The organism is Sporolactobacillus shoreicorticis (genome assembly GCF_024125445.1).
Classification (GTDB): Bacteria; Bacillota; Bacilli; order Bacillales; family Sporolactobacillaceae; genus Sporolactobacillus; species Sporolactobacillus shoreicorticis.
Genome location: NZ_JAMXWM010000006.1, coordinates 1 through 57671 on the forward strand (window position 1 = coordinate 1; position 57671 = coordinate 57671).

Consider the following 57671-nt stretch of genomic DNA (forward strand, 5'->3'; position numbering starts at 1 on the left):
AATGTCAAGGTTCGTAAACTTGTCCAAAGAGCAAGGGATGCATTTGGCAAATTCAGATCAAACATTGGTTAATCATTTTTTATAAAGTCTGGGGGGTTATGATATGATCATTCATCTTGATGCAGGTCATGGCGGTAAGGACAGTGGAGCTGTCGGGAATGGACTCAAAGAAAAAGATATTACCCTCGCTCTCGCAAAAACCGTTCGCACGATTCTTGAAAAAGACTACATTAATCTAGTCGTGAACATGACGAGAACAACGGATACGTTTGTAGCGTTATCTAGACGTGCGGAGCTGGTAAATAAAGAAAATGCTGATTACTTCTTTTCCATCCATGTCAACGCAGGTGGCGGGACGGGTTATGAGGATTATATTTATAATCAATCATCAACAGGTGGTGCTACGGACATCGCTCGTACAAAGATCCATAATGCAGTTTTGCCGGTGTTGAAAAAATACAATCTTGTTGATCGGGGTAAAAAGAAAGCAAATGATGCTGTACTCCGTGAAACAAAAATGCGAGCGATGCTGGCCGAAACCTTATTCATTGATACACAGTCCGACGCAAATTATTTAAAGAATCCTACATTTTTAAATGACATTGCTTATGCATATGCCAAAGGTTTGGCAAGTATTGTTGGTGCTACAAGAAAAAATGAAACAAGTGAAGAAATAAATACGACAACTTACTTAGTCCAAATTGGTGCGTTTAAAAATCGAAAAAATGCTGAATTACTAGTGAAGAAGGCGGAGAAGGCCGGATTCAAACCGTTCATAAAAATGAAATAAATAGCCAAGAAATCAGTTTCAAGAATCATTCAAAATTGGAATGATTACCAAGATAATAAAGATTTGATTGCTTATGCGAACTCAGCTCTTTGCAATTTGAGCTGAGTTTATTTATAATAAAGCAAAAGAGAACAAATGTTCTTATTTAGAGAGCTACTCATTGTTGCGGGATAATGTGCCTCTTAAACTTTTTGGTGAAAACGATACTAAGAGCATTAATGGAACCATTTTAACAAGAAAGTAAATTTTTTGATTGAAGGTATGCTTGTGAATGATGACGAGAAAGTCGATGTAATCTTTGAAACTAAAGACAATCACGATTATGACCACGGAACTGTGGCGCTTGTTTTTTTAGTCAAGGAAAATACCTTTTGTGAAGACAACTACGAATTTATTGATGGCTACACGAGATGATATTGAATCAATGCCGGATTGGTTTGGTTATCTGGATATGAAGTGATTTTGTAAAAGTTGTAAAAAAGTATTGGGGAAATTTAACATTGCCCATTGCCTACTGCTTTTCTAATGAGTGTCCCCCGTCCATTCATATAATGCATTGTTTCTGAGATCATCAAAAATAGATCAGGTCAATTTTCCAAACAATCAGCTTAACTATCAAGTCTAGCTGTAATAAAGTCTTGACGACTTCATTTTAAAATGAAAAGTGCCTTGGAATTTACTATTACGTTAATTCCATCTTTATAAGCTTCATTATTGTGCAGTAACCATTCCATTAGCTTTACTACATCTTGTTCTTTGAGATTTGTTGGTAACCAAACAAGCCATGTGGCGATATGGTTTACAAATAAAGCAAAGAAATGGTAACAAGATTTTGCCCTCTAAAAACGATCGGAAAAATATTGGTCATTAATTTTCTAGCTATCGCTTATTGTTGTTTAGTCAGCAAATAAGATGAGCGAGTATAATTTATAATGATGAAACAGAACATGATTAGCTTGAACCGCTCCCTGAAGTTGGTCGAATAAAATTCAACTTTAGGGGTTTTATTATGCCTAAATATTCACTGATTTTAAGAGCGAAGGTGGTCAGTGATGATCTCAGGTGGGAAGAAGGCATCAGTGTGTTATAAGTATCAGACTTCAAGTGCTCTTGCACGGGGTTACATCGCTATATCAACAGTTCTATTTTTTAGATCAAGAATTTTTGTTTATCAGATTCAAGTTATAAACGACCTTTGCAAAATTTTAATTGATTGTCGTCACAAAACAAGTTTCTGAGAGACACATTGAATTGTAGGTGATCAAAACAAATCTAAGTTCCTAGAGGAGAGTGGGTATCTTAGATTTGAAAAAAATGAAGTGGGTGATTTTTTATGGATGAAATGGTTTTGTTGACACAACAGTGGCTGAACAGTACTTATTCCGGAAGACATGGATACGAAACAATACCTGAGAATGGAAAAACCGGCTGGACAACCGTGTATGCATTAACCAGAGCATTGCAAATTGAGCTGGGGATTGCTGAACCATCAGATACCTTTGGCGATCAGACAAGCAACTTATTTTCCACCCTAACTCCTGGGATGGAAGGCAATCAGATCTATATTCTTCAAGGCGCATTATGGTGCAAAGGAATTGCCCCGGGTTCATGGACCGGTGAGTTTGACACGGATACAGCAACGTCAATTCAAAACTTCAAATCAGACGCCGGCATTGCAAGTGATGATGCTTCAGTGAATAGTACAGTAATGAAAGCATTATTGAATATGAGTGCTTTTGTTTTAGTATCTGGCGGCAACAGCCGGATTAGAACGCTACAGCAAAATCTTAACCATGACTATTTGGCTTATACTGGCCTTCAAGCATGCGACGGACTTTACGGACGGCAAACAAACACGGCATTGATTTATGCGCTTCAAGCAGAAGAGGGTCTGTCGACATCGGTGGCTAACGGCACGTTTGGTCCCTCAACAACAAGCAAATGCCCCACGCTACAACCTGGAGATTCACGACAGGCATTTGTAAAAATTCTACAGTATGCACTTTGTGTGAACAATTTCTATGATGGGGATTTTGACGGAATTTACTCAGAAAGTGTCACAACAGCTGTGTCAAACTTTCAAAAATTTATGGTTCTTCCTAAAACTGGGATTGCGAATATGACTACCATTAAGGGACTCTTATCAAGCGCTGGTGATACTAATCGCGATGCTTTGGCGTGTGATACTGCGACAATATTAACTGCAACGACAGCACAAGCGATTAAAAGAGCTGGATTTAATTATGTAGGGAGATATTTAACAGGAACAGTGGGGGGAGAAAAATCTAAAGCAATGACAAATGATGAATTAGAGGCAATTTTTGAAGCCGGACTTAAAGTATTTGCTATATACGAAAATAATGGAACAAATGCAGAATATTTTAATTTTGATCAAGGAATCACAGATGCGCAAGTTGCCGTCAATAAAGCTAAGCAATTAGGGATACCAAGGATCAATACTTTATATTTTGCTGTTGACTTTGATGCGATTGATGACGAAATCACAAATAATATCATTCCGTATTTTCAGGGAATTGCACAAGCATATGTTGATGATCCGGCCTATACAATTGGGGTGTATGGAACCAGAAATGTATGCCAACATGTATCTAATATTGCTATTTATAGCTTTGTTGCAGATATGTCAACGGGATGGAGTGGAAATCTAGGCTTTAAAATGCCTCAAAATTGGGGATTTGATCAGTTTAGAACAATTACGGTAGGCAACTCATCCCTTGGTTATGTTGAAGTAGATATGGATGGATACTCAGATAGAGATCCGGGCTTTGACACCGTTATCAAGCCATCAGAGACAGAAATAGAAGCTGCTCAAAAAGATGCTGCCCAGGATTTTATCAATACAATACCCAATCTTAAAGACTATTTTGCATCAATTGCGTTACAGTTCGAAGTTGAGTATATGGTTGTAAAAACCCCTTTTTTGGAGGTGGATGTTAGTTTCTCGGGGACTATTACCACGAAGTCATCAGAAGCGGTCAGCATTAGAGTTAAAAATGGAGATACTCTTGAATCTGAGTTTAATGTAATGGACGGATTGGATCAAATTGGTGGAAAAGCAAATATTGATATGACTAATCCAAAAAGCATTCTAAATGAATTAGCTGCATCTGTAAATAATGGTTCCATTCAGATTGAAATTGAACAACCAAAAGATCCAAATGGTGTATTAACCGTAAGTCTAACGGCAGTTATTGATAAAATTCCTGTTATCTCTCAACCATATTATGACACTGGTTTGGAACTTAAAATAACATATAAATTCAGCAATAGTACTGCTTTTCCTAATATTACATTACCGGATACGCAGCAAATCTATGACTTAAAAGATAATGAAGGGCAAGCAAATGTTAATTCAGGAATTGTATATCAAGCGATTGGCGCTATACAAAATATATATGGATTTGTTGACGAACATGCAGAAACAATTGGAATGGATGCTGGAGCAGCAGCTGCAATAGCAGTTGTAATTACTATACTAATTAGTGCTGCTGGAGCAGCAGCTGTGGCTGCATAATGATGCAGCAAAGAACCGTTAATATTAGATAATGTAGTTTTAAATTTCGAGATTATCAAAACCCTCTAACATAAGTGAATTTACAAAATACTAACTTTCTATATTAATAAACACTCATAAAAAGAGAGTAAGCAATAAGAAGATGATCCTATAAATAAATTGGATCATCTTTTTGTTCTACTGATATTGAACCGACTAAAAACGTGTGTGGCTCTAGATGAAAAATGAATGACATTGAGCGAGAGATGGATTGCAGTCATTACTTATACATTATTTAAGGAGGTACTACCTGGGTTTAGTAACGGACTTACATCCCAAGTAAATATCGACTATTTGCGGATCCGTAGGACCTTTAGTCCAATGGACATTTTCAATGATGGACGTAAGGATCCATAGAGCACGCAGTGTCCGAACGGTATCCGTCAACAAATCTAGATTGAATCCAGTCCATTAGGCATTCGTTTCTGCAACGTTCATGTAATTCTACTCGTGTCATGGATATCCTCTCGAACAATTAACAACTGGATTCTCGGAAATTTCTACTAAGGTGTCCAAAAGATTTTCATGACACACGGGAATGTAGATTGACAGAGATGTCATTGTGTTACAATTAAGTTATCGTAAGAAGTTGTCCATTACTTTACGCATTATAAATGCGACAAGATGCACAGCTGTTTCATTTTAAAAATATTGATTCGAATCTAGATATACGTACCAACAAGTCATTTGTTATTGATTTTTTTTGAAAGATTTGTTGCCATTAACTGTTTAAATAATTGGCTTTCCTGGACTGAGTTAAAATATCTTCTAGGAATAATAATTGCTCTGTTTTTTGAAACGTACAATAAGAATAGCTCTTTATACTGTTGAAAAGAAATAATATCATTCCAATCATATTGAGTTTTGGATTTTTCTCTTAAAATAGTTACTCCATTGCCATGAACGACAAATTGAGCATCCTTTTTTAATACTTGATCACTCCTAAACTCTTTAGAAATACGAAAATTCAAAAGAACTTTTATCAAAGTCATCGTTAAGAGCGCAATGATTGAAGAAATAATAAGTGATGGGATCCATGACATGCTTGTTAAATTAATTAGAAAAACGGTTATCCATAAAGTTAAAAAACCAATTCGAACAATTTTTTTGGAGTGATAATAATTAAACATTTTAAACTCCTTATACGTTAATCGTCCGCCAAATTTTATAATTTCTTTTTCCATAAATTGAATAGCCCCCTTATAATATTTCTATACACATTTAATCTAATATGTAAATAGTTTTATCACTTTGATCCTCGTCAGCAAAAGCGAGTGATTTATACGTGTCGTTAATTTATTGATTATCCATTTGTACTTCTTTATTGATAATTGGTAATAGTAAAATGGATTTGCATTTTCCAAAACTTTTATTTTATTAATTATACATAATCCGAGTGGGTATTAAAATAATGAAAATTACTATTGTTATGAGGAATAGAAGTTGTTGTCCATTGAGTTGGGGGTGACGGGAATCAGAATAAAACAGCACACTAGAATTACTCCTCATTTTTGAAAATTAATTAAAAGTAATAAGGTTGAGATGATAATCAACCTAAATTAGGTGAACTGAAAAAATGATGGTTCTTCCAAAACTACATATAATTAATTTCTTCTATTCATAATTATACATTTGTACAAGGTATAATTCCGCTATCTTTGCAGATTTTCAATTGTCTTCCGTTCATTTGCAAGTTGTGAAAAGTCATAATTATTCTGCCAGCGAGCCAATAGATCAGCGTATACTTTTCGATGTTTCAATCCGGACTTGTTAAGAAACACAGCATATGAAAGCCAGTCGATACGTTGTCTTGTCCGTTCCTTTGGGTGATTGATCATGCTCAATAAATATTTTTGTGCACGTTCATCGGTAACAGTAGCGCGATTAATCATTTTGTCTCCGAAAGGATTCGGTGCCAGCACGCCATCAAGGCCGACTTTCTGATACTTTTTATTTGAATTATAAATAGCGTTGGCTTCATAAAATGTCATAATCTCACCATTCGTTTTATTCCGGTCATATTTGTATGAACCAATAGGTTTCGGTTTAACCTTCCAATTGGATAATTCTGAAAGAGCATTCTTAGTTGCCAAACTTTGTTTTGCTTTCTTTTTAATCGATGCTAATTCTCTGGTGCCATCATCAACCTTTTTAGTGAGCACATTGACTTTTTTCGTGCTATTCGACCAGTTGACAGCAAGGACGGCATTTGCAGTAAGGCTGACCGTTAGGATAATCAGAATGATTAAATTAACTTTCTTCATTGTGATAAGGCTCCTTTCATTAAACCCGGAAATAGAGAATTCAAAATGGAACTATGGATGCACTCTAACTATGCTCATCCAGTTTGCTATACATCAGATGTTCCTAATCGGTTTACAATTTAATCATTTCGTATGCAAGTTTTTTTAGAAATTGCTCGAAAATGCAACACTTTTCTTGCCTAACCTATTCGACAAAAGTGTTCAAAATTCCTATTGCCTAATATTATTCCTCCATTAATTCCTATTTAGAACGACAAATGACACATGAAATGCATAGATGATCCTATAACGAGTTCATTTAATGTATGAACCGTTTTTAACCTTTTGAATTGAATGAATTATTATTTGTCACAATCATGAATTTCATGCAACACCTCAAAATGTGGATCGACAATGATGAAGCAGTATTTGTTTGACCACATAAATAAATGAGAGGTTAGGTGAATTTCATGGACTGTTATTGTTTGTATCGGGGTAATCCTGGTGATGATTTTGAGATTGAAGTCATCGGAGGCGGGCATATGCGACTGCGCTATGGACAAATTCTTTTTAAAAAAGGTTGGGAACCAGCCGGTGTACGATTTAGCGCGCGAGATCTGCACAATGATATTCCGAATGATGCTTATCCGGATTTCTATCTGTATGGAGATGGCACATTCGAATATATGGGACTGCCTCCGGATCATTTTCAGAAATTCGCAACAAAAGATGGCGTACCAGGTTATCAAGTAATTTGCCCACTGTATGATTTTAACAAGCACAAGAATGGACCGTCATACGCATACATGGATGGTTCAAAATACGGTTTGACAGAAGGAGTGGATATTTACAATCAAGATAACCAAAAATTTAACCACATTCCATCTGACTGTAAAGTCCTTATCCCCAATGGAAACTATGGAAAGACACCGTCGTTTGATGATCATGGAAAAATTTATGTTTCTGGCTGGCAAAAACCAAATGGATCTTATGTTTTGCAATCCGGATATATAGATCATGATCCGACACAATATCCGTCAGAACAGGGTATCAATCTTTTTTAGGAACACTATGATGGGAAAGTAAAAAATTCGATTGAAAACTTTTCAATGAATGAGCTTAGAAAAAAGTTGATTTTTCTAAGCTCTTTTCTTTTAAGAGAAAAAGGCTGTTTATCGCCATATTTTAACTTATGAAGAAATGAATAACATATAATTTTTGTTTACTCAATTCGATGAAACACGGAATTAATTAAGTCTTCATCATTGCTTAATGAAAATCGACGAGAGAAATGACGGCATAGTTCAATAAAATAGGGTTTTATCTTTACTATTGTTTTCATTATTTCATTGGCATTTCTCGATGCCGTCCAAGAGACCAGCAGGTTTAACTCTTTTTTACTTAATTTCGTCCGAATGCCTTCTATTTTAGCCCAGTCTCCATATGTGTTGGGCTGTGCCCCTTTTTCCATATACCAGCCAATTGTCATTAACTGGCGCAGCGCATCAAGATCATGAAGTGCATAATAATATTCCCCCCGCATCGATCTGCGATAGGCTTCGTGCACGTGGGCAAAACATTTGTTTCGCCAATCGAAATAGTCCTGAGTTGTATAGTCATACTTCATTTCTTTTGATTTTTTGGCAGTATTCTGTAGAAATCCACTCTCGGAATCCTTAATTATTTTGATCTTTTGCAGCCAAACGGAGGGACGAATCATTTCCGGAGTGTAGAAAAAAAGATCCATTTTAATAAAATTCGTGTAATGGACGACAAGCAGTCGAGAGAAATGTGCATTTTCAATAAACAAGATGTCACTCCATTTACTGGCCATCTCTATTTTATGATCAGTCAGTGATTTGAGTTGATCTGATTGGGTGATGATACGAAGATCAATATCAGAATACAAGTCTTCAGTTCCATTGCGACGGAGCCACCGAAAAAAGCACCTGAAATTCGCTGATCATTGTAAATAGCCTCTATAATACGTGTTTTTAGATTTTACGTTCTTCAGGAAGTCGTTGATCCTCCGAATGATTCATCAAGAGCAAAATCTCCTTTCTTGTGGCGTATGGTCACTCTTGCAACACATCACTCTTTTCTTACTCCTGTTTTCCACACAATCCCATTCGCGATGAGCAAGCAGGCGATGTAGATGTGAATACCGTATCCGGGAAGAGCCCAGCGAATGACAGCGTGACCTGCGGCGAACAACCCGGCGATGAGAAATAAGAATAAAATGGTTGCATTTCCACTCGTTGGCGCGGCGTCAAATGGTTCCGAGAACGGCAGTGTTCCATCCAAAAAGTAGTGATGGCTGATCACGATGAAAATCGAAGCGGTCAAGACCACGGCAATCAGATCGGGCAGGATGCGCTCATGAAAAAGAAACAGGAACAAAACGGATAAAATCAGGAATACCGGAAGAAAAAGCTGCGCGAATACCGCTTTGAGTGTTGCGGAAAAAATGGCCGACTGATTGGTGATTGGTGCTGCGCCGTATATCCACGCTCCTCGATGTGAGCTTGAGTATTTAAGCATGAAAAGAGAGGTTGGAATCAGAAGCAGGCTGAAATAGACATAGAAATAGCCCGATCCGTTACCCAATTGATCCCAAGACGCATCCCGCAAATTATTCATTAAAAAGATGAAGGGGAAGACAAGGGACATGCCAAGTGATGGATAGACCTTCAGCTTGAACATGCGATCCTGCTTTATCATTAAGGAAGCGAAACGGAAAAAGTGCCATTCTTCTTGCTTACGGCAGAGCAGTTTGCCAAGCAATCGGTTGAACCACGCGAGTCGCTTTTTGCCCTTTCCGGTTTGCACGGATAGTTTCATAACGGCGCGTTCAAAGGAGGCACTGAATCTATGATAAATCAAAATGAGTACAATAGGAACGACCAAACCGAGAACGCCAAGTGTTAGAAACGACGCATTATGATGCCCGCCGATCAGCCATTCGGTCATCGCGCCGAACCAAAGCGGCGGAACGAAAAACTGCCACCAAGACAGAGACAGACTGATGTGATTGACCGTAATATCGAACGCGCGAATAACGAGCTGGTAGCCGATGGCGATTGCGAATGACAGGAAAATCTGAACGTAGTTAATCACATCTTTAAGTCGCTCCCCGTCAAAAAATTTTAACACAATCAGATAGATGAACGTTGTGCAGGAAATAGCGATCAAATCGATGAGCACAAGATTTAATAGGAACAACAAGAGGAACAGCGGACCGCTGCGCATCAGACCGACAATCGCCGAAGGCAAACTGATCGCTCCGGTCAATAGGACGAGATAGATGCAGACGTGAACAGTTTTCGCCGCGTGCAATGTCCTTGAATCAATGGGTTTGGTCCATAAAATCGATTGGTCGCGCGCGTCAAGCAGTACAGCAGAGAAATCGGCGATCATTGCCGTCATGACCATAAAGAGAATAATACTGAAGACCAGACTCATTTTGAATAAATAATCGTTGCCAAGAAAATAAATCGGGACAAGAAACAGCCCGGTCAGTGCGTAGACCCAAAGCGATTTGAGAAACAGGTTGCCTCCTTTTTTCTTGTTCCGAGCTCTGTCGCCAAGCACAACGGGCGTTCGCCGCGCGTCCATCAGCAGCTTAACAGCCAGTATTTGCCGCATCACCGGATAATTTACATGCATTCGATCGAATACCCACTTGAGCCGATCAAACACTTTTAAGAAACGATGATCTTCCATAGATCACACCTCTTCCACTATTGAGACAAAGTTATCGGCAATCTGCGCATGCTGATGAAAGCCGGTCAGCTGATTGAATATTTCCTCCAGGCTGCCCTCTTTGTTCTGTGTCTTTAATTCTTCAAACGTACCATCAGCCGCAATTTGCCCATCATACAGGAGCACAATGCGATGACTGATCTTTTCAACAATATCCATGATGTGTGAGGAATAAAAGATGGTTTTGCCTTGATCGGCGAGTTTAGCGATAATCTCCTTGAAAACGAGGACACTATTTGCATCTAATCCGCTTAGAGGCTCATCAAAGAAGAGCAGGTCGGGATTATGAAGCAGACTTGAGATAATCAGCACTTTTTGCCGCATCCCTTTTGAAAATGAGGAGAGACGGGAGTCAACGACATCGGAGAGACCAAACTGCTCCATGAGCAATCTCCCTTTGCGTTCCGCTCTTTGGTCGTCCATGCCGTAGCAGCCACCGACAAAGACAAGATACTCGCGCGCGGTAAGCATGTCATATACTTCGGCTGTTTCGGGTACGTAGCCGATCCGGCTTTTGTACGAAATGCCGCTTGTTCGGATGTCCTTGCCGAACAGACGCGCCGTTCCTCCGTAGCCTTGCTGGAGGCCGAGTAAAATGCGGACGGTCGTACTTTTTCCTGCGCCGTTTGGACCGATATAACCAATGATTTGTCCGCTTCTGACCTCAAGATTGAGCCCCTTCAGAACCAATTGCCCACTGTAGTCCATTGTCAGCTCTTCCATTGATAAAATAACTTCCTGCTCCGTTTCGATTTTCCTCATCCCCCATATATTTCTATCTACTTTAGATTATCACTTCCCAGACAAGTTGTCCGTGAAAAAAATCCTCGCATCATTAACGCTCAATTTCTGACATGGGACAAGGATCAAACTGAATAACGATTAAATGAATGCCCTTTCACCAATCAAATATGTGTCATGGCAGGAGCCCAGAGCATATATCAATATCAGAGCCCAAATTTAGTGGCATGGACCGGATGGCGGTTCGACTGCTTTATTTAATAGAAAGATGTGGGTTTAGAAAGTACAAAATCTTAAAAGATTAGCGGGAGTAATGAAAGCAGTTCGGCAAAACGCCGCGCCTCGCGAATCACCGGAGGCCATCCATGGCTGCCGCAGCGAAATCTTCGCCTTAGGCGAGAGCTTAGCGAAGCCAGTTTTCTAATCTATGGAGGCGATTGTTTGATCAATAAGCATACTTCAGCCCCCAATTCCCGCAAACCACGAAAAGGATGTGGTGAACAGTGAGTGAGCTCGAGATTGCAGGATGCAGTAAATATTATAAGAAAAACGGTGAACCGATGTGCGCGTTGGCAGAGACCGATCTGCATGTTAAGAACGGACGCTTTGTCAGCATCATCGGTCCGAGCGGCTGTGGAAAATCAACCTTGTTCAATATCATTGCCGGATTGATCAGACCGTCCGGCGGTCACGTGCTGCTGGACGGCAAAGACATCACTCAGGAGAGCGGTCATGTCGGCTATATGCTCCAGAAGGATTTGCTACTTCCCTGGCGTTCGATTCTTGACAACGTGATTATCGGGCTGGAAATTCGTGGCGTCTCCAAAAAGCAGGCACGCGAGCGGGCGCTGCCCATGCTTAAAAATTACGGACTGGGAGGCTTTGAGTACGATCATCCGGATGCGCTGTCCGGCGGCATGCGGCAGCGGGCAGGCTTGATCCGAACACTTCTTTACGACAAAGATGTCATTCTTCTCGATGAACCGTTCGGAGCTCTTGACGCACAGACGCGCATGCAAATGCAGAATTGGTTGCTTGATATTTGGAAGGATTTTAAGAAAACGGTTCTTTTTGTCACACATGACATTGATGAGGCGATTTATTTGTCGGATGAGATTCATGTATTTACCCATCGTCCGGGAAGAATCAAAGCAACAATTGAAGTCGATTTGCCACGGCCGCGCAGTGAAAAGACACTCATGAACGACCGATTTCTTACATTAAAAAAAGAATTGCTTCTGATGCTGCGGGAAGAGCAGGTGTCGTCCAATTGAGTGAATGACATGTAAGATGAACGGAGGTGAAAACGTTGTCGGATCAATTAAAAGACAATGAGCCGTTTATTGAGGATCCGAGCGTCCGGACGACCAAATTGAGGCGGCGCGCATTTGTTGGTCAGGTTCTGGTTGGGGTGATCATTCTTTTTTTGTGGGAGTTTCTGACCCGGCTTGGCTGGCTGGACAGTTATTATTGGAGCAGCCCGAGCACGATCGTGCGCACCGGGTGGAAAGCGATCACCCAAGGAACGTTGCTCCAGGATTTAGCCTATACTTCGGGATCGACCATTCTTGGATTTGTGTCGGGTACGGCCGCCGGCTATATACTTGGTCTTTCCTTCTGGTGGTCGGAGCTTTATTCCAGAATTTTCGAACCGTACATGATCGCATTTAACGCAATTCCTAAGCTCGCGCTGGCTCCTGTACTTGTCATCATGTTCGGGATTGGATTTGATTCCAAGGTCGTCCTGGCATTTCTGATGACGATTATCGTTGCGGCGATCGCGGCTTGCAGCGGCGTACAAAGCGTCGACCGCGATCTTGAGAAAATGCTGGTATCACTTGGAGCGAAGCGGCGGCACGTTTTTATGAAAGTGGTTGTGCCAACCACAATTCCGTGGATCGTAAGCATTTTGAAAATCAATATTTCACTTGCACTCGCAGGCACGATTGTCGGTGAATTCATCAGCTCAAGGCAAGGAATCGGACGAATGATCTTATATGCTGGCCAAGTGCTTAATATCGATCTTGTATGGGTTGGTGTTGTTGCTCTTTCCCTGTTATCGATTGTGATGTATCTAGGAACGGTCTGGCTGGAACATGTACTGATGAAAGGAAGAGCACCTAAATCATGATTTGGAGGGATTTGCACGATGAAAAAAATAAAATGGGCGCTGGGCCTGCTTTTAATGGCTGCGCTTGTCTTATCCGGCTGTGCATCACAAGGAGAAAAGCAGAAAGAGAAGAGCATTGTTATTGCCGAACCGGTGCATCTGATCGCCTATCTGCCTCTATATGTCGCAATTGACAAAGGCTATTTTAAAGACGAAGGGCTTAATGTAAAAACAATCACCGCAACAGGCGGTGCCCATGTGACCTCGGTGGTCAGCGGTGATGCATGGGGCGTGATCGGCGGGCCTGAATCCAATCAGATTGCCAATTATAAGAGCAAAGATCCGATTACTTCTGTCGTTAATGTGGTCAACCGCGCCAATGTTTATTTAATGGCGAATAAAAAGTTGACATTGAAAGGTGACAGTGATCAGGATCTTGCAGCCTTTATGAAGGGCAAGACCATTGCTGCCGGTCGCTATGGCGGCAGTCCGAACCTGCTCACCCGTTACTTGCTGATGAAGGTTGGTTTAAATCCGAATAAAGATGTGAAGCTCGATGAACCCGCGGATGCGGCGGCGGTTGTTTCGCTTGTTTCACAAGGAAAAGCAGATATGGCTAACGGTGCCGAACCGCAGATTAATGAAGGCATCAAAAAAGGTGCCTGGAGTGAACCGTTTTACGGCTTCCCGAGTCTGGGCGATTATGCGTACTCCGTGGTCAGCGTCAAAGAGTCAACCATTAAAAAGGATCCGCAAACCGTTCAGAAATTTGTCAATGCCATGTTGAAAGGCCTGAAGCTTGTCAATGAAAACAAAGCGGAAGCATTCAAAGTGCTGCAAAAGGAATTCCCGACAACGCCGAAAGCGAGCCTGCAGGCGGCGATGGATCGCGCTTATAAGGATAACCTTTGGAGCAAGGACGGTTACATCACCAAAGCATCTGTTGCCAAACCACTGGATGTCGTCAAGAAAACTGGTATCTACACGCATGGTTATAAGTACAGCAAGCTTGTAGATATGAAATTTGTAAAGAAAGCACAGGATAAATAAAAAATAAACCTTCTGGTTGAGGCCTCCATGTGAAATCCGGATATTTCATATGGGGGTCTTTTAGATTGTGAACCAAATGTATGGGTAGCGCGCTCCTGCGGGACCGTACTTCAGCACTAGGCTGACTTTAATTTAAGAAAAACCGGGCAAAAACGCCAGGTCCATACTTCCGCAGGATGTGATGACTTTCGCGTTGCATACAAGGACGTATGTGCATTTAGCAAAAGTTCCTTACATACGAAAACTCCTTTACTCCAAATATGGTTTTGAATCATCAACCTTGTCTTAACCAGACATTTCTGTTTCATAAAGCATTCCGGTCCTTAATTAAGTAACGAGTAAAATAAGCGGAAATTTTCCGGCTATATGCATCTTGGCGCTTGTTTCGCAGGTAAATAAGGGTAATTTTTCCGCTTATCCAAAGAAAAGCCCTCCATTTTCACGTTTTTCGATTTGATAAGCGGAATTTTTCCGTTTATTTCTCAGGCTGGGCGCTTACCTGATCGCCCAACCGATAAGCGGATCAGTGCGGATTGGAAATCAGCATCTTATGACATTGATTGTCGTACCAACAAACCAAAACGATAAACGTTCTTTACCCTGAAAAAAAACTCCGGACAAATCCCCCAAAAAAATATGTCAGATTATCTAACCTTGATATTGCTTTTGAAATTAATACATGATAGATTGTATTCATAATATTTGAAAATATATTTCTTTCATATTCACTGATGAGAGGTGCCACAGCGATCAAAGGTCAATTGCCAACGTCATTGGGTGAGTTTAAGCAAGGAATCATGAAAGAATATAATCTAGTTAATCAAATGGTGTTTAAGGTTGGTGTAACAGAGCAGAAAGTGAGTGTGTTCGAGGATAAGATCATTATCGTAGCGAAACACAAGCGCATTCCTGTTCTGGAAATCATCGATGAAGCAAACAGTAATCTTACCGAAATTGTGGACAAGATTTTGATCGGAAAATCAAAAGAATTGCTGAGTTCTGCGATTGCGAAGCAATTTGGTCTTAATGTTCACTTAATTCTCAAAGATTATGACCCTAAGAAAGAGGTCAGCGGAACTTTAATCATAACGGATAAAAATTTTCATGAATATGGCTGGTAGAATGAGCTCATCGTAAATTGAGAGCAGGACAACCGTCAGGATAAAATCAGAAGCAGTTTTTTCTGATTTATTCCCACGGTTGTCTTTTTATTTTATCTAGGAGGTGCAGTTTATTGATTAAGTTAGAAGTAAAAAACAGCAGCAAGTATTTTGAGAAAAACAACAATGTGTTCTGTGCCCTCAAATCGACGGACATGGCAATAACAGAGGGCAAATTTGTGAGTATCATTGGCCCCAGTGGATGTGGAAAGTCAACTTTATTTAACATCATTGCAGGATTGCTGAAACCTTCAACCGGACAGGTTCTGCTTGACGGAAAGAACATCATTGGTGAGAGCGGGAGGGTAGGCTATATGCTCCAAAAGGATTTGCTGCTCCCATGGAGATCAATATTGGACAATGTGATTCTTGGCCTTGAGATTCGTGGGACATCAAAGAAGGAAGCGCGGAAGCGAGCGTTGCCGATGCTTAAAAAATACGGTTTGAACGGATTTGAAAATCATTTTCCATCCGAATTGTCCGGTGGAATGAAGCAGAGAGCGGCGCTGCTGCGCACACTGCTCTATGATCAGGATGTCATTCTTTTAGATGAGCCCTTTGGCGCACTGGATGCTCAAACACGGCTTTTAATGCAGTCATGGCTGCTCAAAATATGGGGCGATTTTAAAAAAACGATTCTCTTTGTTACACATGATATTGATGAAGCCATTTATTTGTCTGATGAAATTTATATTTTTTCACATCGCCCCGGCTGCATTAAAGATCATGTAACAGTGAATCTATCTCGTCCGAGAAACGAGGCGACATTCACTGATTCGCTGTTTCTTAATTTAAAACAGAAATTGCTTGCTTCATTAGCCGAAGAACAGGAACAAACGATGCGCTCTTAAAAAGGGCCAGTTGAGCAGCAAAAGAGTTGCAAAATAGTAAAGTTACTAAAAATGAGAAAGGGTGAGTCGGTTTGGAAGGAAATACTGAGAAGATCATACTGAGTCAATCCACATTTTCATCGCAGGTTGAGGATGAAAAATCTGAAAAAGAGAAAATTGTCGTCGAAGATGAAAGCCATGCGGTACGTGTGCGCAAAATTATTATTGCCGGACAAATCATCGCCGGAATCATGATTATCGTACTTTGGGAAGGGCTGTCACGGATCGGCTGGCTGGATTCTTATTATTGGAGCCGTCCAAGTATTATTGTACGGACAGGTTGGATGGCCGTGTCCACGGGAACATTGCTCGAGGATACATTTTATACTGCCGGTGCGACGATCATCGGTTTTATTCTGGGTACGCTTGCCGGATCAATGATTGGATTATCATTTTGGTGGTCAACGATCTATGCCCGTATCACCGAGCCGTATTTGGTCGCATTTAATGCAGTTCCAAAGCTCGCCCTTGCACCGGTATTGGTTATTATGTTCGGCATTGGGTTTGAATCCAAGGCAATACTCGCTTTTTTGATGACGGTTATTGTGGCAGCGCTGGCTGCCTGCAGCGGTGTGAACAGTGTGGACCGGGATTTAGAGAAGATGCTTTTTTCACTTGGCGCGAAAAAACGGCATGTATTTACTAAGGTTGTCATTCCCTCTGCTATCCCTTGGATGGTCAGCAGTTTAAAAATAAATATAGCACTGGCACTTGCAGGTACAATTGTTGGAGAGTTTATCAGTTCACGCCAAGGCATTGGACGAATGATTCTTTACGCCGGTCAGATCATGGATCTTAATCTTGTTTGGGTGGGCGTCGTTGTCCTGTCCGTGCTTTCCATAGTGATGTATCTGGGGACATTATGGCTGGAAAAGTGGCTGCTGAAAAACAGAAAGTATTAAGAAATAATGCTTAAAATACGCGCATTAAAATGGCAATATTCATAAAAATAGATATTTTTTGGAGGGGAATCTTTTGAAAAAGCTGTATTTGTTTGCTGTCTTTATTTTAGCTGCTGCACTGACATTATCCGGCTGTCAACCACACGCTGGCACTGGAGATGGAAAAAACGGTTCGAAAGCATCAAAAAAAATAATTATTGCCGAACCGGTGCATTTAATTGCTTATCTGCCGCTCTATGTTGCGATTGACAAAGGTTTCTTTAAGGATGAAGGACTGGATGTGGAAGTGACAACGGCCACAGGAGGTGCCCATGTAACCTCGCTTGTCAGTGGTGATGTATGGGGGAATATTGGCGGGCCCGAATCCAATCAGATGGCGAATAAGGGGAGTAAAGATCCTATTGTTTCAGTAGTCAATGTAGTAAACCGGGCCAACGTTTATCTAATGGCCAACAAGAAATACAAACTTAAAGATGACAGTGATGCCGGTCTTAAATCGTTCATGAAGGGAAAGACAATTGCGGCAGGAAGATATGGCGGGAGTCCGAACCTGCTTACAAGATGGCTGCTCATGAAGGTGGGTCTTGATTCAAAGAAAGATGTGAAATTAGAAGAACCAGCCGATGCTTCAGCAGTTGTGTCACTCGTTGCTCAGGGAAAAGCGGACCTGGCTAACGGTGCGGAACCACAAATTAATGAAGGGATCAAGAAAGGGGCATGGAGCGAACCCTTTTACGGATTCCCGAGTTTGGGAGACTATGCCTATTCGGTCATCAGCGTCAAAAAGTCGGCCATAAAAAACGAACCGAAGACGGTGCAAAAATTTGTTACAGCAATGCTCAAAGGATTAAAGGTTGTCAATGAGGATAAGGATGAGGCGTTTAAGATTTTGAAAAAGGAATTTCCGACAGCATCTAACGACAGTTTAAAAGCGTCTATGGATCGTGCCTACAAGGACAGTCTCTGGAGTAAAGACGGTATTATTTCAAAAGATGCGGTTGCAAAGCCAATGGAAGTCGTCAAAAAAACAGGAATTTACACCAAAGGTTATGACTACAACAAACTCGTCAACATGTCTTTTGTTGAGGAAGCGTCAAAATAATTTGTGACAGCCTGAAAGGAAGTCGTTTCATGAATTTAGAGGACAGTGTCAATCCTAAGGATACCGCTTTTTTAATTATTGATATGCAAAATGATTACTGCCACAAAGAAGGAAGCATGGCCAAGCAGGGATTAGATGTTGCATCCATAGCAGATATGCTGCCCAGCTTATCCGATACTATTGAAAAAGCACGTTCCCATCAAGTGCCAATCATCTTTATCAGGACCATACATGAGAAAAGTACAGATTCAAAGACATGGATGAATCGAATGAAGGGTGTCGGGCAGCATAATTTATGCAGAAAGGGGACATGGGGCAGCGAATTTTTCAAATTGAGTCCTATGGATGAGGATACGATTATTACGAAACACCGATACAGTGCGTTTATTAACACAAAGCTGGATTCAGTGCTGCATACGCTTGAAATTAAAAATTTGCTTGTTGCGGGTGTGAGCACGAATGTCTGCGTTGAATCAACAGCCCGGGACGGTTTTATGCTTGATTACAATATTGTATTTCTTTCTGATTGCACCGCTGCATTTTCTGAGGAAGCGCATCAATCGGCGCTTGCTAATATCAGCCAATTTTTTGGGACGGTTGCTCGATCGGGTCAGGTACTTGATTGCTGGGAGAGCATTAAGATTAATGATATTAGTATAGCATCTAAATAATAGATGAGTATGAAACAGCAGGCTGCCGAACAGCTGCCCGCTGTTTTCTTTTTCAGTTTACGTATATGATTATGGTATACCAGTGAAGAGGGGATCCCATATGAAGCCTTGGAATGCTGATGAAATTATGCCCATGCGCGAGCACGTGTACAGATATTTAAAAGATATGATTCTGGAAGGCAAATATCATGCAGGCGACCGCCTTGTCGAACGGGAACTTGCAGCAAAAATGGCAATAAGCAGAACGCCGGTTCGCGAAGCGCTTTTTCGATTGGAAGCTCAGGGACTTGTTAAAACGCTCCCAAGAAAAGGCGTTGTTGTTGAGCCCATTTCCAAAGAAAAGATTATTGAGATTTTTGATATATTGGAAATGCTTGAAGGATTAGCTGCCAGACGTGCCGCGGAACGGATTGACGAAGAAACTCGAAAAGAGTGCAGGCAATGGAGCAAGAAAATTGAAAAATTCATTCAAGCAGGTAATCAGGAGGATGCTAACGCGTTCCATCTTTCTGTATGCCATTTTTTTTACAGCACTGCAAAAAGTCCTAAACTCAACGCAATTTTGGTTGATTTAACGGAGTACATTCAAGCCTTCGCCCGTGTGACTTACGAAAAAGGCGGAAGATTGGCAGAAGCGATGAATGAGCATCGTTTGATTCTAAACACCATTAGCAAAGGGGATGCCCAGGCCGCAAGGAAGCTATCCATGCAGCATATTCAAAACTCAAGAGCAGCATACTTACAAAATATGTCCTTCAGAGGGCAGGAATAAATTCTGTGTATTTAAAGTAAAGAATATAGAAGTTGAGTGAATAGCGTAAGAAAGATTAAATAAAGGCACGTGAAATTAAAATTCCAATTGGACAGAGTAAACGGTTTTTCGTCGATCAGTGAAGACATCATGCCAAGCGTTGCGTTATATGGCCCCATTAAAAAGGCCGGAATGGCCCCACCAAGCATGGCGATAGTGACAACAATTGGCGATTGCTGTAGCACTTGGGTCTGGAGGGAATCAGCAATGAGTGCTAATCCAACGGCAGGATGCAGGCCGATGAATGCAAGTGCGAAAGGGATCAATGGCAAAAAGACCAGAAACAAACGAATACCCGTAAATTGAATTAAATCCTCGACCCAATACGTCACGAGAATATCACTATGAGATACATGTAAAGCAGTAATAAAAAAACCGGCGGTGAGAAAGATAAAGAACTGATTTTGCATTCTGGGAATATAGCGGGTAAAGTGATTCCTGACTCCGGATAAGAAGGGATGAGCCTGTCCGATGAGAAGGCACCATAAATAAGCGAATGGAATCACAATTAAGCTGACAAGAAAAAGGAAACTGACTGCAACGAAATGATCCAATACAACAATGAGAACATTTAAACTAATAATTGCACCGGCGATATGAAAAAATTTGCTGAAGCGATAGCTTTTTGGGGCCGACGGTTCTTGAAGTGCAGCCGCTGTTTCTTTTTGTGGTTTTCTGCCGTGACGTTTCCATGAAATGGAACGAAATAAGTGATTGCCTGTAGCCCAGTCTAACAATAATCCGCAGATACTTAAAAAAATCAGGTAAGGGAGAATTTTTACATAAGCAGTTCCGGTCAAGTACAGGACAGTGCCGACGATGGGCGTTATTGGGCTCCATAAAAGAGGCATCGCATAACCGTGGGTAATTGCACGGCTTAAATAGCGTTTCTGATTTTCAACCTGAAAATTAGTTAGAGAATCGGAAATGGAATAATAGGTCATAGGAAGTGCAGCCAGATTCATGAATGAACTAAAGAAATACGAAACGAAAGAAGTAAGTGCGTAAAGCTGTCCCGTACCTTTTACTTTGCTGTTGATAAATCCGCTGACTTCCTTAGCGTAGTTTCCATACCGAATCGGAAGAGAAAGTATGGGAATGATCGCGAATAACGTAACCATTTGAATCATTTCACCAAAAGATGTAATAAATCCTGCAATACCCGACTTACTAACAGTTAGCATCAGGATTCCAGCCGATAGAAAAAGAGTGCCGAAAAATAATGCCAGACCTCTCACATGACGAAAGCTGATGAAGACAGCAAGCATACATAAAAAGGAGACGAGGTGCTGCAAATAAATGATGTGCGGTAGCAAGGTTGAGAGAAAATAACTAGCTATTGTAATGAGATAAATGTTGCGAATCAATCGAATTCCCCGCTCTCTGTAGAATAATTTAATTATAAACTTTTGGTATACCAAATACCATATACTTTTGTTTTTTAATAGACAAAGCATTCATTGGTAAAGTTAAAAAAAGTATGATTATCGTTAAATGCGTGTTGTTCATTCATTTGATTACTGAGGAATGTCTGTAATCTTCTTAACTTGCACAACCTTGAAAAAAATACTACTGTGATAAGAAAAGAATGGGCATAGAATTGCGGCGCAGCAGTCTTTTTAATGTGATTTCGGAGCTTTTATTCGTCCAATGTACTTTTGCATGTTGATCATGATAAGCGAGCATAATCGAAGCAGCCGTTTTCTTTGAGCAGGAAGCAGTGACACGCGGGTCAAACCAACAATGTGAATGAATCGAAATTTGCCCGATCAGTCATCAAGGTCTGCTATGATTAATTAAGAATCTGCCTAGAAATATCGGAACGACAGAAGGGTTTGATTGGCGTGACGTGGAGGTTATTATTTGCTGTTGCTGCAGCCCTGCTTGCAGTGGCAAAGAAAAGAAATGCAATACTTTGGTTTATTGCGGGATTCATGTTTACGTGGTTCGCTCTGATCATCATTCTGATCCTGCCCGGCGGCAGCGGAAGACGTATTTTTGTCGGAGGAGAGCACGGAAGAGCGCGCGAAACTCGCTGGCGCAGAAGGGTATCGCGCTCGTGTCCGTATTGCGGCAGTCATGTTACGTTTGACGATATTCCTGGGAACTGGACATGTCCTAATTGCGGGCAGACCTTTACATATAGTTCGGACGGTCACGTTTTTGCATCAAATAAAGACGAACTGATGCCGCAAATGGAACTGATGGTCAAATTATTTGCTAAAATGGCGAAGAAAGACGGAGTTGTTTCTGAAAACGAAGTGCGTCAAGTCGATCAGATTGTCCGAGAAGCGTTTCGACCAACGAAGGAGCAGCTTCGGAAAATCATGACACTTTTTAACGGAGCCCGTTACTCAGATGAACCCTTTGAGACGATCGCTCATGACTTGTATGCATCGGTTCGCGGTCGGGGTGATGTACTCACCGATACGATCATCGCTCTGCTGGCCATTGCTGCCTCAGACGGCGCGTTGCGCACAGAGGAAGAAGCAATGATTCGATCAGCGGCATCGATCTTCGGTCTTGCCGATCAATACGAATCGATCAAAGCACAATTTTTTGGACGGCAATCTTACTCATCAGAGGAGGGCTCAAGCAAAATCGGACTCGAGGCCTGTTATCGGCTGCTCGGATGTACACCGAATGATTCAGATCAATTGATAAAGAAAAAGTATCGGGAACTGATTAAAGAAAATCATCCGGATCGATTGATGAGCCGTGGAGCTTCTGAAGCCACTATTAAAGAAGCGAACAGCAAGGTAACGAGGATTAAGCACGCGTACGAACAGATTATGGCGGCACGATCATAACAGGAAATGAGAAGATGGTTTAGCAGATCCGGATCAAGTATGTGAACAAATGGGCAGTAAAATTCAATATCGGAACAAATAAACGGGCGTGCATCCACCGGGAATGCGCCGGATGATAAGAAGGTGTATGTCACGATGCATGCTGCCTTAGACCGCAATTTGACTTTTGCCGGGACGATAGACATTCATTAATTGTGTGTGCTCCAAGCCGAATCTTTGGAGTGGGTCAAAAAATGAATCATTAAAAGCTGGAGGTGCTTTGCATGAACGAAAGTCAAACGTGGATGAAGCAAGATGAGCCGCTCGTTTCTATGGCATATTGTTCATCAAAAATTAACATCTATCCTTCTTATTTCTTACAAAAAATGCCTGGGGCATCACAGGACTTGTTTCTCCGTCAAGGCGTGGCAGAAAAAATCATTGCACTTGCCGATCGGCTTCCTGAGGGTATTTCTTTCGTACTCATTGACGGCTGGCGTTCGATCGAGACACAGAAATTTATCTATGACCGCACCGTCACCCAGTTTCGTGAGGCCGGTCATTCTGAGGAACAAATAAAAAAAGAAATGCCCGGGTTTGTCGCTTATCCGTCAACCGATCCGCATAATCCCGCCCCGCATAATACAGGTGCAGCCATCGACCTGACATTGGCGAATGATAAAGGCTGGCTGGAGATGGGAACGGGTTTTGATGATTTTACCAATGAGGCTTATCTCGATTTTTATGAGGGAAAGGATCATTTGTCTGATCGGCAGAAGGTTGCACGTGAGAATCGGCGTATGCTAAAGAAAATGATGGTGGACAACGGATTTGTCGCAAATCTGTCGGAATGGTGGCATTATTCCTATGGTGAGCGCTCATGGGCGCGCGAGCATCAAACGGATCAGCTTTACGGAGGAACGCAACCCGTTTTTGGTTGATCGTTTAACACAAATTTGATGTCCTTTTAAATTCTGAATAAATTACCTTTTCTCGGAATCCCAAACCATCTCTTTGAGCCAACGGCTGATTTGCAGGTGGGGGACATGGTTTGCGTTATAAGAGAAAAGCAGCTGAAATGCTGGGATATCAATTGAAAAACCGGAGGAAAGCTATAATTTTTGTTTTGGGGAGTAAAGTATGGAGTTCGGTATGGTTTGATTGGAAAAGAGGAATGAAGTATATGGAAGAATTTATCAAACAATATTGGAATTGTATTGCATCGCAGGATGAAGAAGAATTAAAAAAATATTTTCATAGGCATGCTTGCATTCGATGGCATAATACAAACGAGCAGTTTAATGTCCCGGAGTTTTTGCGAGCTAACTGTGATTATCCTGGGAATTGGAACGGTGAGGTTGAACGAATAGAGCAGATTGGGTACACACACATTACTGTTACACATGTTTGGTCAAATGAAATATCTTTTCATGTTACATCCTTTATAGTGATAAAGAATGGGAAAATAGAAGTTCTGGATGAATACTGGGGAGATGATGGAGTGGCTCCGCAGTGGAGGCAGGATAAGCATATTGGAAGACCAATAGTCTAATATTCAAGTTGTTTTAACCGATTATTTAATATGTAATCATATCTTTGTGAAGCCAAAGTTTTACAGTGGAGCGGTATTAGATACTCAGCTTATCAAAGAATTGAACAGTAATAGTGTTAATATGCATTGCCTGTCGCGATGCAAATTATTGTTATTGTAAGAACAGCAAAAGAACAAAACCTTGATTGATCATTTAACATATTTCGGAGGGAATCAATATGCTTCACCAACCATTACCCGTCACATTCTATCAGCAACCGACTCAGGATTTGGCAAAAGCGCTGCTCGGCTGCCTGCTTGTCAAAGAATCGCCGGAGGGGGCAGCTTCAGGATATATTGTTGAAACAGAGGCCTACATGGGCGCCGGTGATCGAGCGGCGCATAGCTTCGGGAACAGACGAACGAAGCGAACGGAAATTATGTTTGCATCTGCAGGACATGTTTATACTTTTATGATGCACACGCATACGCTGGTCAATGTTGTAAGCGGTCCGCTGAACATTCCGGAAGCGATCCTGATCCGTGCCATAGAACCTTGTGATGGGCTGCAGCTTATTGCATCAAGACGGCACCGCGTGAAACAGGCGGTAAATCGAACCAATGGGCCAGGCAAGCTGACCGAGGCGCTGAATATTACCGGAGACGATTACGGACGTCTGTTGACGGAAGCGCCGATCTATATTTCTGCGGGATTTGTTCCTGACAAAATTGAAAGCGGTCCGCGTGTCGGTATCGATAATACAGGTGATGCACGTTTTTACCCCTTGCGTTATTGGATTTCCGGCAATCCCTATGTCTCCAAAACACGTAAGATGAAAAACGTTAGATAATCTAACAACATGATAAGTAAAAATGCTGATAGAGCGGGAAAATTTAATTGAAAGGGCTTTTACAGAAAATTTTAATTTAAAATGCAAATTAGGTATTTACAACTTTGATAAAGTCTGATATTATCAGTGTCAACCACAAAAAGTCAGAAAAATAGGAAGTGAGATTAATGACACAAGTTGTGAACAACATACGAGTGAAGGGCTTGATTCGAATTATTTTGCGATTGCGCACATAAAGACTGAAACAAAGACCATTTAATTAAAATGGAATTGTTTGAGTCTAGCTTATCATCGTCAAAAATAGGCGCTCAAGCAATCGCGAAAAGCGCCTATCCGAGAAAAATCACGGATGGGTTTTTTTATTTGGTTTTTTCAATAAATGAGTTGGGCCAAACGGATCGTAAAATGTCCTATCTATTTCCAATTGGGGCCTTTTGTGGCGGAATATTTTGATTATTTAATCATAAGAGAGTTCGTTCGAAAAGGAGACAAAAAGAACCAAGGTCAGTCAGAACGCCGCGTCCTATGGCATGTCTGACACTAGCCCATCCTAGGCGTCGAAGGTCAAGGAAACGCAGCTTTGAGCACCGGAGCGTACTTTCACAGGATGTGATGGCTTCAACGTTGTGCATAGGACGAGCGCGTACTTAGTTGAAGTTCCCCTGTAATATGTGAGGAGCGGAGAAGCAAGTTGACACAGAGATTGGCCGGTGATTTTTCCCGGACTTTTCGAACACCGTTTAAGAGAAAAAATTATTAAGGAGCGAAAAAAGGATGAATGCAGAGAGGAAACAGAAAATGAAGGATTATTTTATGGATCGAATGTATAAGTGTTCGGCGGGAATTGCCAACGCAATCTTAGTAACATTAGGTATGGGGCTTCTCTTTGAAACATTGGGCAAATTCACCGGCTATCAACCTTTTATGGTGATCGGCGGCGCAGCTAAGGTACTTCTTGCTCCGGCAATCGGCGCAGGTATTGCTTATCAGTTAAGGGCAAACACACTGACGATGTTTAGTGCGATGGCCTGTGCAGCGGTAGGTGCCAACGCGATTGTGATTCAATCGGCCGCGCCTCAAGTATTAACAATTGCTCCCGGACAACCGGTCAGCGGTGTGATTGCGGCGATAATCGCAGTCTTTGTCGGTAAGAAGATCAGCGGCAGAACGAAATTCGATATGATGGCGATCCCATTCGCTTCCATTTTCGTTGGTGGAATTTGTGGGTATGGTCTTGCACTCGTTGTTACACCTGCGCTGAACCAAGTCAGCGCAATGATTACTCATTCCGTGCAGGGCTCTCCTCTGATCGCTTCAATGGTTATCTCGCTGGTTTGGAGCATTTTCCTCATGTCACCGGCCTCTTCGGCGGCTCTGGCGATTGCGCTTCAGCTTGATCCGGTATCAAGTGCTGCCGCTCTGATTGGCTGTACGGTTCAATTTGTCGGATTTACGGTTATGTCATTTAAAGAAAATGACTTTGGCGGTTTCTTTGCACAAGCTCTTGTTACACCTAAAGTTCAGTTCCCTAATCTCGTGAAAAATCCGAAGCTTGTTATTCCTCCGTTTGTTGCAGCGGTTGTCAGTGCACCAATTGCAACCATGCTCCTTCATTTTCAGGTTCCTTACGAGCTTGGCGGACTCGGTCTCAGTTCATTCATCGCTCCTTTGAACATACTGGCCCTCCAAGGTATTAAAGGCCTAATGGCATTTATCGTCGCCGGTGTCTTAATTCCAGGTGTCATTACCATCGTGCTTTACCGTGTGATCAAGATGTTCGGCTGGGTTAAGGCGGGCGACCTTCACATGGAAGTGCAATAATTAATAAAAACTATAGAGAGAATCATGTTGACTGCAGCGATCAAGGATATCGTTGCAGTCTTTTTAGTCAATGAGGGCTGTTGTTTGAACCACAGTAATCGACCAGGACAACCGCTGGTGCGGACTGGACACATTTAGGAATATATGTTGATAATATAGAGATGATAGCTGCCGCAGCATATGGATCTGAAAGGCAGAAAGTCCCCCGCTTCAGAAAAACATCGGCGGATTTAAAGAGCTGTATCGGGTAATGGTTAGAGGAGATGTAAGAAGTTGGCAAAAGCGAAAGTGAAAACAAATGCCATGCGTTTGTTGGATTCGGAACGGGTCACTTATGATGTACAAACCTATGACGTCAGCGATGGACTTATTGACGGAATGTCTGTTGCTAAAAAGGTAGGGCAAGATCCAAGGCAAGTATTCAAGACACTCGTAACGCAGGGTCATAGCGGCGAATACTACGTATTTATTGTTCCTGTTGCTGAAGAATTGAATTTAAAGAAAGCAGCGGCAAAGGTATCTGAGAAAAAGGTTGAAATGATACATGTTAAAGATATTCAGAAACACACAGGCTATATGCGAGGCGGCTGTTCGCCCATCGGGATGAAAAAGGAATATAAAACGGTGATTGATGCTTCAGCACAATTCATTAATCCCATTATTGTCAGCGGCGGGAAAAAAGGTGTGCAGATTCTACTTGCCGTTGACGATCTGGTAAAGGTGACGCACGCTGAATTGGCAGACATTATCAGATAATCAATGTTAATAAAGAAACGATGCAGGAATCAAAAATGGATAAGGTGCCGTAAGAATTGCGAAAAGAAGCGCGACTCTTGCGGCCTGTTTTTTTGTTAGATACATACTCAAATAAAAATAGTTCAGTACATAGATAATCAAAGCGGAGAGCAGTACAGCACTGGCAAACAATAAAGTACTTACCAGTGATGAATAGATCATGTCATAATCAATCAGCAGCACATGAAATTTTTTCCCGAGCATACCGATTGTAACGAGAAACAGTGATCCAAATAAATAAGCAATCAAATCGATCAGCCAAAGACCGAAGATCATACGCAATGCCTGATTTCCTCGAACTTTGATGCTGAAAAATTTGGTTGCTAGAAAATAAATGATCATAGCTGCGATTAAATTCGCTGCTGCGGCCAAAACGAATAAAGGCGGAAGAAAATAAAACATAAAGACTGGGGATGTCGCATGATTAAAAAATACCGGCGCGCAAATCATTATATTTTCCTTCTTCCGCTTCTTCGAATGCAGCAATGGGAACAAGATCCCGTTTTTAAAACAAAATCAATTAATGATCCGATTATTTGAATAAATACCCTTAATTTCTTCGGGGGATTTTCCGCGAACAAGCAAACAAAAATTTTCATAGCCGATTTCAAGATGGGCATTCATCAGCTGTTCCAAAGCACGTAAGCCTTGAGGATGCTTGTGAATTTTTTCAATTTCATTTTTATAAAGATCGATTATTGATCTTTGGACAAAGTGAGGGGCATACTGCAGCGCGTAGGCATCTTTTCCCAGCATCAGACCGCAAAGGTATTCATATTTAAATTGCAGCTGCCGTGTGAAATTCACAAGATGCAGCAGCCGATAGAATGTGTTCGGGTAGCTTTCCTTGAAATTCTCAATGGCAGTTTGTGCTTTTCTGAGATCCTGAATGCTGCTGATTGTTTTCATCGAATGAAACCCTCCTCGTCAATTGGATCTTCGCGGAAAAGACCCCCTTTAATTATATGCCTTCGTCCGGCATATCGAAACATTGTCTGTCCTCAATTCATCACTTTTTCTAAAGAAAGCGTTTGCTTTTAGGACGAACTTATTATAAATCAATGCCGTTATCACGAAACCGCATTAATAACTGTGCGTTTTTATTTTAAAGCAACGGGTCAGTAAGGCTAAATCTCATAAAGGCCACAAATTAAGAGTAACCTTTTTTTGGCACGCTGTAAAATAATTCTTTTTGTTTAATACAAACCTCAAGATTCATTCGAACCGGTATCCGAATATAATTAAAGAAGCCAAACAAAAAATTGCGTCGGAATGTGTGCGGATATTGAAGTTTCCGTCGGTGCATGTTATAGTTATAACTCAATAAGAGTCAATTTTTAAATTAAAAAATCAAATTTTAATATATCATAAATTGAATGCAATGTCAATAGAAAAATGGATTAATTTTTATAAAATGCACTATTTTATAGGAATGATCAAACAAATAAGAGGTGTTCCTTTTATGGCTCAAAGTGAACGAAAGCAAGAACAAGAGCGCGTTAATGAGGTTATTGATGTTATTGGAGAAAAAGTTGAGAAAATTACAGGGAAAAAAAATACCGTTAAAAAAGGTATCGTTGATTTGAGAAAGAATTTCTGGGATGACGTCACAGTTAACTTAGATGAGACAGATGATGTCTACGAAACTCAGGCAAGTATTAAGCAGCAAGCCGAATTGTTGTCGGAACGTGAACGCCGTCATGGACAAATGAATAAGGAACTCAAGACACTGTCCAGACTACAAGACACGCCTTATTTTGGCCGTATCGATTTCCGTGAAGAGGATGAACGGCGGGCGGAACACCTCTATATTGGAATCGGGTCGCTTATGGATGCGAAAAATGAAGATTTTTTGATCTATGACTGGCGGGCTCCGGTTGCAAGTATGTACTATGATTACGCACCGGGTCCATCAAAATACGCTTCATTAGACGGAGAAGTACGCGGAAACATGACTTTGAAGCGTCAGTTTATCATCCGCCGAGGCAAAATAAAGGGCATGTTCGATACGGGCTTAACGATTGGCGATGCATTGCTTCAAGCTGTTCTTGGCGGGCGGGCCTCCTCGCAAATGAAGAGTATCGTCGCTACCATACAAAAAGAACAGAATCAAATTATTCGAAACGAAACGGATCGCTACCTCATCGTGCAGGGCGCTGCGGGGAGCGGGAAAACATCTGCCGCATTGCAGCGGGTCGCATTCCTCATGTATCGTTACCGCAAAACACTGCGCTCGGACAACATGCTGCTCTTTTCACCGAATCCGCTTTTCTCAAGCTTTATTTCTAATGTATTGCCTGAATTAGGCGAAGAAAATGTGGTGCAGACGACGTTCAAGGATTTCATTGAGGAGCGCATCGGCAGCGACCTTCAACTGGAAAATCCTTTTGATCAAACCGAAAGCTGCCTGACGATGGCGGATGGAGAGCAATTAGCGACGAGACTTGCGGGTATCCGCTTTAAAGCGTCACTCGCTTATCGCGATATGGTTGATCATTGGCTGGAGCGGTTGAATTCTGATGGAATGATTTTTCGCGACATTACTTTCCGTGATCGGATGATTGTTTCCAGTGAGGAAGTCGGCAGCTATTTCTATACGCTGCCGCATGAACAAACGTTGCTGAACCGTCTGGAACAGGTGCGTGATTGGCTGCTGCGTCGCATGGCCGCTTTTTCAAAACGTGAACGAAAAGAAGACTGGGTGCTTGAAGAAGCTGAGCTGCTGGATAAATCGGACTATGCGAGCATTTTCGAGAAACTGCAGCAACAAAAGCAGTTCAGTGAGGAAACATTCGATGATTATGATCGTGAAGAACAGCTGCTGCGCAAAATCGTCATCAATCGGCGAATGAAAAAGCTGAGACGACGAGTGAAGCAGCTTGATTTTGTGAATTGTCAAAAGGTGTATAGTGAAATTTTCTATCAGGAATTTAACAAGGCTGCGGTTCCTGACCGTTGGGCGGACATCTGCCGGTCGACACGGATGCGTTTTGAGGAGGGGGACTGCCCGTGGGAGGATGCAGCACCTTATTTGTATATGAAGGAAAAGATTCAAGGCAGAAAAGGAAATCATGAAATTCGTCATTTGATCATTGATGAAGCGCAGGATTATTCGCCGGTGCAATTGGCATATCTTCAAGCCGCTTTCCCCCGCTGTCGGATGACGATTCTCGGTGATTTGAATCAGGCCATTTACGCACAGAGCCTGAATGCGGACACCATGCTTTCGGAACATCTCTATAATCCCAACGATGTGAAGAAACTGACGCTGCTGCGCAGCTATCGATCGACCAAAGAAATCATGAATTTTGCCCGGGAAATTGTGCCGGGAGGCGATGAGATCGAACCTTTTGACCGCAGTGGAAAGCTTCCCGAATGGATTGATGCGGCAGACGAATCGGATAAGGCAGCGATTATTCTGGATAAAATCGCATCGTTTAAGCAGAATGGTTTTGAGACCTTTGCCCTAATCGGAAAAACGATGAAGGAATGCCGGGAAGCCTATCGATTGTTGAAAAACAAGATTGATGTCAGATTGATGACTCAAGCGACCTATCAATTTGATAAAGGCTTTATCATCATTCCTACCTATTTGGCAAAGGGAATTGAATTCGACGCAGCGATTATCTATGATGCTTCGGCCGAAAATTATAGCCGTGAAAGCGAGCGAACCATTTTCTACACGGCATGTACACGTGCGATGCATGAACTGGTCCTGCTCTCCGGCGGCGAGTCGAGTCCGTTTCTTGATTCGATTTCAACCGAACATTATTTGCGAACGCGTATCAGTGAGTGATCTATCGGTTAGAACAACGATTCGAGCTTGGGCCGGAACAGCTTATTAAACGGATTAGTAAAGGAACGCCGGTAATGATCTTTGCTTGGATTGTGGCAAAGAGGATGAAGTACCTAGTTGTCACCGAAGAATTGGTACAGCTTCTGTGGAGACACAATAAAACAAGCGAGAATAAACTTCAGGTGACTGAGTATACTCGGAGCGTGATAAGATTGCGCCGGCAGCACATCTTTCTGCAGCATTCTTTTTAAGGGATGCTGCAATTTTTGTGTATGCCTATTTCTCTTAAAAAGATTTAACTCTGTACAGGAGTGCCACTCCAGGGAATTTTTTAGAAACTGTTTTATTGTTTGCTTTCAGTAGGTTGAACGCGGTGGAAGTCTCAGCTCTAATCATTCGATTTAAACAACATTCTAATGACCTTCATAATTATATGAATAAAATCTAAATCTTTGCTTAAGACTCTCAGCAATTGAAAAAGAGCCACACCACAAAATATAAATATAAAAATAACGATAACCAAATTTATAATATCATTCATTAGAAACCCCTCTTCTTATCTTCGAGTGAAGTACCTATAGTGAATGCAAATATATTGCTATCTTCAAAAAAAGGAAATTATATGCTGTATTTCACTTTTCAACTGTACTGAAATGATTAGTGAAGGTTCTCCGATAATGCGGCGACGGGTAAAAAGTCGGTAAATGAGTATCGACTTTTTACTTGTTACAGATCGACTTTTACTTCACCGGGATACGCAGCGTGATTGTGGTCCCCCGTCCAACCGCGCTTTTGATCAGCAATTCGGTCCCATAGAGCTGTTGCAGGCGGTCGTTTATGCTTTTCAGACCGACGCTGTGCCCGTGGGCCTTGTTCAGAGCGCTTTGTATTTGTTCATCGGTCATGCCGATGCCGTCATCCATCACTTGAATGATGACGTATTTGTTCTCACAGTGAACAGCCAGTGTCACTTGCCCCCCTTTCTTGCGATAGGCGAGGCCGTGTTGAATGGCGTTTTCGACGAGAGGCTGAATCATAAGCGGCGGAAACGGAAAATCAAGTGAAGCGTCAACATCAACAACGATCTGTATCCGATTCCTGAATCGCATCGTTTCGATCGCCAAATAGGATCGGACCAGATTAAGTTCTTTTTTAAACGAGCTTATCTCAGATGTGTTCTGAAAATCAAAGCTTCCGCGCAGATAAGCGGCGAATTGAGCGATCATTTTACGGCATTCTTCAACGTCCACATAACTGAGAGCGATGATTGAATTCAGAACGTCGTATAGAAAATGCGGACGAATCTGTGATTGAAGAAAAGCAACTTCGATATTTGTTGTTTGGCGTACGGCGTTTTTCATAAGTAAGAGCCCACGGATGCGCGCTGAGAATTCTGAAAAATTATACGGTTTTTGCAGAATGTCATTTGCACCGGAGCGAAATGCGTAATGCTTGTCTATATTTGTACTTGCGGCAGTCAGCATGAGTACCGGCAGGCTGGTCATGGCGTACTGCTCGCGAATTTTGCGGCAGACATCGAAACCGGACATGCCCGGCATGACCAGATCCAGAACGACGAGATCCGGATTCTTATGAGCTATGACATTAAGAGTCTCTTTGCCGTTCTTTACTGCAATGATGTTATAAGGAATTTTCTCCAGCATGGTGACAAGAAGCTTTAAATCTTCGGGATCATCGTCGACAACTAAAAGTGTCGGCGCACTGATCTGCCGAGAATAGTAGGGAGTAGTCAAGGGTTCTACCGAGATTGGATCGGTAATTGTATGCGCCACCCGATTTGATCTGCCGGCCGTTTTCTTGTTTTGATTTAAAAGCGGTACGGTAACATGGAAGACGGAACCGGTGCCGATCACAGAATGAAACCAAATTTTTCCGCCTAGAAGTTCAACCAGTTTCTTAGTAATACTCAGGCCGAGACCGATGCCCTCTTTTTCATGAGTATCGGCCTGTTGAATTGGATCAAAAATGGCCTGATGAGCCGCTTGAGGAATCCCGATTCCGGTATCTGCCACGATGATTTCCACATCATTTTTCTGCAGCTTTGCCGCGATTGTTATTTTTCCTTGATGGGTATATTTCACGGCGTTGTCCAAAAGATGGTTGATGATTTTCCGAAATTTGTTGCCGTCTGTCCATACATGGGGAAGGTCAGCCGCCACGTTGTTTTCAATTGACACCCCTTTTTTTTCAGCGGCTTGTGTGTAAAAAGCCAGCTCGAGATTAATCAAAGAAGAGATGTCGATCAGACTCTTATTGAGCATCATCATTCCCTGGCTGATTTTTTCAAGATCCAGAATATCGCCGACAAGGTCGGAAAGGCGGTAGCACATATGAATGATGGCCTCGATTTTATCCTGTTCCTCCCTCACCGAGCGATCTTCCTTGCTTTTCAGCAATGCCTGAGAAGCGGAAAGAATTCCATTAAGTGGTTTTTCGAACTCATGTGCCGTTCTGGCGATGAATTCATCCTTAAGCGCATCAATTCGGATCAGCTTTTGTGTCGATGCCTCGGTATGATGGAAGGCGCGGGCGAAGCGCTGCGACATAAGGAGCGAGAGCGAGAGGATGCATCCGATGGCCGTGATCGCGTTCAGCGCAAGAATTTGGCCGGCATTGTATGCATTAAGTATGGCCGTCAGTGTACTGATACTTAGTGAAAAGGCACAGATAATAAGGTAACCGCTGCCCTCCATTCGACGCATGACAGCTAAGATGAATATGTAGGTAGCGTAAATTAAAACAGACACGGCCAGCAAACCGTGGAAGGCTAGGAAGTAATTTGTTGCCAGTTTTATAGAAATCAGGTCGATAATGATCAGAATGCTGCCCAGATATTGAACAGCTCTGATGATTTTCCTTGAAGTGAGTTCTTTGTACGAGACGGCAAGAACCATGATGATCATAATTGATCCTAGAACAGTGGATATGCCTTCCAGACGCGCGTGCAGCCAAAAGGGAAGCCATGGAAAAGGAATATAGAGAATGCCTTCGAGATCGAGTGTGGCGAGCATAATTCCGGTAGACACACTCATCACGGAAAAATATAGAAACACTTTTTGCTTGCGCATTTGCAGATAATGGCCGAGATAAAATAATCCCATTATAAAAAAGGGAACGATGACCAGGCAGCCGGTCAATAATGAATAGGCTCTCATCTGAGAGATATGCTGTTCCGTGCCCAATAAGACAGGCTTAGCAATTCCCCAGCCATTGATCAATTTGTAATTGGCAAATTGAATAATCAGTTCGTTATCGCCTTTTCTAATCGGAAAATAACGGATGTACGCATCTGTTTTCGGCCTGAAATGTGCCGGGTCGAGCCGGCCGCTTTGTCCGACTAATTTTCCATTTATATAAACTTTATTTGCCGTATAAATGATTGGCATTTTGACTCCGAATATTTGCTGCTTGTGATTGGTCCGTATAACGAGACGATAGGTGCCGGAGTCAGGGCGAGGCTGATGAGACAGATCTCCGATATTGTTGTTGGGAACTTTTGTGAAGACGGGATTTTTCCCTGATCCGGAATGAATTTCTTTGGGCGTTAACAATTGATTGCGGTAAAAGGTCCATTCACCGTTTAACTGCACGTTTCCTTGTTTCGCAAAATTCCATTTTTCGAGATGAAGCACTCCATGTCTTGCTTTAAGCCGGCTGTCTTCAGACAAATTTGAAAGGCCGAGAAAGATTAGAAACAAAGCGGTGTAGCCAAGTATGATCAAGCTTAAGATTGCTGTTTTTTTCATTGGGCACCCTCGCTTCTGTAAAATCTGCGCTGTCCGCTGTACACTCAGTCGTTTGAATCTTCCGAGGATTGATCAACTTTGATTTTGTAGGAAACGCTTGTCCCGCGACCGACATCGCTTTGAATCATGAGCTGAGAGCCAAAATAGTGTCTGAGTCGTTCGTTAATATTTTTTAGGCCGACGCTGCGACCATGATTCCGTGACAGGATGTTTTTTATCTCTTCTTCATTCATACCGACGCCGTCGTCTTTTACCGAAATCTCATAAGCATGATCGTGCCGTGTGACCGATAAGATAATCCGCCCGCCTGCCTTTCGCTTGCCAATGCCGTGCTGAACGGCATTTTCAACAAGTGGTTGAATCATAAGCGGCGGCAGCGGAAAATTAAGGGTCTCGTCGATATCCATGCTGATTTGAATTCGATCTTGAAAACGCATTTTCTCAATCTTGAGATACGACTTCACCAGTGCTAGCTCCTTCTTGAATGTACTCATCGCCGATGTATTCTGGAAGTCAAAACTCCCGCGCAGGTAGGCTGCAAACTGGGCCGTCATTTCACGCGATTTTTCTATATCTTCATAGCTTAGCGCAATGATTGAATTGAGTACGTTATACAGAAAGTGAGGCCGAATCTGTGACTGAAGGAATGCAATCTCCATATTTGTCGCCTGGTTTGCTACCTGTTTCATCAAGATCAGTCCGCGAACGCGCGCGGAAAACTCGGAAAAATTATAGGGCTTCTGCAAAATGTCATTAGCGCCTGCCCGGAACGCATAATGCTTGTCATCATTAATAATTGCCGCTGTCAGCATCAGAACAGGTAATTCGATTAAGCTGTACTGTTCGCGGATTTTTCGGCAAACATCAAATCCAGACATACCCGGCATCATCAGGTCGAGAATGACGAGATCTGGCCTGGCCTGCGACACGCTCGTCAGCGCTTCGATCCCGTTCTTTACAGCGACGACGTTGTATGGAATATTCTCAAGCATATCAATCAATATTTTGAGATTTTCCAGGTTATCATCGACGATTAAAATGGTTGGTGCATCAACGAGATGTGACCGATAAGGAGTGACCAAGGGAGGAACGGCTGGATCATCGGTTGAATCTGAATTCCAATGCGCGTTGGGAAGACGGACTGTTGCCCCGGGTTGGATCGTTTGCGTCTGTTCGAAAATAGGAACGGTGAAATGGAAGGCTGTCCCTGTTCCAACCTCCGAATCAAACCAAATTGTTCCCTTTTGCAATTCCACAAGTTGTTTGACAATGCTGAGTCCCAGTCCGGCTCCTTCACTTTGGTTAAGTTCATCGCTGCGTACAAATGATTGAAAGATTTTGTTGCGTTCAGAGGACGGGATGCCGATACCGGTGTCGGAAACCGTGATTTCAACAGTGCGTCCTTTTTGGCAGGCGCTTAATGTGATCTGTCCATGCCGGGTATAGTTAACCGCATTTTCTACAAGATTGTTTAAAATTTGTCGAAAACGGTTCTCATCAGCATAAATCAGCGGCAAGTCTGCGGGGATTTCATTGATGATCGTCAATCCTTTTTTTTCAGCCAGTAGTTTGTAGAATGCAAGCTCTGTCTTCGCGGTCGTCGATACTTCTAATGGAATAAGATTAAGGGCCAGATTTCCCTGCTTTATTTTTTCCATATCCAGAATATCGTTAACCAAAGCGGACAGCCGATACCCGATCCGTGTGATCATCTGAATTTTGTCCGCTTCCTCACCGATTTTTCGATCGCGTTTTCCTGCAAGCAGCGTTTGCGCGGTATTAATGATCCCGTTAAGAGGTGTCCGAAACTCATGGGATGTCTTGGCAATAAATTCGTCCTTAAGTTTGTCATTTTGAATTAATTCCTCGGCTAGAGTTTCACTTCGTTCGAAAGCATTCGAGAATCGCTTGGACATCATGAGTGAGAGCATCAGCAGAAAAATTAATGAAAAAACAGAGTAAACCGAAAAAAAGTTCTTCGAGCTGTATGAATTAATGGTGGTGATAATCACAAATGTACTCATGGAAAACGTGCCGATAGTCAGGTAGACGCTTCCCTCCATGTGCTGAATGATCGCAAGGACAAAAATATAAGAAGCGTAGGCGAGTATCGAAACAGCTAAAAATGTGTGAAGATAGTAGGTCACATAGGACAAGAAATCAAAGGGCAGAGTATCTAAAAATAATGTAAGGAGCGAGAGCGCAATCCCAAGGAGCAGTATCTTTCTGGAAACCAATCTCGGATAGGCGTAATAAAGGTACAGAAGTACCGAAATGCCGATGCCGATCGTGCTGATACCTTCAATTGCCGCCAACATGGATAACGAAAGATTAGGAATGAGAAGGTAAATAATCCGCGCTTGACTGATCCAGGAAATCACCACTGCAAAGAATAGGCAGAATATCGAAAAGAACAGCAGATGAACATCCTTTCTGCGCTGAAAATAATAACCGAAAAAGTACAGACTCATAAAAAAGAACGCGACGATCATCAGCATATCGTTAAATAAAGCGAAATCATGACTGCGCGCCATCTTTTCTTGTGTTCCCAAAATAATCGGTTTGGTAATGCCCTGACCACTACTGCCTATTGCTCTTGAAGTCTGGATCATCAGTTCATTATCACCTTTTCTCAATGGAAAATAGGTGACATATGGGCGAAGTGACGCCTGTTGCGGACTGCCCAAAGAAGGCTTGCCGCTTTGTCCGATCAATTGCCCGTTCATAAAAACGCGATTCGAGCTATAAATGACTATAGTACGGAGGCCGAATATCTGGCCTCCGCGTTCCGAACGAATGATTAGCCGATACGTGCCTGCCTGTGCTTCAGCACTGTTTTTCGCGATCGAATTTCGCGAGTTGTCGGGTACAGGTACCATCATTGAATGCCTGGCCTGTTCATCATGAAGGGTCTTAGGTGTAAGCAGTTGATTCGGATAAAATTGCCACGTGCCGTTCAGACGGACATTGCCGTTCTTCTCAAAATTCCAGTGACTGAGGTCAATCACACCGTTCTTTGCCGTGGGTCCGCTGACATCGTAAAAATGTGTCCATGATAAAAAAATTAAAAACAGACCGATATAACTTAAGAGGACAGTAATAAAGGCAGATGTGCGGTGCATGGCAGCTCACTCCTGAATTCGTTCGGATACTTGTCATTCTATCAGTTTGGATTCACAAATTGAATAGCCGCATGGAGATAAAGAGATTAAATTTTTGTACTTTCGCGGCGAGTGGTATAATCAATGTAATGAAAATGTAATAATCGGGAAAATGCCTAATTATAAACCCAATGCAAAGGAGGAAAACAATGAACGCATTTGTCGTTGATGATGAAGAACTCGCATGCAACCAACTCCGAAAAATGCTGCAGGAGACAGGAACGTTTCAATCGATTCAATCGTTCACCGATCCTGAGCAGGCACTTGATGCGGCTAAGAAGCAAACCCCTGACGTTGCTTTTTTAGACATAGAGATGCCTGAACTTAATGGAATTGAACTTGCCGAGGCACTTCAAGCAGCGGATGAGCGTATTGATATCATTTTTACAACCGCCTATGACGAATTTGCGATCAAGGCGTTTGAATTAAATGCGATTGACTACCTGCTGAAGCCAATCATGAAGCCGCGACTGACTAAGGCTGTGGAGCGTCTGCTGAAAAATCGCGAGAACGTTCAGACCGCGCCACGGCCGCCGCAGACAACATTCGGCATTGAATGTTTTGACAGCCTTAAATTTTATAAAGTAGAAAACGGTATGAAAACATACATACCGGTTAAATGGCGCACATCACGGGCGCGTGAACTCTATGCGTACCTGCTCAAGGAACATGACCGTTTTGTCAGTAAAGAATCATTGATTGATTTGCTGTGGACGGGTGTGGATGACGTGAAGGGAACGACGCAGCTGTACACAACGGTTTACCAGATTCGCAAACTCATGGAAAAGCTGCCGTTCAATCATCACATTATTAAAAATGATATCGGCTATTCGCTCACCTTATCCGGAACAGCCATTGATGTTGAGCGGTGGGAAGAGCAGTTAACGACACTTCCGCCGCTTGACTTGTCTACATATAAGGCGCATATTCAGTATTTCAAATCTTATCGAAATCATTACTTTAGCGAGTATGGCTATCTGTGGGCAGAATCCGAGCGCATCAGATTAGCGGAGCTCTGGTTCGAACACGCGTATCGGCTTGCTAAATTCCTGATAAAGGAAAACAAAAAGGCGGAAGCACTGGACATCTGTCAGCAGATCAATCAAATTGAACCAGATGACGAGCGAACGATGAAGCTGATTATCAAGCTTTACAATGAAATGGGCAATGTCGACGGCGCCATTCGCATGTATGAACGCTACAAAGAAAGCAAAGACGCGATGAACTGATTATCCTAATATTATAGAAGCAATAAGAATGCCGCAAAATCCGTGTGAACGGGGTTTGCGGTATTTTTTCATACACACGTGCAGCCGAAGCAATGCAACGGTTTGTTAAATGATCTGTAAAAATTGAATCATGATTAAGCAAAACAGTGATGCCAATGCGCAAATGGGGCTCAGGGGCAGTACCAATGAACGAAACCAAGAATCCTATGCATGAAAAAAGTGAACCCTTGCACGAAACCGAGATGCCAAAGCACGAACAGGGCTCAAGGTCAGATTCCTATGTCAATTAAACAGTATCCTTTGATTTCCGGTCATACGAACGCGAGCAGGCGATATGATGTGACACCAGTCACAATTTGTTCAGAAACTGTATAGATTTGGAATTTAAACTAAGGATAAACAAAATTCCGGGGAAACTGCGCCTTTTTTACATAATTTGAGCACAAAAACTGCCATGATCAGACATCTTCAGTTCTCTCGGAGGAAATCTTGTACCTGCTTTTTGATGCACTCCGGACTAAAACCGGATTTCTATATTATTCACAGAGATCACTACCCAATTCCTACACAGAAAAATCAAGGGAGAGAAGCCAATTGAGAGCAAAGAGACTACCACTCGGATTCAAGAAAACCAAGCACAACAAAGTGCTGAAGCGGTTGATGATTGTCGCACTGTCACTGTTCGTTGTCTTCAGCCAACTGTCAGTGACGCCGCTGATGGGGAAGGCGAGTGCGGAAGGCACCTTGAATTCAGACTCAGGATTTCATTTATCATTAAGCAGTTTCAAAGTAGATGGCAAGTCTGTATCTTTGATAGATACGGACATTAATCAGAATGGAACGGTTGACCTAACCTATCATTGGTCGGCCGATGATTCGGTTGCGATTGCCGATGGCGCTGCCTATACATTTTCCATTCCCAGCCAGATCGATGTTGGCGACGGCTTTTCAACTGATGTATTCGATAGTGCCAATAATGCGACTGTCGGCACCTTTACCGTCGGATCTGACGGAACGGCAAGCATTCAGTTTAACGGCTATTATGCCGATCATCCGAATTTAAAGAATCGTGCCGGGGACTTGGCGATAAATGTCAGCTTTTCACAAAGCTTAAAAACCGGGACTGTTACACAGACGATTCCTTTCCTCTCCGGTACATCGTACACGCTCTCGTTTAAACCGAATACGAGCATACCTGATGTCTCTAAGAACGGATCAACAGACCGGGATTTTAACCCATCAAAAATAACTTGGCAGATGGATGTCAATACGCGCTACCAGACGATCAGCGGAGCTAAAGTGACCGATACCTTGCCCGCGGGTGTGAATTTTGACAAAAGCAATGTGAAGATATACCCGCTGACCGTTAAATTAGACGGGAGCAAAAATGATCCGGAGGATGAAGCTGTGGCTGCTTTGGACAGCAACAAATACACAGTTTCGGATCCGGATCCGGACGGCCAGTTTGTTATTACCTTTACAGATCCTGCGATTACACAGCCGTACCGCATTGTCTATGAGACGGCAATTCAGGATTCAAAGAAATCCGGTTCGCCAACTTTTAAAAATGAAGTGACACTCGGCGGAACAGTTGACGGCAGCCCAATTAGTGAGTCAATTAATAAAACAGTTACCGCTCAGTATGCGCCGTTTATGACCAAGTCTGCGAACAACAGTTACGATCCGAAAACACAGACGATCACTTGGACGATAAACTATAACTTTAACAACAGTACGGTTGCTTCACCAGTGCTACATGATACGGTGACCGGTGACAGCGGTTATGTCGATGGATCGCTTACGGTGAAGCAAGTCACGCCGACCAATGCGTCGGGTGGTTATAAAGATGCAGTCGATGTTACATCAGCCGCAGATGTCACCAATGTTTCATCCGACAAAAAAACCTTTGACATCACCTTAAACAACGGTCAGCCAACATCCGACGCCTATGTCATCACTTATAAGACGCAGGCGGCTGATCCTGATCATGTCGAGCAGAGCGACGTGTCGAATGTCGTGACCAGCAATGGAAAAACATCAAAGACCGTTACAGTAAAAGTGCACAATGTCGGGATTACAAAGTCGGGATCGATTGATCCGACGAGTAACACAATTAACTGGACGATTGATTTAAACGAGTTAGGCAAAACACTGTCTGATCAAACTGATTCAACTAAAGGGCCGACGCTGACCGACACATTTGGTGCGGGAGTGACCGGTTTTGATCCATCGTCGGTTGTGATCAAAAGTAAGACTGGTGGAGACTCGCTGTTAGCTGATACGGATTATACGGTTATTAAAAATACTAATGGATTCACGATCAATTTTCATCAGGCGATCAGCACCATTGAATACCTGTTAACCTATGCAACCAAGTATGACCCGGACAATGATGTATCCAGCTATAATAATAGCTATGAACTGACTTATTCCGACGGATCAAGCAAAACGGAAACAGGCGGTATATCTATTGATCCCAGTGATGCTGAACAGTACAATGGCTATAAGACAGGCAAGTACGACGCGGCAGCCAAAACCTTTACATGGGACGCAGTGATTAATTTTAACAGCACAGCGATGGGAAAAGCGACCGTTACGGATACCTTGGTGCAGAACCCGGATGGCAATGGCGGTTATAATTTAGTAACCACGGGTGAAGACGGGAAGCCTTTAATTAAAGTCTACAAATTTAATTACAATGCAAATGTTCATTCAAACACTTTTTCTGAATCGTCAAAAGGTGACTTGGTTGATCCTGCTGATTACGGCGTGACACCTGCGACAAATGCGCAGGGCGTAACCGGATTTATACTTACATTCAAAAATGCAATCAATGGCCCCTATGTCATTGAGTATCAGTCGCAGCCTATCGGCGTCGCTTATAGTAATGGTCAGTATAAAAACGACGTCGTTTTAAAAGATGCAGATATAACGGATGATGAGGGAACAAGCTTCAGCAAAACAGTCACCATTCCTCACTCACTCGATTATACGGTTAAAGATGGAAAGATGTCAGATGATAAAAACACGGTAAACTGGATCGTGGAAATTAACAAGGCACAGTCCGATCTCGGTACAGGTGTTTCGTTGAAGGATCAGTTAAGCATCAATCAGACCTATGATCATGATTCATTTAAACTCTACTCTGCGGTTGTAGATTCGGAAACAGGCGATCTGACGAAAGGCGGGCAGATACCGGCTAACGACTACTCCTTGTCATTTACACCAACCGCAGACGATGTAGGCGAAAGCTTCGAGTTGAAATTCACCTCGGGTGAAGATATAAACAAGGCTTATATTTTAACCTATGATCAAAACATTGTCAGAAGCAAAGGACTCACCAATATATCGAATAATGCCTTTGTTGAAGGCACCGGCTATACGAGTACCCCTTATAGTGAGCCTGTGAATGTTCGAATTGTATCGGGTTCGGCGACTGGATCCGGGGAAGATGTCGGCTATGTGTCTGTCGGCGATTATGTGTGGTTTGACAAAGATCGTAATGGTGTTCAGGATGATGACGAAGACGGTATTCCCGGTGTCGTTCTGAAGGTAAAACGCTCCGACGGTGAGGCAATTATCATGCCGGACGGGAGCAGTCAAACGTCATTGGAGCAGACAACGGATTCATCTGGGTATTATCAGTTCAAGAATTTACCGGCTCTTCCGGGCGGCCAGCATTATATGGTCAGCATTGATGGTAACAATCAAAGTACGAAAAATGCGTTGGACGGTAAAGTGCCGACAACGGAACATCAGGGGGATTCAGCTAAAGATTCATCAACAGACACAGCTGAATCTGGAGATCTAAAGAATGACGGAGATTCCGATCAGACACTGGATTTTGGATTTAAAGTGCCGTCGGTGTCCGTCGGCGATTATGTTTGGAAAGATACAAACCGTGACGGCATCCAGCAAGACGGCGAGGACGGCATTAATGGTGTCAAACTGAATTTAGTTGTGGTTGACGGAAGTGGAGCAACAGTTTCTACTGATGTAAAAACAATTGACGGAGAGAGTGTTGAACCACAGGTAACATCAGAGCATGACGGAAAAAAAGGATATTATCACTTTGCAGATCTGCCACTGCTTCCAGACGGAGAATATTATCAAACGGTAATTGACAAAAATGATTCCGTAACTGTTGAAGCCTTAAAAAACTTGATTCCGACGAAAAACAATGCAACGGCTAAAGACAAAGATTCGTCTGAGTGGCTTTCGACAGCAACAGCTCTCAACAATGACGGAGACGATGACCCGACTTTGGACTTTGGTTTTGTTGAAAAATCGGTGTCTGTCGGTGACTATGTCTGGAAAGATACGAACCGCGACGGCATCCAGCAGAACGGCGAGGACGGCATTAATGGTGTCCGATTGAGCGTGTCAGTTGTGGATGCTGACGGCCAAGTCGTTAAATCAAAATTCACCGATGTTTTTGGCAATGAAGTCGGAACGCAGACAACAGCGAAAAACGAGACAACCGGAAAAGATGGCTACTATCTGTTCCCGAATTTGCCGGCACTGCCGAGTGATCAGTACTATCAGGTCACGATCAATCAGAATCAATCAGCTTCAGCTTTGGCCAACCTAATTCCGACGCTGGCCGGTCAGGGGAATGATAGAAAGAAGGATTCGTCCACATGGTCGGCGACATCAGAAGCTTTAACGGAAAATGGAGACGACGATCCGACCCTCGATTTTGGCTTTGTCCAAAAATCGGTTTCCGTTGGTGACTATGTCTGGAAAGACACGAACCGTGACGGCATTCAGCAGGACGGCGAATCCGGCATTAATGATGTTCAGGTTCATCTGACACTGGTTGATGCAAACGGAGAGCACCCGGTAACGGATGTATTCGGGTACAGTGTGCAACCTCAAAAAACGGGTACTAAAGATGGAAATAAAGGCTACTATCAATTTGTCAATCTGCCGGCACTGCTCCTAGGACAATTGTATCGGGTTACGGTTGACGGTGATGCAGATAGTTCTAAAACAGCGCTGAGCAACTTGATCCCGACGCTGGCCGGTCAGGGCGGCAAAACACAAGATTCATCGTCGAATTTTGCGGATTCCATTTCACTTCCGGATGATCAAGATAATGATCCGACACTGGATTTTGGTTATATAGAAAAATCCGTGTCGGTCGGAGATTACATTTGGCTTGATAAGAACAAAAATGGTATTCAGGATAATAATGAATCTGGAATTGAAAATGTAGTGGTCAACGTTACTGGCCCGGATGGCAAACCAGTAATCGATGTCTTCGGCAAAGAAGTCAAGGCAGCAAAGACTGATTCTAAAGGTTATTATGAATTTGATGACTTACCTGCTCTACCTGAAGGTAAGCACTACACAGTAACAATTGATCAGAATGCATCGAAGGATGCACTGACCAATCTGATTCCGACGAAAGAAAAAGTAGGAGGGGATTCAGCTAAGGATTCTTCTTCATGGAAGTCAGAATCAGGAAATTTGATTGAAAACGGAGACAGTGATACTACTTTAGACTTTGGATTTATTCAGAAGTCCGTGTCCGTTGGAGACTACGTCTGGCTTGATATGAATAAAGATGGTATCCAGAATGATAACGAAAAAGGTATTGAAGGCGTGACGGTTACGATCCAAGGGCCAAACGGACAAGCTGTAAAAGACAATGATGGCAAAGAGATCACGGTAACAAAGACCGATAAGGGTGGTCACTACGAATTTACCAATCTGCCATCGCTGCCTGCGGGGCAACACTACACGGTACGTATTGACAGAGATGCATCAGAATCGGCACTGACTAATTTGGCTCCGACAAAAGAAAATGGAACAAGCAATAAGGATAAGGACTCCTCAGCATGGACAAGTGAGTCAAGCAACTTGATTAATGATGGAGATAAAGATCTATCCTTAGACTTTGGGTTTATTGAGAAATCCGTATCTGTCGGAGATTATATCTGGCTTGATAAAGACAGAAACGGTGTCCAAAATAAAAGTGAATCTGGTATTCCGGGTGTTGTCATAGTTATTACAGGCCCGGATGGAAAACCGGTTACTGATCTGAGTGGTAAGGTAGTAAAACCGGTCAAGACAGACAGTAAAGGGCATTATGAATTCATTAATCTGCCATCGTTGCCAGAAGGCAAGCATTATATGGTAAGTATTGATAGAGAAGCTTCAAAAGGTGTTTTGAAAGGTCTGATCCCTGCAAAGGAAAACGGAACAAATGACAAATCAAAAGATTCGTCAACTTGGAAGGCTGAATCAGGCAACTTGATTAATGACGGCGATAAAGATTTCACTCTCGATTTTGGTTTTGCAGAAGAAACTGTCTCGCTGGTATTAAAAGGCGGCAAGCCTGGTGCCATCTACAATGTGGTTAATGAAGATGGCCGCATCATCGCTCGCGGCGTCATGGCTGACGAAGAAGGCAACGTTAACTTCAAAGGTCTTGCAAACGGTAAGTATCACTTGGTTTTGATCCGCGGTGTTGAAGCGGAAGCACAAACGACCCAAAAACCGAAAACTAAGGCTAAAGCTAAAGAAACGAAAGAACTTCCGATTACTGGCGATACGAAGGACATCGTGACGATGGCAACCGGGGCAATTCTCTTAGTAGGCGGTGGATTCTTAGCTATCTTCTCAAGAAGACGCAGAAAGAACTAAACAGACAGTAAAATCAAAGGCACTTGATCATAAATCATGATCAGGTGCCTTTTTTACAAGTCAAGAAAGTATATGATTTTACAGCAAAAAGGTTATGAAGAAACGTGCAGGTGCGGGATTCCTGCGGGAGCTCCTGCAGGCATTTACTTGTTTGAGGAGGTTCCCGGACAGCCTGCGAGCGACCAGTTGATCGCGAGCAACCGAAGCGTATTCAAAACCAGGCGTTTTTTGCCCGGTTTTTCTAATTTGCGAAGAGAGAATCTGCGTGCTTACGGTCGAAGTCATCAAGCCAGAGGCTATATTTTTCATAGATTGGTCTGAGTATTGCTTTATCGGTAGCAATGATTTCGCAGCCACGGTCATCATAGATGAAATAAATGAGCTGTTCCGTACGATTAATGAAAAAAAGATCCGGGTAAGCAGCGAAACAGCGCGATGTGCCAAACCGAGGCTTTAAAAGCGGAAAGTCTTCATTACAGGCAGCTTGGATCAGCAATGGCGCGCGCAAATCTCGAGCCTTGCATTTAAGAATAAATTGGGATGTTACAAACTGATCCGCATTCCCTTCATCTATGAAAGGGTAGGGGATGTTTCGCTGCACCAGTTTACTGAGAAGTGATTTATTTTTTACACGGCGATCATAGGTTTTTATTCGGCCACTCGCCAATTTCATATGTTTATTTTGATAGACACTCGTGACTAAAAAAAGTTCATCCTGTTTTGAAAATAGCGCATTAAATAAAGCTGAAGCCTGTTCGTATACTCTTTCAAACATCTGCTTGTTCAGGCTGCCGTCTTTGTTAAATGGATACATATCCTTCGCAAATGGAAAATGAATACCAATTTCCCACTGGTCGGTTAAAGAGGGCCCAAGAACAAGTTTTGGGAAATGCATCTGTAAAAAGAGGTCAAGTTCATGCATGGAATGCGTTCCTTTTGAAAATGATCAGAATTTTTAGAGAGGAAAAAGCATTTTAGTGGTTCAGAATCTGTACAGTTAACCCAATTATAATAAAATTATAAGCCAATACCAAAGAATCACAAGTGAATTGTGGAAGCTGTTGGAAAACCGACACAAGTTGTTTGTATTTTCTCCACAAAAAAACGGGAGGTTTTGGAATGATGCATGAAAATGTAGCTCTGAATCTTATGTCCCGGCCAATAACCCGCCGTAACAACCACTGTCTATTCTAGTCACTTGACCTGATTGTTTTTATTTGAGCTGTGATTCGAACTGCTTCTTACCCACTAGCGTGTGTATCGTCATTGAGAAATGTGGCTTCAACAGCCATAGAAATTACCAATAATATGAAACCGTTGCCAATTAATTCCTAATATAAGGGGTCTAAAACGGCATATTCTACGAATCGGAGAATATATTAAAAATCGTCCCAAAAGTGAGTTCACTCGAAGAGAAGAGTTTGGCATTTTCACAATGTCAGGTGCGCGAGAGGGACAAGGGGTCATCGTTATAAGTCTCTGTGTCTCTTTTTTGTCTTGTGAATCAGTAGATAAATAGAAAGGATGAATGTAGATGAGCGTATCATGGAAAGCGCGCCTCGGCAGAAAACACAGGTCACTAAGAAACCTGTTCATTGCTTTGCTGTCGACGTTTGTCGTTATGGCACAATTCAGCAATTTTTCCATTGGAAGAGCGCAAGCAGACGAAGCGGCGAACCATCCGTTTTTTGATTCTGTACTTGTTACCGATCTTAATAATCAAGAGGTTGATCTGGAAAAGACGGACAGCAACCCGCTGACGACCGGAGATGCTGTGCATCTTGAATACAGTTGGTCGCAAAAAGAAGACGTGACGCTGAATCCCGATAAAAAGATCACCGTTCAGATTCCGAAAGAGCTGAAGTTTGATAAAGAGCTTAGCGGCGATGTGACGAATGGCAACCAAATCATCGGAACGTATCAAATTGACACAACGGACGATGCGAATAAATTAACAATTCATTTTAATGATCAGGCGAAAGATCTAACGAATGCGGCAGGAAAAATTAAATTTGACGCAGCTTTTGCTGCGCAAATAGATAAGGATACGACAAAATTTGAACTTCCGTTTGACCTTGGTGAAAATCAAGTTCAAAAGTTGGAAGTGCCTGTGAAAGCTGCGGTGACAACAGAGCAAGATGGAAATTCTGCAACTGCTGATGACGGGCAGAAACAACCGGATGATTCATCATCTGAACCGGCGCAGGAAGAAACGAAGACTCCTGATTTTTCCGCCAAACAGGCGAAACAGGATGATAGCAGCTCAGTGGAATCAGGCAAACCGGATACCAAGGCTGATGGGACTGCCAAAGACAGCGGAAAAAAGATTGAACGCGGCTTCAGCAGTCGCGCCACAACACAGGCTGCGAAGCAAATAACGCAAAATATTTTAACCGGTGTGACGTTAACGGATAAAGACGGCAAACCATTTAACGAAGACAATCCGGCTAATACGGATGATCCGGCGAATGTCAAGTTTACATGGGCGATTCCGGACAATCTTGGCACGACGATCAACGCTGGAGACACCTATGAATTTGATCTGCCCACTATTTTTAAAATGCAAAACCCTGTTAGCGGGACGCTTGATGACTATGGTACATTCACAATTGACGAGAACGGTCATGTAGTGATGACATTTAATGATCAAGTGAAAGAAAACTCGGATGTGCACGGAACACTGTTTGTGAATACCAAATTTGATAAAAAAGAAATCACAGGTCCGGTTGATCAGCAAATTAAATTTCCTGTGAACAATGATTCACCGGTCGTAACGGTACATTTTAAACCCGATGTAAAAAGTACAATTGATAAAACAGGGGAACTGGATAAAGGTTTAAATCCTACTGAAGTTACTTGGAATGTCGATGTAAATAAGGAACTGGAAAAGATAACCAATGCCAAGGTAACTGAGAATTGGCCTTCGGGTATCAATTTCAACTCGGTAAAAGTCTACAAACTTAATGTAGATGTACAAGGCAATGTAACTCAGGGGGATGAACTCACTTCAGGATATTCTATTGACACCAACGGCAATGTTACTTTTGACGGAACGATTGATTCTGCCTACCGACTGGTCTATACCACAAGCATTGATAATTCGGCGAAACCGGATGACGGCGGTGAAGTGAAGTTCATCAACAAGGCAACATTTGGCGGAAATGAATTCGACCCTATCCCTGCTGAAGCAACGGTCACGGCGAACTATGGAAAAACAGTTGAAAAGTCAAATACCGGTTACGATGGTGATTCGCAGACCTTCAGCTGGAAAATCAACTACAATTTCGGCGAGAAAGAGATCACTAAAAATGACGCGACAATCACCGATAATTTCAATTCAACGGATTTGCAATTAGTGGATGGATTGAAAGTGCAGAAGGTCGATTCGTTTGACGGAACAACGCCTAAACTTGGCAGCACGCTTACCGAAGGAACGGACTATACGCTTGAAAAAACAAGCATGGGCTTCACCATACATTTCAATGACAAGGTGACCTCTGCTTATGTCATCACCTATCAGACAAAGGTCAAAGACGGTGTGATTATTGATAATCCAACAAATTTTAAAAATGGTGTGACCACCGGAAATGGAAGCAGCGGAGGTTCAAGCGGTCAAGCGACCCAGCAGAATATTACCAAAGGTTATTCCAACATCAACTACACCGATAAAACGGTGGACTGGAATCTCACAATTAATAAAAATAAGTATGAAATGAACAATTGGAAGCTTGATGATACGTTTACAAGCGGAGGACTGTCGTATGTTGCTGATTCGCTAAAGATACTGGATAAATCTAAGGATGATTATTTACTTGAAGAAAATAAGGACTATACACTGACGCTGAAACCGGACAATAAAGGTTTTAACATTGTGTTCATCGGCGATTATGCGAAAACGAGTAGCAAATTCACGATTTCTTATACAGCCAAATTTAACGTCGATTTTTCGAATCAAAAGAATGTAAAAAACTCAGCTACCGCAACATGGACCGACCAATATGGTAAAGATCATTCAAATGATGCGAGTGCTGATTTCAATGTCAATGGTCAGACCCAGTTTAATGGCTTTAAAAATGGTACGTACAATGCTGTTGACAAGGTCATTACTTGGAAAGTCGGTGTCAACTACAACGGCGAAAAGGCGAATAATGCCTCCATCACTGACCCAGTTACTGGCAACCAGAAATTTGTCCCCGGTTCGGTAGTCGTGAAAAGCTACACGATTAATCCAGGCGGATCGGTTAAAGAAGGAGCTTCGCTTGATCCATCAAAATATGAGGTCATCGAACCGTCCGCAGACAATAACAAAACACTGACTGTTAAATTCAAGACGGACAAAGACGATACCAATCAATATATGGTTGAGTTTAAGACATCTTTGGATGGTCAGGTCGTCAATGGTTCAAGCAGCTACACGAATATCGCCACCTACCATAACGAGGGATATTCGGACCGTGATATAACCGGCACTGTCTCGATAACAAATGGCGGCAAGCTGGTCACTAAAAATGGTGCTCAAAGCGGAATTTATGTCAATTGGTTTGTCAATGTCAATCCAAGCCAGTCGGCACTGGATGACGTAACGGTGACTGACGATCCGTCTGATAATCAGATTTTGGATGAGAATTCGTTCAAAGTTTATGAAGCCAAGTATGACAATGGCGGAGCGACTTTCGAAAATGGGAATCTGGTTCCGGATACAGCTAAAGAGCTGCAGCGCGACAAGGATTATACGTTAACGATTACAACGGATAATACGACTGGCAAGCAGCAATTTGTGCTGAAATTCATCGGCAATTACAAACATATTGATCGCGCATATGCCGTTCAATATCGTTCGCTGATCAATATTGCCGGTTCAAGTGAGGATGTCACAAACCAAGTAAAAATAAGCGGCGACAATGTGCAAACCGTAACGCAGGATACAACGCAAACGATCACTGTTGCGATTTCAACCGGCGGCGGCTCTGCGACTGGAAAAAAAGGTACGTTGCGCGTTCTGAAAAACGGAGCGTTCGGATCGATCCTTCCGGGTGCAGTATTCCAACTTTGGAATAAGGATAATGATCAATTGCTGCGAACGGGAACAACCGCAGAGGATGGCACCGTGACCTTTGGAAATATCCGTTATGGCGACTATCTTCTGAAGGAAGTTCAAGCGCCGATCGGTTATACGATCAGTGATGCTCTTGTCTCAGGTATACCGGTCAAAATTAATGCGGATTCAACAGTGGACGGTGTGTACACTACGATTGTTGATGAGCAGAATAAAGTCACACTGACCAAAAAAGATGCTTCCGGGAATGTGCTTCTAGGTGCGACTTTCAAGTTGGAGCAAAGTATAGGTGGCGTATATGTTCCTTATAATTACGGTTCGGATATTAAGAGCGGCAGTAATGGGGAGATAGTGCTCGCCGGACTGCCTGTCGGCGCTTATCGCCTGACCGAAACTCAAGCGCCTGCCGGCTATCTGGTAAACACCAAACCAATTGAATTTACGGTAACGAAGAACGTGAGCAATCAGCTCCCGGATGTCGATGCCGGAACGCTCACTGACTATCAAGGCAGCGCAAGGCTGCTGAAAACAGATAGCGACGGAAATGATCTAAAAGGTGCGGTATTCAATATTGCTGATCAAGACGGGAAAACAGTTCAGGAAGGTCTGATTTCTGATGAGGATGGTATCGTTCAAAGCAAAGAGACGTTGTCACCGGGGACATACTATTTTGTTGAAACGAAAGCACCTGCCGGTTACTTGATTAATACGGAGAAAATCAAGTTCACGATTAACAGCAGTACTTTAGAGAAACCGACTGTCGTAACGGCAGGCAAAGCAGTTAACTACAAAGGTTCCGTTGAACTGAAGAAGGTCGATGCGGAAGGAAATGGTCTTAAAGGAGCCGAATTCAAGATCATTAATGCTGATGGGAAAACAATTCAAGAAAATCTGGAGTCGGGTGAAGATGGTGTTGTCAAAACGGACGGACTTGCACCGGGAAGCTACCAATTCGTTGAGACGAAAGCACCGATCGGTTACGTTTTAAATACGGATAAAATTGATTTTACGATCTCAACAGATGCGGCAGGAAAACCTGCCGTGGCAGATGCTGGAAAAGCCCTTAATTATCAAGGAACAGTAGAACTGACTAAGGTTGATTCTAATGGGAACGGACTTGAAGGAGCTGAATTCAAAATCATTGATGCGGAAGGTAAAACCGTTCAGGATCAATTAAAATCGGATAAAGACGGCAGAGTTAAAGCAAAGAATCTGAAACCGGGTACTTATCGCTTTGTAGAAACCAAGGCACCTGCCGGTTACCTGATTAATTCCGATAAGATCGCATTTACAATTGCGGATCATGCCAAAGGAACACCAAGCGTTGTCAAAGCGGATGACGCAGTCAACTATAAAGGATCCGTTGAACTGAAGAAAGTGGATCAGGACGGCAACGGACTTGAAGGAGCGGTATTCAACCTCCTTGATCAGGATGGCAAAGTAATCCGTGAAGGATTAACTTCCGATACCGACGGCTTGATCAGGGCGGATGGACTTGCGCCTGGCGACTATCAACTGGTTGAGACGAAAGCGCCAAATGGCTACCTGCTTAACGCATCGGCCAAGACATTCACCATTCAGAATGAAGATCAAGACAAACCAGCCGTTGTGAAGCTGACAAAAACAGACGAAGTAAACAGCGTCACCCTGACAAAGGTTGATAAAAATGATTCACACACTGTTTTGAAGGGAGCGGAATTCAAGCTTGTTGACAGTAATGGCGACACGGTGACCAAGGATGCCAATGGAAATAAGTTGAAGGACATTTGGACAACGGATAAGCACGGGCAGTTCACCGTAAGCAATTTGCCTGAAGGTGACTATCAACTCATCGAAACCAAGGCACCGGCGAACTACGGTCTGGATACAACGCCGATTCCATTCAAGATAAAGCGAACGGATCAGAAAGGCACTGAACTCACGGCGATGAACAGACTTGCGCCGGGTGATGTAAAACTAACAAAAGTGGATGCGAACGATAAGGCTACCGTGCTTCAAGGGGCAGAATTTAAGCTCCAAGACAGCAAAGGAAATCCGGTTACGAAGGATTTAAACGGTAAAGATTTGCCTGAGGTCTGGACGACGGATGAAAATGGTGCATTTATCGTTAAGGGACTGACACCTGGAGATTACCGGTTCATAGAGATCAAAGCACCGCAGGGTTATCAGCTTGATAATACACCAACTCCGTTCTCAATTGCTAAAGGGCAAACGAAACCGGTGGAAGTTACAGCAGTGAATAAGGTAATTCCGGTTCTTGAACGCGGCGTTGATGCTGAGCAGCAAAGTAACGGAACGCCGAAATCCGAATCAACGGCTAAACCGCATACCGGCGCAACAATCGCGCGTGGACAGTTAGGGCTCGAGGAAACATCAGCACGAAAGAATAATAAAAATCTGCCGACAACTGGCGATACCAACGATTTACTCACTATGCTCATTGGGATTATGCTCCTGCTTGGCGGAGGTTCAATCGCTGCATTGACTCGAAGAAAACATGATTAATCGATTGAAAAACTCCCGATCAGAATTATCTGATCGAGAGTTTTTTGTTGTCTGAGAAAACTATTCGATTCGAGCCATTGGAAAGAAAAACAGTGACGCTAATGCCTGACTAAGGGTCAGGATTGGGTTCAATGCACGAAACTGTGAGTCAATGCACAAGCCTTGATGCCTATGCCTGAACATGGGATATGAGACTCAATGAGCAATTTTCCGTACGGAAACACAGTATTCCGTGCGGCGAAGGAAAAACAGGGCGGTCGCCTGCCTTCGGAATCATTGGCCTTGCTGGAAGAAGAAAACCTTTGATTAATTGATTAGGATAACAATTAGCACCTGATCATGGTAAGATTTGATCAGATGCTTTTTTTGATAAAGGCGGGATTATATATGTGGCGAAAAATGCTTATTATCGTATTAATTGCAGCAGGGCTTTTTTTGATCGCTTCTCCTTTTTTAAAGGAGAGTCTGATTGGTTTCCTAAGTGCAAAGTATAATACGGATAAACTGACGGCAACACAGCTGGAAAAAAATAATCAGCGCGATGCATCCTATGATTTCAGTAAAATCCAGCCGCCAACATTTTACGAAACGGTAAAAGCAGGCGTGCGTGTCAATTCTAGATCAGTAATTGGCCGTATCCAAGTGAAGCGTGTAGGGATCAATCTTCCCATTTTAAAGGGAACGACCAGTGCCAATTTGTTGGTCGGTGCGACAACCATGAGGCCGGATCAGCAAATGGGTGAAGGCAATTATCCACTTGCCGGTCATCACATGCGCCGGGAAAACCTGCTCTTTGGTCCGTTGATGCGTGCGAAAATTGGTGATGAAATTAGGATTACCAATTTGAAAAAAGATTATATTTATCAGGTCATCAATAAAAAAGTGGTTTCTGAGTCTGAGGGCAATGTCATTGAGCAGACGAAGGCGAAACAGATAACACTCGTAACCTGTGACAAACCGACGCGGACCCCGAATCGATTGATTGTCACCGGGAAGCTCGTACGAGAGACGGTTCATCGCTGACCGTATCACAAATATAGATAAAATGCTTTTTAGAACAGGATGATTCAGCTTGAGTATTCTTGATGTAGAAAATTTATATAAAACATACGGCACACAAACACTGTTTGATCATCTCTCTTTTTCTATTTCAGAAGGAGAACGAATTGGCTTGATTGGCGTCAATGGCACGGGCAAATCTACTTTGCTGAATGTGCTTGCCGGAAAGGATTCAGCGGAAAGCGGGAATCTGCGCCACGCCAATGCGTTTCAGCTTGCTTATTTGGCGCAGACGCCAACTTTTGAACCGGGCGTCACGGCTTTGGACTATATTTACGGCGGAACATCGTCAATCATGGTTGCGGTGCGGAACTATGAGCAGGCGCTTCGCCTTCTGGAGAAAAATCCGAATGATCAGTTGCTTCAGGAAAAGCTGCTGGAACGTCAGCAGCAGATGGATACGGCCGGTGCTTGGGACGCGGAGGCAGCAGCGAAGAGTATTTTAACGCGTCTTGGCATTCATGATTTTGAGACACCGGTCAGTGAAAGTTCCGGCGGACAAAAGAAAAGGGTTGCGCTTGCCAAGGCGTTGATACAACCGGCGGATCTGCTGATTTTGGATGAACCGACGAACCATTTAGACAACGACATCATTGATTGGCTGGAAGAAGCGCTGAATCAGTATCCGGGCGCGTTATTGATGGTCACGCATGATCGTTACTTTTTGAATCGTGTCACCCGTAAGATTTTTGAATTGGACCACGGTCATCTCTATATATATGATGGTAATTATGAACTGTTTCTCGAGAAGAAAGCGGAGCGTGAGGAACAGGAATCAGCCGGGGAGACGAAGCATCAGAACCAGCTTCGCCGTGAACTGGCCTGGCTTCGCCGTGGCGCCAAGGCTCGGTCAACGAAGCAGAAGGCCAGAGTGGAACGCGTGCACGAGATGCAGGAGCATAAGGGCCCTGAACGGAAGCAGTCGGTCGATCTCGCGATTGGATCAACACGTTTGGGTAAAAAGGTTATTGAAGCAAAGCAGGTGTCCAAGAGCTTTAACGGACAGCCGCTTATGCGTGACTTTGATCTGCTCGTGACCCCGGGTGAGCGAGTAGGGATCATCGGCAGTAACGGCAGCGGCAAAACAACACTGCTCAATATACTTGCAGGGCACATTGAATCAGACTCAGGCGCTGTAGAAATCGGCGATACGGTAAAAATCGGCTACTATACTCAGGAACATGCGGAAATGAATGAGGATTTGACGGTCATCGATTATATTAAAGAAGCGGCGCAAGTCATGCGCACAGCCGACGGTCAGCAAGTGACCGCCGAACAGATGCTGGAACGCTTTCTTTTTTCACGACCGCGTCAGCGTACCTTTATCCGCAAATTATCGGGCGGTGAACACAAGCGGCTGTATTTACTGCGCGTCCTCATGTCCGAACCGAACGTGCTTTTTCTCGACGAACCGACAAATGACTTGGACACGGAGACACTGACGATTCTGGAAGACTATCTACTTCAATTCCCAGGCACCGTTTTAGCCGTTTCCCACGATCGTTATTTTCTGGACCGAATTGCGGATCGACTGATTGCTTTTGAAGAAGACGGTATCATACGTCGTTTTGAAGGGAATTACAGCGAGTATATGGATGAGCGAAAAGAAGAACAGGCTGCAATGAGTAAGGCGAAAGCGGAGAAAATGGCTGTTCCGAAGCATCAGCAAACAAACCGGAAAAAGAAAAAATTGACCTATAAGGAACAGCAGGAGTGGATTGGGATCGAAGACCGTATCGCTACACTTGAAGATCGTGTCGAGCAGCTGAAGCGCGAAATTGTCGAGGCAGGCAGCAACGCCGGAAAAGTACAGGAACTTTTTGTTGAGCAGCAGCAGACCGAAACCGAACTGGATCAGGCAATGGAGCGCTGGACCGAATTGTCGCTTAAAGTGGAAGAAATCGAAAAGCAGCAATGAAGAAAAGAAAAAATTTGATCAATGGATTTTTGCTTTCTTTGAGACCGCTAATGATAAATAAATAAACTTATGCTTCCGGACATTTAAAGTGTTGAAGAAGAACAAGGCAAGGAGATCAAATGATTATGTATCATGCTATTTTCCATATCGATGAAGAAGAAAAGTGGCCGTTGCTGCTTGGCAATGTGAAAAATCTCATGGCAGATAATATGGCTGTTAAAATTGAGGTGCTGGCTAATGCAGCGACTGTCCTGGTTATCAGCCTGGAAAGTTTGTCGATCAAATGAGAAAGCTGGATGATCAAGGCGTTCAGTTCGTTGCTTGTCAGAATGCTTTGTATCTGTTGTTCCGGCAGGAGTCGTGGAATTAGTGAAAAAGCAGAGCAGTGGTTACGCATACATCAAACCATAAAGTTTGCTTACTATCGAATATACAGTGCCTATTTCTTAACTACAGGAAATAATGATCCGGGTTCAAGCAGTGCACTTGAGCTCGGATCATTTGCGTTTTTCTTTTGCAGGTACATCTCTTGCCGCGATCCGTTCATTCTACTGTTTTCCTGAATCGCCACACATAGCTGTGGAAATCACCTTTTTCGATCGGGACATTCAGCCCTGAATTCATGAGTTCATCACCGCCGAACATCTCTCCCGTTTCGCTGTTTTCATACAGAAATTCCGGATTGAGCCCTTGAAGCCGAAAGGATTTTTGTACCTGTGCCGCACTGGCCAGCACGGTAAAATAGAAACCGATCACTTCGGACTGATCCGATGACACAAAGCACCATGCCGCATCTCCGCCATCAAAAGGATTTGTGATCCGATAAAAACTGCCGAATTGAATCAGCGGGCGAATTTCTTTGTAAAAGGCAACTTGTTTTTTTACTGTATCTTTTTCCTCATCGGTCAGTTTCGTGAGGTCGAGCTCGTAACCGAA

39 protein-coding genes (1 of these 39 running past the window's edge) are annotated in these 57671 nt (G+C 42.9%); 27 read left to right on the forward strand and 12 right to left on the reverse strand.

The genetic code is table 11. From position 1 onward, the window contains the following. Window positions 1-103 precede the first annotated feature (103 nt). The 3 genes from NIE88_RS06650 (at window position 104) to NIE88_RS06660 (ending at window position 4325) form a co-directional block, all read left to right on the forward strand. On the forward strand, window positions 104-790 hold the full coding sequence (locus NIE88_RS06650; protein WP_253060545.1) for an N-acetylmuramoyl-L-alanine amidase: 687 nt from the start codon (window positions 104-106) through the stop codon (window positions 788-790). A 267-nt stretch (window positions 791-1057) separates the two neighbouring features. Continuing rightward, window positions 1058-1204, forward strand: coding sequence for a hypothetical protein (locus tag NIE88_RS06655; protein ID WP_253060546.1), 147 nt, complete (start codon window positions 1058-1060; stop codon window positions 1202-1204). A 919-nt stretch (window positions 1205-2123) separates the two neighbouring features. Continuing rightward, a complete protein-coding gene (locus NIE88_RS06660) occupies window positions 2124-4325 on the forward strand; it encodes a glycoside hydrolase domain-containing protein (protein ID WP_253060547.1) in 2202 nt (733 codons plus the stop codon). 722 nt (window positions 4326-5047) lie between these two features. Here NIE88_RS06660 and NIE88_RS06665 read toward each other — a convergent pair. Together NIE88_RS06665 and NIE88_RS06670 are read right to left on the reverse strand one after the other, a co-directional pair. Beyond that, window positions 5048-5548 (reverse strand): YcxB family protein, encoded by a 501-nt coding sequence (locus NIE88_RS06665; RefSeq protein ID WP_253060548.1) that lies wholly within the window; start codon window positions 5546-5548, stop codon window positions 5048-5050. A gap of 468 nt (window positions 5549-6016) precedes the next feature. After that, window positions 6017-6628, reverse strand: coding sequence for a hypothetical protein (locus NIE88_RS06670; RefSeq protein ID WP_253060549.1), 612 nt, complete (start codon window positions 6626-6628; stop codon window positions 6017-6019). 521 nt (window positions 6629-7149) lie between these two features. On the opposite strand from NIE88_RS06670, the gene NIE88_RS06675 reads away from it, so the two are divergent. Further along, window positions 7150-7671: a hypothetical protein gene (locus NIE88_RS06675; RefSeq protein WP_253060550.1), complete on the forward strand. Its 522-nt coding sequence runs from the start codon at window positions 7150-7152 to the stop codon at window positions 7669-7671. Between the two features lie 158 nt (window positions 7672-7829). On the opposite strand, the gene NIE88_RS06680 is transcribed toward NIE88_RS06675, so the two are convergent. From NIE88_RS06680 to NIE88_RS06690, 3 genes are all read right to left on the reverse strand, one after another. Continuing rightward, on the reverse strand, window positions 7830-8516 hold the full coding sequence (locus tag NIE88_RS06680) for a hypothetical protein (protein ID WP_253060551.1): 687 nt from the start codon (window positions 8514-8516) through the stop codon (window positions 7830-7832). Between the two features lie 182 nt (window positions 8517-8698). Next, a complete protein-coding gene (locus tag NIE88_RS06685) occupies window positions 8699-10330 on the reverse strand; it encodes a hypothetical protein (protein ID WP_253060552.1) in 1632 nt (543 codons plus the stop codon). 3 nt (window positions 10331-10333) lie between these two features. Further along, window positions 10334-11131: an ABC transporter ATP-binding protein gene (locus NIE88_RS06690; protein ID WP_253060553.1), complete on the reverse strand. Its 798-nt coding sequence runs from the start codon at window positions 11129-11131 to the stop codon at window positions 10334-10336. 482 nt (window positions 11132-11613) lie between these two features. On the opposite strand from NIE88_RS06690, the gene NIE88_RS06695 reads away from it, so the two are divergent. The 9 genes from NIE88_RS06695 to NIE88_RS06735 all read left to right on the forward strand — a co-directional run bounded on the left by NIE88_RS06695 (window position 11614) and on the right by NIE88_RS06735 (window position 19767). Then, window positions 11614-12384, forward strand: coding sequence for an ABC transporter ATP-binding protein (locus NIE88_RS06695; protein WP_253060554.1), 771 nt, complete (start codon window positions 11614-11616; stop codon window positions 12382-12384). 35 nt (window positions 12385-12419) lie between these two features. Beyond that, window positions 12420-13241 carry an ABC transporter permease gene (locus NIE88_RS06700; protein WP_253060555.1) on the forward strand — a complete coding sequence of 274 codons (822 nt, stop codon included), beginning with the start codon at window positions 12420-12422 and terminating at the stop codon, window positions 13239-13241. Between the two features lie 18 nt (window positions 13242-13259). After that, window positions 13260-14270, forward strand: coding sequence for an ABC transporter substrate-binding protein (locus NIE88_RS06705; protein ID WP_253060556.1), 1011 nt, complete (start codon window positions 13260-13262; stop codon window positions 14268-14270). A gap of 761 nt (window positions 14271-15031) precedes the next feature. Next, complete coding sequence (locus tag NIE88_RS06710; RefSeq protein ID WP_253060557.1) at window positions 15032-15391, forward strand: Na-translocating system protein MpsC family protein; 360 nt, start codon at window positions 15032-15034, stop codon at window positions 15389-15391. A 113-nt stretch (window positions 15392-15504) separates the two neighbouring features. Further along, window positions 15505-16281, forward strand: coding sequence for an ABC transporter ATP-binding protein (locus tag NIE88_RS06715; RefSeq protein ID WP_253060558.1), 777 nt, complete (start codon window positions 15505-15507; stop codon window positions 16279-16281). A gap of 188 nt (window positions 16282-16469) precedes the next feature. Beyond that, window positions 16470-17222: an ABC transporter permease gene (locus NIE88_RS06720; RefSeq protein ID WP_253060709.1), complete on the forward strand. Its 753-nt coding sequence runs from the start codon at window positions 16470-16472 to the stop codon at window positions 17220-17222. Between the two features lie 73 nt (window positions 17223-17295). Then, window positions 17296-18324, forward strand: a complete 1029-nt coding sequence (locus NIE88_RS06725; RefSeq protein ID WP_253060559.1) for an ABC transporter substrate-binding protein — start codon at window positions 17296-17298, stop codon at window positions 18322-18324. A 29-nt stretch (window positions 18325-18353) separates the two neighbouring features. Further along, on the forward strand, window positions 18354-18995 hold the full coding sequence (locus NIE88_RS06730) for a cysteine hydrolase family protein (RefSeq protein WP_253060560.1): 642 nt from the start codon (window positions 18354-18356) through the stop codon (window positions 18993-18995). Window positions 18996-19095: 100 nt separating this feature from the next. Further along, entirely contained in the window at window positions 19096-19767 is a 672-nt protein-coding gene (locus tag NIE88_RS06735) for a GntR family transcriptional regulator (protein WP_253060561.1), read from the forward strand. Between the two features lie 11 nt (window positions 19768-19778). On the opposite strand, the gene NIE88_RS06740 is transcribed toward NIE88_RS06735, so the two are convergent. Further along, window positions 19779-21173, reverse strand: coding sequence for a hypothetical protein (locus NIE88_RS06740; protein WP_253060562.1), 1395 nt, complete (start codon window positions 21171-21173; stop codon window positions 19779-19781). A 477-nt stretch (window positions 21174-21650) separates the two neighbouring features. On the opposite strand from NIE88_RS06740, the gene NIE88_RS06745 reads away from it, so the two are divergent. The 6 genes from NIE88_RS06745 to ybaK all read left to right on the forward strand — a co-directional run bounded on the left by NIE88_RS06745 (window position 21651) and on the right by ybaK (window position 27554). Beyond that, window positions 21651-22616 carry a TerB family tellurite resistance protein gene (locus NIE88_RS06745; protein ID WP_253060563.1) on the forward strand — a complete coding sequence of 322 codons (966 nt, stop codon included), beginning with the start codon at window positions 21651-21653 and terminating at the stop codon, window positions 22614-22616. Between the two features lie 263 nt (window positions 22617-22879). Beyond that, window positions 22880-23536 carry a M15 family metallopeptidase gene (locus tag NIE88_RS06750; protein WP_253060564.1) on the forward strand — a complete coding sequence of 219 codons (657 nt, stop codon included), beginning with the start codon at window positions 22880-22882 and terminating at the stop codon, window positions 23534-23536. Between the two features lie 110 nt (window positions 23537-23646). Continuing rightward, the gene (locus tag NIE88_RS06755) at window positions 23647-24147 is read left to right on the forward strand and encodes a nuclear transport factor 2 family protein (RefSeq protein ID WP_253060565.1); all 501 of its coding nucleotides are present in this window, start codon (window positions 23647-23649) and stop codon (window positions 24145-24147) included. Between the two features lie 218 nt (window positions 24148-24365). Beyond that, entirely contained in the window at window positions 24366-24977 is a 612-nt protein-coding gene (locus tag NIE88_RS06760; protein ID WP_253060566.1) for a DNA-3-methyladenine glycosylase, read from the forward strand. A 774-nt stretch (window positions 24978-25751) separates the two neighbouring features. Beyond that, window positions 25752-26798 carry a PTS sugar transporter subunit IIC gene (locus tag NIE88_RS06765; protein ID WP_253060567.1) on the forward strand — a complete coding sequence of 349 codons (1047 nt, stop codon included), beginning with the start codon at window positions 25752-25754 and terminating at the stop codon, window positions 26796-26798. Window positions 26799-27101: 303 nt separating this feature from the next. Next, window positions 27102-27554 carry a Cys-tRNA(Pro) deacylase gene (gene ybaK, locus NIE88_RS06770; RefSeq protein WP_253060710.1) on the forward strand — a complete coding sequence of 151 codons (453 nt, stop codon included), beginning with the start codon at window positions 27102-27104 and terminating at the stop codon, window positions 27552-27554. Window positions 27555-27560: 6 nt separating this feature from the next. Here the strand turns inward: ybaK and NIE88_RS06775 are convergent, their stop codons facing one another. Beyond that, window positions 27561-28043 carry a hypothetical protein gene (locus NIE88_RS06775; protein ID WP_253060568.1) on the reverse strand — a complete coding sequence of 161 codons (483 nt, stop codon included), beginning with the start codon at window positions 28041-28043 and terminating at the stop codon, window positions 27561-27563. A 66-nt stretch (window positions 28044-28109) separates the two neighbouring features. Beyond that, entirely contained in the window at window positions 28110-28502 is a 393-nt protein-coding gene (locus NIE88_RS06780; RefSeq protein ID WP_253060569.1) for a hypothetical protein, read from the reverse strand. A 553-nt stretch (window positions 28503-29055) separates the two neighbouring features. On the opposite strand from NIE88_RS06780, the gene helD reads away from it, so the two are divergent. Beyond that, on the forward strand, window positions 29056-31389 hold the full coding sequence (helD, locus tag NIE88_RS06785) for an RNA polymerase recycling motor HelD (protein ID WP_253060570.1): 2334 nt from the start codon (window positions 29056-29058) through the stop codon (window positions 31387-31389). Further along, window positions 31386-31640, forward strand: a complete 255-nt coding sequence (locus NIE88_RS06790) for a hypothetical protein (protein WP_253060571.1) — start codon at window positions 31386-31388, stop codon at window positions 31638-31640. Before helD ends, NIE88_RS06790 begins: the two co-directional genes overlap by 4 nt. Before the next feature lie 489 nt (window positions 31641-32129). On the opposite strand, the gene NIE88_RS06795 is transcribed toward NIE88_RS06790, so the two are convergent. After that, window positions 32130-35156, reverse strand: coding sequence for an ATP-binding protein (locus NIE88_RS06795; RefSeq protein ID WP_253060572.1), 3027 nt, complete (start codon window positions 35154-35156; stop codon window positions 32130-32132). 44 nt (window positions 35157-35200) lie between these two features. Further along, a complete protein-coding gene (locus NIE88_RS06800; RefSeq protein ID WP_253060573.1) occupies window positions 35201-38278 on the reverse strand; it encodes a hybrid sensor histidine kinase/response regulator in 3078 nt (1025 codons plus the stop codon). Between the two features lie 188 nt (window positions 38279-38466). Between NIE88_RS06800 and NIE88_RS06805 the strand changes: the two genes are divergently transcribed. Both NIE88_RS06805 and NIE88_RS06810 read left to right on the forward strand, forming a co-directional pair. Then, window positions 38467-39546, forward strand: coding sequence for a response regulator (locus tag NIE88_RS06805; RefSeq protein ID WP_253060574.1), 1080 nt, complete (start codon window positions 38467-38469; stop codon window positions 39544-39546). A 594-nt stretch (window positions 39547-40140) separates the two neighbouring features. Next, window positions 40141-46197, forward strand: a complete 6057-nt coding sequence (locus NIE88_RS06810; protein ID WP_253060575.1) for an SdrD B-like domain-containing protein — start codon at window positions 40141-40143, stop codon at window positions 46195-46197. 241 nt (window positions 46198-46438) lie between these two features. On the opposite strand, the gene NIE88_RS06815 is transcribed toward NIE88_RS06810, so the two are convergent. Beyond that, complete coding sequence (locus NIE88_RS06815) at window positions 46439-47119, reverse strand: DUF3885 domain-containing protein (RefSeq protein WP_253060576.1); 681 nt, start codon at window positions 47117-47119, stop codon at window positions 46439-46441. 612 nt (window positions 47120-47731) lie between these two features. Here NIE88_RS06815 and NIE88_RS06820 point away from each other — a divergent pair. The 4 genes from NIE88_RS06820 to NIE88_RS06835 all read left to right on the forward strand — a co-directional run bounded on the left by NIE88_RS06820 (window position 47732) and on the right by NIE88_RS06835 (window position 57022). After that, on the forward strand, window positions 47732-53758 hold the full coding sequence (locus tag NIE88_RS06820) for a SpaA isopeptide-forming pilin-related protein (protein WP_253060577.1): 6027 nt from the start codon (window positions 47732-47734) through the stop codon (window positions 53756-53758). A gap of 387 nt (window positions 53759-54145) precedes the next feature. Continuing rightward, complete coding sequence (locus NIE88_RS06825) at window positions 54146-54781, forward strand: class A sortase (RefSeq protein WP_253060578.1); 636 nt, start codon at window positions 54146-54148, stop codon at window positions 54779-54781. 49 nt (window positions 54782-54830) lie between these two features. Next, entirely contained in the window at window positions 54831-56735 is a 1905-nt protein-coding gene (locus NIE88_RS06830; RefSeq protein WP_253060579.1) for an ABC-F family ATP-binding cassette domain-containing protein, read from the forward strand. 125 nt (window positions 56736-56860) lie between these two features. Further along, entirely contained in the window at window positions 56861-57022 is a 162-nt protein-coding gene (locus tag NIE88_RS06835) for a hypothetical protein (RefSeq protein ID WP_253060580.1), read from the forward strand. A 256-nt stretch (window positions 57023-57278) separates the two neighbouring features. On the opposite strand, the gene NIE88_RS06840 is transcribed toward NIE88_RS06835, so the two are convergent. Further along, window positions 57279-57671, reverse strand: partial view of an alpha-galactosidase gene (locus NIE88_RS06840; RefSeq protein WP_373689412.1) — the final stretch only. 1797 nt of this gene lie beyond the right edge of the window; only the last 393 of its 2190 coding nucleotides appear in the window; the start codon falls outside the window, past its right edge; it ends in the stop codon at window positions 57279-57281.

What these genes read in the sequence shown, in the direction of transcription:
- NIE88_RS06675 (WP_253060550.1), top strand. Translation starts at nt 7,150, where the DNA reads ATGCGACTGCGCTATGGACAAATTCTTTTTAAAAAAGGTTGGGAACCA.
- NIE88_RS06775 (WP_253060568.1), bottom strand. Translation starts at nt 28,043, where the DNA reads ATGATTTGCGCGCCGGTATTTTTTAATCATGCGACATCCCCAGTCTTT.
- NIE88_RS06665 (WP_253060548.1), bottom strand. Translation starts at nt 5,548, where the DNA reads ATGGAAAAAGAAATTATAAAATTTGGCGGACGATTAACGTATAAGGAG.
- NIE88_RS06705 (WP_253060556.1), top strand. Translation starts at nt 13,260, where the DNA reads ATGAAAAAAATAAAATGGGCGCTGGGCCTGCTTTTAATGGCTGCGCTT.
- ybaK (WP_253060710.1), top strand. Translation starts at nt 27,102, where the DNA reads ATGCGTTTGTTGGATTCGGAACGGGTCACTTATGATGTACAAACCTAT.
- NIE88_RS06815 (WP_253060576.1), bottom strand. Translation starts at nt 47,119, where the DNA reads ATGCATGAACTTGACCTCTTTTTACAGATGCATTTCCCAAAACTTGTT.
- NIE88_RS06685 (WP_253060552.1), bottom strand. Translation starts at nt 10,330, where the DNA reads ATGGAAGATCATCGTTTCTTAAAAGTGTTTGATCGGCTCAAGTGGGTA.
- NIE88_RS06750 (WP_253060564.1), top strand. Translation starts at nt 22,880, where the DNA reads ATGAACGAAAGTCAAACGTGGATGAAGCAAGATGAGCCGCTCGTTTCT.
- NIE88_RS06805 (WP_253060574.1), top strand. Translation starts at nt 38,467, where the DNA reads ATGAACGCATTTGTCGTTGATGATGAAGAACTCGCATGCAACCAACTC.
- NIE88_RS06730 (WP_253060560.1), top strand. Translation starts at nt 18,354, where the DNA reads ATGAATTTAGAGGACAGTGTCAATCCTAAGGATACCGCTTTTTTAATT.
- NIE88_RS06780 (WP_253060569.1), bottom strand. Translation starts at nt 28,502, where the DNA reads ATGAAAACAATCAGCAGCATTCAGGATCTCAGAAAAGCACAAACTGCC.
- NIE88_RS06800 (WP_253060573.1), bottom strand. Translation starts at nt 38,278, where the DNA reads ATGCACCGCACATCTGCCTTTATTACTGTCCTCTTAAGTTATATCGGT.
- NIE88_RS06660 (WP_253060547.1), top strand. Translation starts at nt 2,124, where the DNA reads ATGGATGAAATGGTTTTGTTGACACAACAGTGGCTGAACAGTACTTAT.
- NIE88_RS06820 (WP_253060577.1), top strand. Translation starts at nt 47,732, where the DNA reads ATGAGCGTATCATGGAAAGCGCGCCTCGGCAGAAAACACAGGTCACTA.
- NIE88_RS06765 (WP_253060567.1), top strand. Translation starts at nt 25,752, where the DNA reads ATGAATGCAGAGAGGAAACAGAAAATGAAGGATTATTTTATGGATCGA.
- NIE88_RS06760 (WP_253060566.1), top strand. Translation starts at nt 24,366, where the DNA reads ATGCTTCACCAACCATTACCCGTCACATTCTATCAGCAACCGACTCAG.
- NIE88_RS06670 (WP_253060549.1), bottom strand. Translation starts at nt 6,628, where the DNA reads ATGAAGAAAGTTAATTTAATCATTCTGATTATCCTAACGGTCAGCCTT.
- NIE88_RS06835 (WP_253060580.1), top strand. Translation starts at nt 56,861, where the DNA reads ATGTATCATGCTATTTTCCATATCGATGAAGAAGAAAAGTGGCCGTTG.
- NIE88_RS06795 (WP_253060572.1), bottom strand. Translation starts at nt 35,156, where the DNA reads ATGAAAAAAACAGCAATCTTAAGCTTGATCATACTTGGCTACACCGCT.
- NIE88_RS06690 (WP_253060553.1), bottom strand. Translation starts at nt 11,131, where the DNA reads ATGAGGAAAATCGAAACGGAGCAGGAAGTTATTTTATCAATGGAAGAG.
- NIE88_RS06735 (WP_253060561.1), top strand. Translation starts at nt 19,096, where the DNA reads ATGAAGCCTTGGAATGCTGATGAAATTATGCCCATGCGCGAGCACGTG.
- NIE88_RS06825 (WP_253060578.1), top strand. Translation starts at nt 54,146, where the DNA reads ATGTGGCGAAAAATGCTTATTATCGTATTAATTGCAGCAGGGCTTTTT.
- helD (WP_253060570.1), top strand. Translation starts at nt 29,056, where the DNA reads ATGGCTCAAAGTGAACGAAAGCAAGAACAAGAGCGCGTTAATGAGGTT.
- NIE88_RS06650 (WP_253060545.1), top strand. Translation starts at nt 104, where the DNA reads ATGATCATTCATCTTGATGCAGGTCATGGCGGTAAGGACAGTGGAGCT.